This is a genomic window from Rhodococcus sp. NPDC060084, from assembly GCF_042730335.1.
Taxonomy (GTDB): Bacteria; Actinomycetota; Actinomycetes; order Mycobacteriales; family Mycobacteriaceae; genus Rhodococcus.
Genome location: NZ_JBHWWX010000002.1, coordinates 170,071 through 211,472 on the forward strand (window position 1 = coordinate 170,071; position 41,402 = coordinate 211,472).

A 41,402-nucleotide genomic window follows, 5' to 3' on the forward strand; every position below is an offset into this window, starting at 1 on the left:
ACGCGGCACCGGGATAGGTGTTGTCGCGCCAGGTGCCACCCACCTCGGCCGCGCGTTCGAGGACCAGGAATTCCTTGCCGGCCTGCGAGAGCTTGATGGCGGCGCCGAGTCCGGCGAACCCACTGCCGATGATCAGCGTATCGATCCGGCGGGTGCTCTCACCGGCGGAGGTGTCTGTAACCGGAAGACTCATGTATCTGAGATTAAGGGGTCGGCGTGACGTGGTCAATAGGTTGTTGACCATTATTCAATAAGAATGCTTGCATGGAACGGTGAAAGGCAACAGTTCCGTGAAACGAGGGCGGCGAACCCGCCTGAGTCCACAGCAACGCCGTGCTCAACTGATCGAGCTCGGCGTGGAGCTACTCGCCAGTCGCTCCCTCGACCAGATCTCGGTCGAGGACATCGCCGACCGCGCCGGGGTGTCGCGCGGACTGCTGTTCCACTACTTCGGGTCCAAGCACGATTTCCAGGTGGCGGTCGTGCAGCACATCAGCCGCGACATGCTCGAACGGACCGCTCCCGACGAGAGCCTGGATCCGATGGAGATGCTGCGCGGCACCGTCGTCGCGTACGTCGACTACGTCACCGAACGCCCCGCCACCTACGTCTCGATGCTCCGGGGTTCGGTCAGCGGCGACCCCGACATGCGGGCGGTCTTCGAGGAGACTCGGCGCGCCATGGTCGAGCGCACGGTCACGCACCTGCCGAGCATCGGTATCGATGTCGACGCAATGGTCCGCCTCGCGGTCCGCGGCTGGGTGGCGTTCGTCGAGGACATCACGATCGCGTGGCTGCAGGAGCAGGGCATCTCGCCGTCTCCGGCGCACGACCCGGACACCGCGCCGAACCACGACTCCGCACTCACCCGCGAGCAGTTCGTCGATCTGGCGGTCGCCGCGCTTCCTGCGGTGGTGGCGTCGGCTCAGCCGGACTCGATCGGCGGGCTGCCGTCGGAGCCGATCGCCGTCGAAACCTCGCGAGCCGGGCCGGTCGTCCCGTAGGACGAACCGACCCGGCTCGCATGAGAACCGTCAGGCCCCCGTGAGGGACCGCAACGGGGCTTCTTACCGCGTGAAGGCCTTCTCGAGGATCTCCTGCTGTTCGACAGCGTGGACCTTGCTCGATCCCGAGGACGGCGCGGACATCGCGCGACGCGAGATCCGCTTGATCCCGGCCAGCTTCTCCGGGAGCATCTCGGGCAGCGCCAGACCGAAGAACGGCCATGCACCCTGGTTCGCCGGCTCTTCCTGGACCCAGAAGAACTCGGACGCGTTCGGGTACTGCTCGAGCGTCTCCGCGATACGGCGACGCGGCACCGGGTACAGCTGCTCGACACGGACGATCGCGATGTCGTCGCGGCCTTCCTTCTGCTTCTTCGCGAGCAGTTCCCAGTAGATCTTGCCGGAGGTCAGCAGGACACGTTCGACCTTCGAGCGGTCGGCAGATCCGTCCTCGAACGGGACCTCTTCGAGGATGGAACGGAACTTGCCCTCGGTGAAGTCCTCGATGTTGCTGACCGCAGCCTTGTTGCGCAGCATCGACTTCGGCGTGAACACCACGAGCGGGCGGCGGATGCCGTCCAGGTGGTGACGGCGCAGCAAGTGGAAGTAGCTCGCCGGGGTCGACGGCATCGCCACGGTCATCGAGCCCTCGGCGCACAGCTGGAGCCAGCGCTCGATACGGCCCGAGGTGTGGTCGGGGCCCTGACCCTCGTGGCCGTGCGGCAGCAGCAGCACGACGTCCGAAAGCTGGCCCCACTTGGCCTCACCCGACGAGATGAACTCGTCGATGATCGACTGCGCGCCGTTGACGAAGTCGCCGAACTGCGCCTCCCACAGCACGAGTGCATCGGGGTTGCCCACCGAGTAGCCGTACTCGAAGCCCAGGCCTGCGAACTCGGTCAGAGCCGAGTCGTACACCATGAAGCGTCCGCCGTTACCGGCCTCGGCGGCGACTGCCGCGAGCGGGCTGTAATCCTCGCCCGTCTTGCGGTCGATCAGCACCGAGTGACGCTGCGTGAAGGTGCCGCGACGCGAGTCCTGGCCGGCCAGGCGCACGAGTGCGCCCTGCTCGACGAGCGAGCCGAATGCGAGGAGCTCGGCGTAGGCCCAGTCGATGTGGCCCTCGCGCGACATCGTACGGCGCTTCTCGATCACGGGCTTGACGCGCGGGTGCACGCTGAAGCCGTCGGGCACATCGGCGAACGCGTCGCCGATCCGCTCGAGCACGTCCTTGTCGACAGCAGTCTTCAGACGCGCGGGCGGAGTCTGGTCGAGCTCGACCGATTCGGACGGTTCCGGCTGGTACTTCTCCAGCTCGCGCACCTCGTTGAAGACCCGCTCGAGCTGACCCTGGTAGTCGCGCAGGGCGTCTTCGGCTTCCTTGAGCGAGATGTCCCCGCGGCCGATCAGGGCCTCGGTGTAGCTCTTGCGGACGCTGCGCTTGGTGTCGATGACGTCGTACATCGCCGGCTGCGTCATCGAGGGATCGTCGCCCTCGTTGTGGCCGCGGCGGCGGTAGCAGATCATGTCGATCACGACGTCCTTGTGGAACTTCTCGCGGAAGTCCACGGCGAGCTGCGCAACCCACACACACGCCTCGGGGTCGTCACCGTTGACGTGGAAGATCGGCGCACCGATCATCTTCGCCACATCGGTGCAGTACTCCGACGAACGCGAGTGCTCCGGGGCGGTGGTGAAGCCGACCTGGTTGTTGACCACGATGTGCACGGTGCCGCCGGTGCGGTAGCCGCGCAGCAATGCGAGGTTGAGCGTCTCCGCCACGACACCCTGACCCGCGAACGCGGCGTCGCCGTGCAGCAGCAGCGGCAGAACGGTGAAGCCGCTCTCGCCCTTGTCGAGGATGTCCTGCTTGGCGCGAACCAGGCCCTCGAGCACCGGGTTGACGGCTTCGAGGTGCGACGGGTTGGCGGTGAGCGACACCTTGATGTCGTTCTCGCCGAACATCTGGATGTAGGTGCCCTCGGCGCCCAGGTGGTACTTCACGTCGCCGGAGCCGTGTGCGGCGGCCGGGTTCAGGTTGCCCTCGAACTCCGTGAAGATCTGGGAGTACGGCTTGCCCACGATGTTGGCGAGCACGTTGAGGCGGCCACGGTGCGGCATCGCGATGGCGACTTCGTCGAGCTGGTGCTCGGCGGCCTGATCGATGATGGCGTCCATCATCGGGATGACCGACTCGGACCCCTCGAGCGAGAAACGCTTCTGGCCGACGTACTTGGTCTGCAGGAACGTCTCGAACGCCTCGGCGGCGTTGAGGCGGCTGAGAATGTACTTCTGCTGGGCGACCGTCGGCTTGACGTGGTGCGCCTCGACGCGTTCCTGGATCCACTGCTGCTGCTCGGGCTCGAGGATGTGCGTGTACTCGATACCGACGTGGCGGCAGTACGCGTCGCGCAGCACGGACAGGACGTCGCGCAGCTTCATCTTCTGCTTGCCGTGGAAGCCGCCGACGTTGAACTCGCGATCGAGATCCCACAGCGTCAGATCGTGGGTGATCACGTCGAGATCCGGATGCGACCGGAACTTGTCGCGGACGAACTGCAGCGGATCGGTGTCGGCCATGAGGTGGCCGCGGCTGCGGTAGGCGGCGATGAGCTCGAGCACGCGGGTGCTCTTGTCGACCAGGCCCTCGGGCACGTCCTTGCGCCAGCGGACCGGCTCGTAAGGAATGTGCAGCGTGTGGAAGATCTCGTCGTAGAACTCGTCGGAGATCAGCAGCTGGTGGATGGTTTTGAGGAACTCACCCGACTCGGCGCCCTGGATGACCCGGTGGTCGTAGGTCGAGGTCAGCGTCAGCAGCTTGCCGATGCCCATCTCGGCGATACGGGCATCGGATGCGCCCTGGAACTCGGCGGGGTACTCCATCGCACCGGCACCGATGATCGCTCCCTGTCCGCCCATCAGGCGCGGCACCGAATGCACGGTGCCGATGCCGCCCGGGTTGGTCAGCGAGATGGTGACGCCGGAGAAGTCTTCGCCGGTGAGCTTGCCGTCGCGCGCGCGGCGGACGATGTCCTCGTACGCCGAGTAGAACTGCGCGAAGTTCATCGTCTCGCAGTTGCGGATTGCGGCGACGACGAGCGAACGCGAACCGTTCTTGCCCGGCAGGTCGATCGCGAGACCGAGGTTGGTGTGCGCGGGGGTGACGAGGTTGGGCTTCCCGTCGATCTCGGCGTAGTGGTTGTTCATGTTCGGGTACGCCTTGACCGCCTGGACGATCGCGTAGCCGAGAAGATGAGTGAACGAGACCTTGCCGCCCCGGGTGCGGGCGAGGTGGTTGTTGATGACGATGCGGTTGTCGAACATCAACTTCGCGGGGACCGCGCGAACGCTGGTGGCCGTCGGGATCGACAGCGAGGCGTTCATGTTCTTCGCGACGGCAGCAGCCGCGCCCCGGAGAACCTTGGTCTCCTCGGACTTCTTGTCGGAAGAGGTGCTCGCCGGCTTCGGAGCAGGCTTGGACGCGGTCGCAGGCTTGGACGCGGTCGCAGGCTTGGCCGGTGCGGCCTTCGCCGGCGCGGCAGCCGGCTTCGCAGCAGAGTTACCGGCGTTGTCGGAGGACTTCGCGGGAGCCTTGGTAGACGAGGCGGACGCCTTCGGCGCTGCGGGTGCAGCAGCCGGGGCAGTCTTGGTGGCGGAGGGCTGAGTGGACTTCTCGGGGGTCTTCACCTCGGCGCCGTTGGAGCCTCCGGCCACGTGTGCCTCGGGAGAATAGTCGGTGAGAAACTCGTGCCAGCTCTCGTCCACGGACGATGGATCGTCCTGAAACCGCTGGTACATCTCGTCAACCAACCACTGGTTCTGTCCGAACTGTGATGTAGAGCTGCTGCTCACGGCAGTTGTTCGCCTCGTTTCTTTCTTCGGTACCCGATCGGAGCGCCTATGCATATGAGGCTAGCTGGTGGGTGTGTGACGATCCGAACTGATCATCCATGCCCGAGAGCCACCTCACAATCTGAGTCGACGGGGTCACCATCGACGACGGTTCTCGACCGCCGATTATTCCCTCAATCGTGCATCGCCGCAGAACGGACCCCGTTACAAATGCGAGGACTCACGTGTGATCTGTGACGAAGACGGGTGTACGACGCCGTCGCCCACCGTCTCCGGCACGAGCGCTCCGCTGGCGAGTTGCCACAACGTGGTGTACAGACCGCCGGCACGACGCAACGTCTCGTGGGGTCCGGCTTCGACGATCCGTCCGCCGTCGACCACCACGACGAGATCGGCGCGCGCTGCCGTTGCGAGGCGATGCGCGACGACGACCGCGGTGCGCGAACGCGTGACGGTCGCCCCCGCCTCGAGCACCGCGCGTTCCGTGGCGGGATCGAGGGTCGCGGTCGCCTCGTCGAGCAGCAACAGGTCGGGGTCGACCAGTTCCGCGCGGGCGAGCGCGATGAGCTGGCGCTGCCCCGCGGACAGTCCTTGCCCGCGCTCACCGACGGGATGGTGCATACCCCCGCTCAGCCCGGCGATCATGTCCAGAGCACCGACGGCCCGGGCCGCACTCTCGATGCGTTCGCGACTCGACTCGGGCCGGCCGTAGGCGATATTGCTTGCGATGGACCCGGTGAACAGGTGCGCCTCCTGCGGCACCACGCCGAGCCTTGCGCGGTAGTCCGGCAGGCGGTAACGCCTCACATCGGTCCCGTCGACGCGCACCGCACCGGAGGTGGGGTCGTAGAACCGCGCCAGCAGTTTGACGACCGTCGACTTTCCGGCGCCGGTGCGGCCGACCAGTGCCACGGTCGCGCCCGCGGGAATGTCGAGATCCACGTCGGTGAGCGCGTCGCTCTCGGCGCCGCTGTACCGGAAGCCGACGCCGCGAAGGCTCACGTCGCCGTGCAGGTGACCGGAAATGGGAACGTCCCCGGTCGGCCCGGTTTCGAGGGAACTCTCGGTGCGCAGAAGGTCGCCGATGCGGCGGAGCCCGACCCGGGCCTGCTGGTAACCGTCGAACACCTGCGACAACTGCTGGATGGGAGCGAAGAGCAGGTTCAGATAGAGCACGAAGGCGATGAGCACACCGGGAGTGGCAGCACCCGACGCGACCTCGCGCGCGCCGACGAACACGACCGCCGCCAGGGCGAGGTCCGAGAGCAGCGAGATGAAGGGGAAGTACAGCGAGATCGCTCGCTGCGACCGCATGCGGCTGCGACGGTACGAGTCGGCACGTTCGGCGAACAGCCGGGCCGCGTTCTCCTCACGGCGATAGGCCTGCGCGGCCCGCAGACCCGTCACGTTCTCCTGGAACATCGCGTTGACCTGCGATATGCGCTCGCGGGACTGCGCATATGCATCGCGCGAGACAGACCTGAACCAGAACGTCACCGCGATGAGGACGGGGATCGCCGCCAGGACGACGAGGGCCAGCGATCCGTCGGTCACGATCAGCGCGACGGAGATGCCGGTCAGCGTCAGCACGCTGACCACCGCGGTCGACAGACCCGTCTGGATGAACTGGGACAGCGCATCCACGTCCGTCGTCATGCGCGTCATGATCCGGCCCGACAGTTCCCGTTCGTAGTAGTCGAGCCCGAGTCTCTGCAGGTGCGCATAACTGCGGACGCGCAGTCCGAACAGGACCCGCTCGCCGGCCCGGGCGGTCAGGATCGTCAGGATCGCCACCGCCGCCCAGCCGAGCAGCGCGAGGACTGTGCCCGCGAACGCCGCTTCCCACAGCGCCTGCGGGTTGCCGGGCGTCACGCCGCGGTCGACGGCGAATCGCACGATCGTCGGAAACGCGATTCCGATGAGCGACTCGACCGCCAGGCACACTGCCACGGCGGCGAGCAACAGCCGCACCGGCCGCAGGGTGGTCCACAAGCGGAACTCGGGATCCGGTCGGCGCAGCGCATCCGAACGCAATGCCGGGGCGTCACCCGGGGTCTCGGTAGCCGGTGGCAGTGCGGCCACCGCTGCGCGCAACTCCGGTGTCGGAGCGACGGCGCCGAGTGCGCCGCTGCCCGGTCCACCGCCTCCGGGGCCGCGTGGAGCGGGCGGTGCCCCGGTGGCCGCCGGTGTGGTGGCCTCGGGCTCGAATTCCGTGGGCCAGAGGACATGGGCGTCGAGGGGCTCCGGCTCGCCGGGCAGGTCCTCGTCGAGAACCTCACTGCTCGACAGAAGCCGCCGGAACACGGGACTGCGTGCGTCGAGTTCGTCGGCGGTGCCCACGTCGACGATCCGGCCACCGTCGAGCACCGCGACGCGGTCGGCGAGAGCCAGCGTGGAGCGGCGGTGGGCGAGCACCAGGGTGGTGCGCTGGGGCTGTGCCCGGAGCGCGGCGTAGATAGCGGCTTCGGTTTCCGCGTCCACCGCGGACGTCGCATCGTCGAGAATCAGGACACGCGGGTCGACGAGCAGAGCCCGGGCGAGTGCGACGCGCTGTCGCTGTCCGCCCGACAGCGTCAGGCCCCGTTCGCCGACGACGGTGTCGTACCCGTCGGGCAGCGCCTCGATGAACTCGTCCGCCCGTGCCGCCGTGGCGGCGGCGCGGATCTCCTCGTCGGTCGCATCGGGACGACCGAGCGCGATGTTGGAGGCGACGGTGTCGGAGAACAGGAACGGTTCGTCGAAGACCAGGCTCACCGCCGAACGCACGTCGGCGGCGCGCAGCGATGCGACGTCGACGTCCTCGCCGTTCGAGGTCACGCACACCGATCCGGCGTGAGGCGCGTAGAACCGCGGGACGAGCAGCGACATGGCGGTTTTGCCGGAACCGGCGGGGCCGACGACCGCGACGGTCTCGCCGGGGGACAGTTCGAGGTCGACACCGCGCAGGACATCGCGGCCGGGTTCGAAACCGAAGGTGACGTTGCGGAACGCCAGTCCGAGCGGACCCTCGGGGAGGGTCGCAGGATGCGGGGGATCGGCGACATCGGGCTCGGTGTCGATCACTTCGTACACACGCTCGACGGCCGCGCGGGAGAGTTGCGCCATGATCACGACCTGGGCGAGGGTCCGGGTCGTCGCGGTGGTCGTTGCGACATAGGCAGTGAACGCGACGAACGTACCGACGGTGATCGTGCCTTCGAGGGCGAGCCAGCCGCCGATCGCGATGGTGGCTACCAGTCCCAGCTGGGGGATGGCGCCCATCGGTGCGGCGAACCGGGAGTTCACCCGGGCCGCGCGCAATCGTTCGGCGTAGAGCCGGCGCCCGTGATCCTCGAGTTGATCGACCGACCGGCTTTCCTGTCCGAAACCTTTGACCACCCGCACGCCGGTGACCGTTTCCTCGACGTGCTGTGCGAGATCCGCCGCGCGCTGCTGCGCCGACCACGTGGCCGCGAACAGTGTGGGACGGACGACGCGGACCACCGTCACGATGATCGGCACCGCCACCACCGCGACGAGTGTGAGCAGCGGGGACAGCGCGAGCATGATCACGACGGAGAGAACGAACTGCAACAGCGCACCCGCGGACATCGGTACGAGTGCGAGCAATCCCTGGACGAGTTGCAGGTCCGTGATCGACCGGGACACCACCTGGCCGGTCCGGATCCGGTCCTGTCCGTGACCGTCGAGCCGTTGCAGCGATCCGAGCAGCCGTAGCCGAAGGTCGTGCTGGACGTTCAGAGACAAGCGTCCGGCGAGCATGCGCCGGCCGTACTGGCATCCGAACCGGACGACCGCACCGGCAGCGATCGCACCCGCGGCCAGCCCGATCAGTCGCGTGTCGTCCGGGGCGACGTCGCCCTGTCCGGTCGCACTGTCGAGGGCGACCTTCGTCAGCAGCGGGAACGCGATATCGATCAGTGCAGCGACGATCGTGACCGCGAGAGCCCCCAGCGCCTGAGTGCGGTGGCGCAGGGCTTCGCCTCCGAGCCGGCGTATCCAGCCGGTCGGAGGCGACTCCGGTGCGGTGAGGTGTGCCATCCGATCGACACTATCGCCGCCCGGCGACACCGGTGAGCGCGCGGGGTCAGACGAAGTCGCGGTTGCGGGTCCGCCACCAGCCGAGGCCACAGAACAGCACCGTCCAGAGAATCAGGACGAGGGGTGCGAGCGGCCACCGCACCGCCATCTCGACGTCGTCCGGCATTTCGACCACCGAGAACAGCGTGTACCAGGTGACCTGTCCGGGCAGGTACTGCGCGATCGCGCCCAGCCCGATCCCGTGCAGGACCAGCGAGACGATCAGTTCACCGAACGGGATCCACGCGCAGATCGCGAGAACGGAACCCGTCATCGAGCCGGTGAGCAGTCCGACTCCCGCGCCGATCAGCGCCCACAACACGGCGCAGAGCAGACCGGTGCCGAGGACCGCGCCGACCGTTCCGAAATCGGCACCGCTGAACCCGCCGCCGAACAACAAGATGGTCAAGGCGGAGATTGCTTCGGCGACGAGGCAGTACGCCAGACCGAAGATCGCGACGACCGCCAGCTTTGTTGCGAGAACCCGGTCGCGGCCCCGCGTGGTGAGGAACGTCGTGATCACCGTGCGGTGCTGGAATTCGCTGCCGGTGTTGACCACCCCGAACAATGCCGCGAAGAGGAACACCAGTGCCAGGGCCAGTGAGATGCCCACTGCCGCTGCGGCGGCCTCCGCGAAGTCCTCACCGACCACGTCTTCGAGTTGACGCATCACCGGCAGCGTCAGCGCCCCGCAGAACAGTCCGACGAGGAGCGGAGCGATGCCGAGAATCCACCAGTAGCGCAAGCTCAGCACTTTGCGGAACTCGGCGGTCAGGAGCGCGGTCATGCGGAGGGTCCTTCTGATCCGGTCGGCTGTTGCTGCGGTGGGCCGTAGTACTGCTGTGGCGGGTTCGGCTGGGCGGGATACGGCTGCGGGGGGTACGGCTGCGGGGGGTACGGCTGCGGCGCGTACTGCTGGTGGGGCCCGGGGTGCTGGGGATTCGCGTATTGCGGCGGGTGAGTGATCTGCGCGGGTCCCGGATACTGCTGGTAGCCCGGGTACTGCTGGGCCGGGTGCGGCGGCTGTCCCCAGCCGGGGCCGTTCCACGGGCCGCCGGGCCCGGGGTGCGTAGCCGTGTAGCGACCGGCGGTCATCGACAGGTACACCTGCTCGAGGTCGACACTTTCGACGGTCGTGCCGAAGAGGGTGACCTGTGATTCGGCGGCGAGCGTGGTGATCCGGTCGACCGAGAGGCCCACGACCGCCAGACGCCCGTCGGGCTGGACCTGCGCGTCGGTGTGCCCGGCCGCGGCGAGGGCGGTGGCGAGCCGGGCAGGGTCCGATGCGGCCACCAGGACACGTGGCCGGTACGTCGCACGGAGTTCCTCCATGCTGCTCGCGGCCACCAGTGCTCCGTTGCTGATGATGACGAGGTGGTCCGCCATCTGTTCGACCTCGCGCAGGATGTGGCTCGAGATCAGCACGGTCCCGCCGTTGCGGGCGTAGGAGACGAGGAAATCGCGTAGCCAGGCCATGCCCTCGGGATCGAGACCGTTGGCCGGTTCGTCGAGGACCAGGTACCGCGGCTGCCCCAGCAGCGCGGTCGCGAGCGCGAGGCGCTGCCGCATGCCGAGCGAGAACTCACCGATACGGCGCTTCGCGGCGGGCGCCAGGCCGACCAGGTCGAGCATCTGGGTCGCGCGGGTGTCGGGAACCCCGATTGCCGCGCAGTACACGCGCAGGTGTGTCAGAGCCGTGTGTTTCGGGTGTGCGCTGCGCGCGTCGAGTACCGCGCCCACGATCTGTGCGGGGTGCTCGAGGTCTGCGAACGGGACACCGTCGACGAAAGCGGCTCCGGAGGTCGGGCGGATGAGGCCGAGCACCATGCCCAGCGTGGTCGTCTTACCGGAACCGTTGGGTCCGAGAAAACCGGTGACGGAACCGGGAGGAACCGTGAAACTCAGGTCGGCTACCGCGGTGTGAGTGCCGAACGCCTTGGTCAGTCCCTGGACGACGATCCCCGCGGGCGGCACAGACGGCTGCCCACCGAATCCTGCACCGCCGTACGGCGTGTGCGCTGACGGTGTTGTCACCGGTGAGAACCCCCTTGCACTCGGCCACGCGGCACGGTGCCACGAGCCTTCGTGAGCTTACGTGCAGGACCGCGACGACTCACGATGTCGCATCGCGGGAATGGGCACACGACGAGTTCACGAGGGTGGACGCAAACGCACCCGGGGAGCGGTTCAGGGGCGGCACACTGGACACGCCCGTACCGCTCCGACGAGGAGGGCACATGTCCGACGAAATGCCCGTGGACTGGGACCCCCGCTCGTCTGCCGTTCAGGACAACCAGATCGCCGCCTACGACGACATGCGGCACCGGTGCCCCGTGGCCCACAGCGCGTATGGCAATTGGGCGGTGTTCCGCCACGCCGACGTGGTGCGCATCCTCGACGACCCCGCGGCCTTCAGCAATCGGGTCTCCCCTCGACGGTCCGTCCCCAACGGCATGGACCCGCCCGAGCACACCCTGTTCCGCGACATCAACGACCGGTACTTCACTCCTGAACGGATGCGCGCCTTCGAACCCGACTGCCGTGAGGTGACGCGCGGACTGCTGGACGCGCTCGGCGACGGGGACGTGGAAATCATGTCGGCTCTGGCCGAGCCGTTCGCGAACCACATGCAGTGCCGATTCATGGGCTGGCCCGAACGGTTGCACGAACCGCTCCGCGAGTGGGCTCGCAGGAATCGCGAGGCCACGCTCGCACTCGACCGTGAGGCGATGGCCGCCGTCGCCGGCGAGTTCGACAGCTACATCCGCGAACAACTCGACGAGCGGCGTGAGAACCCTACGCACGACGTGACCTCCGAACTGCTCGCAGAGCGGGTCGACGGAAGGCCGCTCTCCGACGACGAACTCGTCTCCATGATCCGCAACTGGACGGTCGGGGAACTGAGCACCATCAGTGCGGGTGTCGGCATCGTCGCGTCATTCCTGGCATCCCGCCCCGACGTGCAGAGTGTGCTGAGAGCCGAGCCGGACCGAATCCGCGCCGCGTGCGACGAGATCCTGCGAATCCGGCCGCCGCTCATCGCCAATCGGCGTCGCACGACGCGCGAGGTCGTCGTCGCCGATCGCGCCATCCCGGCGGGCGAACGCGTCCTGGTGCTGTGGGCGTCCGCCGACCGTGACGAGGAGATCTTCGGCGATCCCGACGAATTCTCATTCGACCGTGACCCGGAACCGAACCTGCTCTACGGACGTGGCGTCCACGCGTGTCCCGGAGCACCGCTCGCGCGACTCGAACTGACCGTGCTCGTCGAGGAACTGCTCGGCGCGACCACCTCGCTGACCGCGGCCGAGGGCGCCCACCTTGTCTACGCCACCTATCCGGCCGGCGGGTACAGCGAGGTTTCGGTCTCGCTCGTACGGAGGTGAGCCGGGACCGTATCGGTACCCGGGTGTGGGACAGCCGCCGGACGTACGCCGACGGCACGTCCACCGTCAGGCCACGGGAGGCACCGTCCGGAGTTCGCTCCACGTTGCGGGCGGCGGGCCGAAGGCGTCGCGGGCGTTGGTGATGGTGCGCTTCCCGATCGCACGGTTGCCCGCGCCACCGATCGCGGCACCGATTCCGGCGGGGACCAGTTTGCCCAGCACCAGTGCGCTCCGTTTGGCGAGATACTTGCGAACGAACCCCTTCACGAGCGAGTTGTTCACAACCTTCAACTGCTTGTTGTCGAGTTGGCCGGTGAGCGCCCTCGGCAAGTTCTTCATCGACGTACCTGTGGCCGCCGCGACGATCTCCTTGCCGGTGTCGCCGAGCGCGACCGCCAGCACGAGTGCCCGTCGCTGTTCGTGGTCGTGGGGTTCGATGCCGTGTACGGCCGCGATCGCGAGGGTGAGCAGAGCCGACGCTTCGAGGAAGAAGATCGTCTCCGCGCCCACCGCGCCGAGTGCCGCGACGGTACCCACTCCGGGGAAGGCTGCGGTCGCGCCCACCGCGGATCCGCTGCCCGTGACGCCGAGCAGGAACTGCTTTTCGAGACGCGTGATGATCTGCGCGGGGGATTCGTCCGGATGCGCACGACGCAGGAGGTCGACGTACTTCGCAACTGCGGGTCCCTGCAGCTTGCTGCCGTTGTCGAGCAACCGCACGAGCATTTTCTCGACGGGTCCCGTGGTGTCCTTCATTCGGCTTCTGTCCTCTTTTCTGCGGGAGCTGGTTACGCTTGTCGAGTGACCGGCTCTTCTGGCGCAGTCGGGGTTTCCCAGGGTGCTCGGCAGCGGCCTGCGCCGCTGCTGAGACCGTTCGTGCGTTGGTACGAAGGATATCGGCTGGCGGGCTTTCCGCCCGGAATCCATCGCGGTATGCCGTCACCGGAAGTTACGGTAATTATCACGTTTGGCGAGCCGGTTGCCTTGCTTCCCGACGTCGGACCGCCCGACACATTCGACGCACTCGCGAGTGGTTTGTCGTCCGCGCCGGTGATCATCGCGCACACCGGATTCCAGCACGGAATCCAGTTGTCGCTCACGCCCGCCGGCGCCCGCGCCCTCCTCGGCGTACCTGCTGCCGCACTGGGGTCGTGGGCTGTCGATCTCGAGGACGTGCTGGGTGTGGACTATCGGGAATTGAACGACGGTCTGGCCGGCACGCCGACGTGGCCGGAAAGATTCGCGATTCTCGATCGCATCCTCGCCAGACGCCTCGTGGCGAGTGGCGAGGTGGGAATCGACAGCGCACTCTCGCAGGCGTGGCGGATGCTGGTGTCCGACCCCGGACGTCCGGTTCGGACAGTGGCCGACGAACTCGGCTGGAGCCGTAGGTATCTCACCGGCCGGTTCGTCGCAGAATTCGGCCTCCCACCCAAAGAGGTCGCGCGGGTCGCGCGTTTTCACCGCTCACGAAGTCTGTTGCGAACCGCGGGACCGCACCGCCTCGCAGACGTCGCCGCTGTGTGCGGCTACTACGACCAAGCCCACCTGGCCCGGGAGTGGCGCGACCTCGCCGGTGTGCCGCCGTCCCGCTGGCTGGCCGAGGAAGTGTTCCCAATCGTCCAAGACGAGTGAGCCACCGGCGCGAAGACTGGGGTCATGACGAACACATCGGAGACCACAGCAACCACGACAACCACCGGCAGCGGCCACGCGCCCGGAGTATGGCCGTGCCTGTCCTACAGCGACGCACGGGCCGCGATCCGGTTCCTCGTCGACACCCTCGGATTCGCCGAAAGCGCCGTCTACGGGGAGGGGAACCGCGTCGACCACGCCGAACTGACGTGGCCGTACGGCGGCGGACTCATGCTCGGGTCCGTCAAGCGTGAGACCGAGTTGAGCCAGCACCCCGACGACGGCTCGGTGTATCTCGTCGTTCCCGAGGACTCCATAGCCGACGACCTGTACCGGAAGGTCGTCGACGCGGGTGCGACCGTCACCGTCGAACTCCGTGACGAGGACTACGGATCACACGGGTTCGTCTGCCGCGACCCGCACGGCGTGTACTTCAGCATCGGCACCTACCCCGGTCACGGATTCGGAGAGTGACGACGCGGCGCGTGGTCGGGAGGAACACTCTCGGCCACGCGCGGCGGCGGTGGCGGAGTGCCGTCGCCGAACGGCCTCCCGCCCAGGACGTCGCGTCCGTGCGGGCTGAGCCAATTCGCCAGATCGGGTCCCCGCGGAACGATCCGGCTCGGGTTGATATCGGTGTGCACCAGGTAGTAGTGCTGCTTGATCTGCACGAAATCGACGGTGTCGCCGAAACCGGGCGTCTGGAACAGGTCTCGGGCGTACCCCCACAACGCGGGAAACGCCGTGAGCGGATTCCGGTTGCACTTGAAGTGGCCGTGATAGACCGGATCGAAGCGCACCAGAGTCGTGAACAGCCGCACGTCGGCCTCGGTGATCGACTCGCCCACGAGGTAACGACGGGTGCCCAGTCGTTCCTCGAGCTGATCGAGTCGCGCGAACAGCCGGTCGAACGCCTGGTCGTACGACGCCTGCGAACCTGCGAACCCGCACCGGTACACGCCGTTGTTCACATCGCGGTACACGGCGTCGGACACCTCGTCGATCTCGTCCCGCAACCTCTCCGGATACAACTCGGGTGCACCGTCGCGGTGATACCGCGTCCACTCGGTGGAGAAGTCGAGCGTCATCTGCGCGTAGTCGTTGGTGACGACTTCGCCGGTCGGGACCTCGACGATCGCGGGAACGGTGATCCCCCGGTCGTACCCGGGGAACCGGGCGAAGTAGGCGTCCTGGAGCCGCGGGATGCCGAGTACCGGGTCGACACCGCCGGGATCGAGGTCGAAGGTCCAGCTGCGTTCGTCGTGTGTGGGACCGCACAAGCCGAGCGACAGCGCGTCTTCGAGCCCGAGCAGTCGCCGCACGATCACGGCGCGGTTCGCCCACGGGCACGCCCGTGCCGCGACGAGCCGGTAACGCCCGGGCTCGACGGGATAGCCGTCGCGGCCGTCGGCGGTGATGCGGGTGTCGATGTACCGGGTGTCACGGGTGAAGCCGGAACCCGGCTCGACGTAGGTGCCGCCGGTCTTCTTGTCTGATCCGCGGTTCTCGGCCACGGCGCACCTCGCTCTGTCTCGTGCCGACGCGTATTAGGGGTCGGCGGGTAGTCGCACGGTCATCTGTGTTCCCCATTCGGTGTACCCCGACACCGCAGCGAGTCCACGCGCGGCGGCGTTGCCCCGCCGCACACGGGACATGGGGATCAGGCCTGTGTCGAGCGCGTCGTGGGTCGCGAGCGTTGTCACGGTCGCGGCGAGTCCGATCCGCCGGTACTCGGGTGCGGAGATCACACGCACGTCGGCGAGCAGCGAATGCAGTTCGCGGTAGCCCGCTCCGGCGAGGGGCCGGCGATCGTCGTCGAGCAGAACGAACGATCGGCTCGGCCACGCGAGCGGCAGATCGGTTTCGGTCACGTCGTCGGGAGGGCAGTGGCGCAAGAGTTCGGCGAGGTCCTCGGCCTCGTGGGAGACGAGGGGGTCGCGTACGCGCGTCGCGTCCACCCAATCGGCGCACAGTCCCAGGTCCTCGATGCGTACCGCGCGCCCGCCGGTGGCGTCGCGTACCGCGGTCTCGTCGATTCGGTCGGGCGTGAGTTCCGCGATCGCCGACACGGCCGATTCGGGACCGACCACCGCGACGGCCTCGCCCACCCGCAGGATGCGAAGGGTGCGCGTCGTCGCGTCCACGCGCAGTACCGCACCCGGCGTGGTGAGTGCGTTGTCGGCGAGTCCGAGCGCACGGCACCATGCCAAGGTGGCGATGCTCGAGAGATGCGGGTCCACCGGGATACCGTAGACCTTCGAGGAGCGGAGGGGTTTTCGTGAGCGGTGTCACCGAGGGGAGCGGTACGGCCACACCGGAGGGGGCCGGCGGGCAATGGGCGGCCTTGGCCGCGCTGTGCCTCGGGTTCTTCATGATCCTGGTGGACAGCACCATCGTCGCCGTGGCGAACCCGGCGATCCTGCGTGCGTTCGACACCGACATCGACAGCGTCGTCTGGGTCACCAGCGCCTATCTGCTCGCGTATGCGGTGCCGCTACTGGTCACCGGACGCCTGGGCGATCGTTTCGGCCCCCGGCGGATGTACCTGGGCGGTCTCGTCGTGTTCACGGGAGCGTCGCTGTGGTGCGGCATGTCGTCGACGGTCGAGATGCTCATCGTGGCGCGCGTGTTCCAGGGGTTCGGCGCGGCGATGATGTCCCCGCAGACGATGACCGTGATCACCAGGATTTTCCCGCCCGACCGTCGTGGCAGTGCCATGGGGTTGTGGGGCGCGGTGGCAGGCATCGCGACGTTGGCCGGTCCCCTCGCCGGGGGCGTTCTGGTGGACACCCTGGGGTGGGAGTGGATCTTCTTCGTGAACGTCCCCGTCGGCATCGTCGGTTTCCTCCTCGCCGTACGGTATGTGCCGGTTCTGCCGACTCACGCCCACCGCCTCGACATTCCAGGCGTGATCCTGAGCGGACTGGGCTTGTTCTGTCTCGTGTTCGGCATCCAGGAAGCCAACTCGTACGACTGGTCCGCGCGGGTGTGGTTGCTGATCGGTGCCGGCATCGCGATGCTGGTGGTGTTCGTCCGGTATCAGGCGGTCACCCGCGGCGAGCCACTCGTGCCGCTCGTGTTGTTCCGCGACCGAAACTTCTGCCTGGCGAACGTGGGAATCGCCTCGATCGGCTTCGCGATCACGTCCGTGATGCTGCCGTTCATGTTCTACGCCCAGGCGGTGCGGGGACTGAGCCCGACCGGCGCGGCAGTGCTCATGATTCCGATGGCCGTGCTGAGCGGGGTGCTCGCGCCGGGCGTGGGCCGTCTGGTCGACCGGGTGCATCCGAGGGTGATCGCGTCCGCCGGGTTCGCCCTCCTCGCCGTCGCGTTCGCGTGGCTGTCGCTGGTCATGACGCCGGACACGTCCGGTCTGCAGTTGTTGCTGCCGATCGGGCTGATGGGTGTCGCGAGCGCCGCTATCTGGTCGCCGTTGTCGGCGACCGCCACCCACCACCTCTCGCGGGCCCTGGCCGGTGCGGGTTCCGGCGTGTACAACACCACCCGGCAGGTCGGGGCGGTACTCGGCAGCGCGGCACTGGGATCGCTCATGGCCGCGCGACTGTCGGCGAACGGCTTGGGCAGTGGTGGTGCGTCCGAGATGGATGCCCTCGAGATGCCGGTCTCCTTGCACGAACCGTTCGCGGCGGCGATGGCCCAGTCCATGTGGCTGCCGACGGCAGTCCTGCTGGTGGGGCTCGTCGCGTCGCTGGCGTTCGAACGTCCGCGGAGCCAGAGACTGCGCCGCGAGGCGGGCGCGCAGACTGCCGCCGAGAGCGCCGCACTGTGACCCGGCGTGTGCGTTCTACGCCGCTTTGTCGTTCACGCCCCCCGAGTGTGACGCGCGCCATATAGTTCAACCACGCGCAGCCGTGGGAGGTGGCATGTCATTGGCGGTGGTGGAGATTCCCGCTGGGGCCGGGTGGTTGAGGGACGAGCGTGTCACGCGCCGTTCCGGAGGCATCCTCCAGTACGAAGGGCTCGAACCGTGCCTGGCGGAACTCCTCGACCGCAGTGCGCTCAGATTCTCGAACAATGTTGCGGCGGTTGATCGTTCGGGACACACCCTGACCTACCGCGAGCTGTGGTCGGCTGCCGCCAGGGTGGCGGGCGGGTTGCTCGACCAAGGTGTCGGACCGGCAGACCGGGTGGTCGTGGACTACTGCAACGGCTTCGAGTGGCTGCGAGCGTTTCTCGGCGTCGTACTCGCCGGTGCCGTACCCGTTCTGCCCGATCCGGCATGCAGCGAAGCCGAACTCGAGTGGATCGTGGCCGACAGCGGTGCGGTGCTCTGCCTCCAGGGCCCGCCGCCCGACGGCATCGCGTTCCTCGACGGCGGAGCGTCGCCGGACGAACTCGCGCTGCTGTACTACGTGCGCAGATGGGGCGGAGGCATGCACGGGGTCGAACTGACCAACACCAACGTGCTGTCGACGATCGAAGCAGTTGCGCGCGCGATGAATCTGGCGGGCGAGAGTGCCCGCACGGTCATCACCGCGCCGCTGTCGACGTCGGTCGGGTGCAGTGTGCAGTTGCTGCCCACCTTGGCGTTCGGCGGCACGGTGGTCGCGTCGGGTTCGCGCGGAATCAGGGTGCCGTGGCGGCATCCTCGTGCGTCGTTCCCCTCCGCGCGATGCGTCCGCGGGTGGGGAGTGGCCGAGACGGGCGGCATCGGGCTGTTACTGCCGTCCGAGTACCGCAAGCAGCATCCCCGCAGTGTGGGTGTCCCGTTCGGGGGAATCGAGGTGGGTCTCCTCGGTCCCGGTGCCGAAAGCGGTGTAGGTGAGTTGCTGTGCCGGGGCCCCAGCGTCGCGAGACGCTATTGGAACGACCCGGTAGGGACGGCCGACACGTTCTCCGACGACGGGTGGTTCCGTACCGGCGACCAGGTGTACATCGACGACGAGGGGTTCGTCTATCCGGTGGCCGTGCGGGTGGCGTGAGCGGTGGGACACGGCATTCTCGCGACCGCCGGCGTCCGGTATACACCGGGTAACCGAATTCTCCGGCCGAGCGAGCGGGGACGGTCCGCACCCCACAACAGAAGGATGTTTTCATGTCCGACGAAGTCCTGCTCGAGCGTCGTGGCCGAGTCCTCGTCATCACCATCAACCGGCCCGACGCCCGAAACGCGGTCAACGCGGCGGTCAGTCGCGGTCTCGCCGACGCGGTCGACACCCTCGACGAGGACGCCGGACTCTCGGTCGGTGTGCTGACCGGCGCCGGCGGGAACTTCTGCGCCGGCATGGACCTCAAGGCATTCGTCGCGGGTGAGAACGTTGCGATCCCCGGCAAGGGACTCGGCTTCACCGAAGCCCCGCCCCGCAAGCCGCTCATCGCAGCAGTCGAAGGTTTCGCGCTCGCCGGCGGCACCGAACTGGTTCTCGCGACCGATCTGGTGGTCGCCGCGAAGAACGCGAAGTTCGGCATTCCCGAGGTCAAACGAGGTCTGGTCGCGGCAGGCGGTGGCCTGCTGCGGCTTCCGTCCCGCATTCCGTACCAGAAGGCGATGGAACTGGCTCTGACCGGCGACTCCTTCACCGCGGAAGAAGCCCACGGCTTCGGTTTCGTCAACACCCTGACCGAGCCCGGCGCGGCACTCGACGGCGCCCTCGCGCTTGCCGAACGCATCACCGCCAACGGCCCGCTGGCGGTGGCGGTGACCAAGGAGATCATCGCCAAGTCGGTGGACTGGGCGTCGGACGAAGCGTTCTCGAAGCAGATGGAACTGGCCGCTCCCGTGTTCGTCTCCGAAGATGCGCGCGAAGGTGCGACGGCATTCGCGGAAAAGCGGCCACCCGTGTGGCAGGGCCGCTAGTGCCCTGAGCAGGGCCGGAAGAGCCGACAGAGAGGACACGCCCGTGACATCGAGAGACGATCTCGGCGACGTGGATCGGCACGCGTCGCCGGAAGATGCACTGGCCGAACTGCACGTGCACATCGAGGGCACGCTCGAGCCGGAACTGATGCTCGAACTGGCCGAACGCAACCACGTGACGTTGCCGCACGGAGACGTCGACTACCTCCTGTCCGGGCACGAGTTCTCGGGGTTGCAGTCGTTTCTCGATCTGTACTACGCGAACATGGAGGTTCTCCGTACCGCCGAGGACTTCTCCGATCTCGCGCGCGGCTACCTTGCGCGCGCTGCACGCGCCGGGATCACCCACGCCGAGTTCTTCTTCGATCCGCAGGCGCATGTGGTGCGCGGAGTCCCGCTCGAGGACGTGGTGGAGGGACTGTCCGATGCCGTCGCGGTGTCCCGCCGGGAGTTCGGTGTCGACGCGGCCATGATCGCCTCGATCGTGCGCGACCATCCGGTACCGGACGCCCACGCGATCTTCGGCGAGCTGATGCGGCTTCAGGCCCCGATCGTCGCGCTCGGCCTCGATTCGGCGGAGGTCGGGTACCCGCCGTCACTCTTCGAAGACGTCTTCGCGCGCGCCCGGGCGGAGGGTCTGCACATCACCGTGCACGCCGGCGAAGAGGGGCCGCCCGAGTACGTGTGGCAGGCACTCGATCTGCTCGGGGCCGAACGCATCGACCACGGGATTCGTTCGCTGGAAGACCCTGCTCTCGTCGAGCGCCTCGTCGAGGAGCAGATCCCGCTCACCACCTGCCCGTTGTCGAACGTGAGGTTGCACGTCGTCGAGTCGCTGTCAGTGCACCCGTTGCACCGGATGCTCGATGCAGGCTTGGCGGTGACCATCAACTCCGATGATCCCGCGTACTTCGGCGGTTACGTCGACGACGTGTTCGCTGCCTTGCACGACGAGCTCGGTCTCACCGAAGAGGAGCGGAAGCTCCTCGCGCGCAATTCGATCCGAGCCGCGTTCACCTGAGCGCGGCGGCGCCGGTCATGCGCCGAGCACTCGGTCGAGATACGGATTGGCGAACATGCGGGCGGGGTCCACGCGATCGCGGACAGCCAGGAAATCGTCGAATCGTGGGTAGGCCGCACGCAGGTCGGCGGCGGCGCGTCCGTGCATCTTTCCCCAGTGCGGACGGCCGTCCACGGCACGCATGATCGACTCGACCGCATCGAAGTACGCGCGGTGATCGCGCCGGTGATACTGGTGCACTGCGACGTACGCGGTCTCGCGGCCGTACGCGGTCGACAACCAGACGTCGTCCCGTGCGGCGAAGCGCACCTCCACGGGGAACCCGATCCGGGTGCCGCTTGCTTCCAGCCAGGAGTCGATCTCGTGGAGCACCTCCGGCAGGGCCTCGACCGGGACGGCGTATTCCATCTCGCGGAAGCGGACCCGGCGCGGGGACGCGAACACCCGGTAGCTGCGGTCGACGAAGGTGCGGGCGGACAGGGCACGCGAGGCGATCCGGTTGAGCTGCGGGATGGCGCCGGGAGCGCGGGTGCCGACGTGCTGGAAAGCTCCGAAGACGCCGTTGGAGAGGACCTCGTCGTCGAGCAGTCCTCTGAACCGTCCGACCGGCTGGGTGGGGGCGGCGCCGTCGAGTCGGGTGTTGTGTTTGGTCAGCACACCGTCGGTGTGGGGAAACCAGTAGAACTCGAAGTGGTCCACGCCGGTCCGCAGCGACTCGATGTCTTCGAGTGTCTCGTGCAAGGACGACGGCGCTTCGTGTGCGCGCAACCGGAACGCCGGCACGCAGTCGAGGGTGACCGTTGCGAGGATACCCAGTGCGCCGAGGCCCAGCCGTGCGGCTTCGAACAGCGCCGGGTCGTGCTCGGGTGAACATTCCGCCACGCTTCCGTCGGCGAGGACGACGGTCAATCCCTGCACCGAAGCCGCGAGGCCCGTGAAACCCGTTCCGGTGCCGTGTGTTCCGGTCGAGATGGCGCCCGCGATGGTTTGGACGTCGATGTCGCCGAGGTTGGGTACCGCCAGTCCCATCTCCCACAGCATCGCACTCAGGTCGCGCAGGCGCGTGCCGGCGGACACGGTCACGAGGGCTCCGGTGGGGGTCTGTTCCGTCGAGAGGATCCCCGAGAGAGCGCCGAGCGACACCAGCGTGCCGTCGGTGACGGCGACGCCTGTGAACGAATGGCCCGCGCCCACCGCCTTGACGTGCTCGCCGCGCCGGGACGCGCGCGCAACCACGGCGACGAGGTCGTCGATCGTGCGGGGGGTGTCGAAACGCCGGGGTGACGCCGCTTCGGTCCGCGCCCAGTTGTGCCAGGTTGCCATCACACAATCATGATCTTGGACAAGCGTTCAGGTCAATAGCCACACCGGAGTGACGCCGGGATCTACGATCGGACCATGCTGAATCGGTTGCCCGCGGATGAGCGCCGGACACAACTCGTCGAGTCGGCGCTCGCGCTCGCCGAGCAGGGAGGAGTGGGCGCGGTGACCGTCCGTGCGGTCGCCGAGAAGGCCGGCGTATCCCTCGGCGTCGTGCACTACTGCTTCGAGAACAAGGAAGCGCTCGTCGTCGCGATGGCGGAAACGCTCATCGACCAGCTGGGAGAGGCCATGAACGCGGCCTTCGACATTCCCGACGACGTGCCCGGCCCGGAGGGGCTGGGCGGACTCCGTCAGCTTCTGCACGCGGGCCTCACCGCGATGTGGCCCGCTCTCGAGTTCACGGCCGGACGCCAGCTGCTCACCTACGAGATCACCGCGTACTCGTTGCGGCACCGGCCCGCCGGGATCGCGCCCACCGGTGCGGGTTCGCCCGTTGCCAGCGGCGACATCGCGGCACTGCAGTACCAGCGGATGGACGACCATGCCGGCCGCTTCCTGCTGGCGTGCGCCGATCGATCCGGCACCGAATGGATCGAACCCGTCCCGAGCCTCGCGCGACTTGCTCTGGCGTTACTCGACGGGCTTGTGCTCCGCTGGCTCGTCGATCAGGACGACGACGCGGTAACCATCGAACTGGACAACCTGGCGGAGATCATCGCCTCCCGCGCCATCGAACGACCGTGATCGACCCGACCGACGTTTCCGACCGACAACCGGATGGATGTGCCTTGCTCCACGCTGCCCTCGACCGACTCGACGCCGCCACCACCGAGCTCGATCCGCCTTTCGCCGCACTCGACCTGCAGACCCTGCGCGGCAATGCGCGGGACTTGGTCCGGCGTGCGGGAGGCACGCCCGTCCGGGTCGCGAGCAAATCGGTGCGGTGCCGCGCGGTCCTCGAGGAGGTTCTCGGCCCCGGACTGACGGAGCGTGAGGGATTTCGGGGGATCATGGCGTACTCCCTGCGGGAGGCGTTGTGGCTCGTGGAACAAGGAGCGCGCGACGTACTGATGGGCTACCCGACCGTCGACCGGGGCGCACTGGCCGAATTGGCTTCCCGCCCTGCCGCGCTCGACTCCATCACGCTGATGATCGACTCGGACGCGCACCTGAGCATCATCCGTAATGCCATGGGGCAGGCGCGTGTACGGCCACGGGTGTGCGTGGATGTCGACGCATCGCTTCGCGTCGGACCGGTGCATCTGGGGGTGCGGCGTTCGCCGCTGCGCACCCCGGACCAGGTGGCCGCGCTGGCGCGTCGTGCCGACTCGGCCGGCTTCGCCGTAGTCGGAGTGATGTTCTACGAAGCCCAGATCGCAGGTCTCCCGGATTCTTCGGCTCCGGTCCGCTGGGTCAAACGCGCGTCCGCTGCCGAACTCGCCACCCGGCGCGGCGCCGTGGTCGACGCGGTGCGTGCCGTCGTCGGCGACCTCGAGATCGTCAACAGCGGTGGAACGGGTTCTCTCGAGGTCAGCTCCGCCGATGCGGTCGTCACCGAGGTCACCGCCGGATCGGGACTCTACGTCCCCACCCTGTTCGACCACTACCGCGCGTTCACGCCCCAGCCGTCGCTCTTCTTCGCGTTGCCCGCGGTGCGGAAACCCGCAGCGGCGATCACGACCTTGTTCGGCGGCGGGTACATCGCCTCGGGACCGGCCTCCACCTCGCGGGTGCCGCGCCCCGTGCGCCCTGCGGGACTGAGATTGCTCCGTAACGAGGGTGCCGGCGAGGTGCAGACACCGGTGACGGGTCGTGCGGCACGGGACATCCCGATCGGCGACCGGGTCTGGTTTCGGCACGCGAAGGCCGGTGAACTGTGTGAGCGTTTCGACCGTTTGTACGTCGTGGACGGCGAGACCCGCGTCGAGGTACCCACTTACCGTGGCGAGGGGCATTGCTGGTGATCGCCCGGCCGGTGAGCTAGGGCCGGTGACCTCGGGCCGATGACCCCGGGCTGAGCACCCGGATGGAAGGATGCGCCCATGCCGTTCTTCCCGGGAAGCACCGGCCGGATGCATTGGCGGCACTGGTCCGTCGACGAACCCCGCGCCGGAGTGATCTTCGCGCACGGGATGGGGCAGCACACCGGTCACTACCACCGATTCGCCGGGGGACTCGCCGCGCACGGTATCGCACTGTGGGGCCTCGATCTGGCGGGCCACGGATTGTCGGAAGGGCAACCGGGGCAGGCCGGAGACACAGCGGACCATGCCGCGGATCTGGCGACACTCACCGCTGTCGCCGAACCGAGTGGAGTGCCGCTCGTGCTCATGGGCCATTCGCTCGGCGCGGCGTCGTCTCTGGCACTTCTGCGCTCCGATGCCGCACGGTTCCGCGGTGTGGTGCTGTGCGGCACGCCGCGCCGGGCTGCGGTTCCGGAGACCGCGGCTCTGCTCTCCGCGACCGGCCTGGCGGCCCTCGCACTGCACGGCCTCGACGACAGGCTGGCTCCCGTCGGACCCGTGCGCGAGTGGGCCGCGTCGATCCCCACCCTGCGCTGGCGGGACTTTGCCGATGCCGGGCACGACCTGCTGCACGAGCCCGGACACCGGCTCGTGACGGACGAGGTCGCCGGCTTCGTGCTCGAGGTGTCGTGAACGCGCCGGGCGGCGGCGTGCCCGATGGTGTGACCCAGCTGGTGTGAAACGCACTGTGCCCCTCGCCGGTCGGGCGAGGGGCACAGTGCGCAGTGTTGCTACGAAGCTGTCTCGATCAGTTGTAGATCGAGGCGATCTCCGAGCCGTGCTTCTCGTGGATGATGTTCCGCTTGAGCTTGAGCGTCGGCGTCAATTCGCCTGTCTCGATGCTGAAGTCGGTATCGAGAATCCGGTACTTCTTGATCGCTTCGGCCTTGGACACCTTCTTGTTGGTGTCGGCGACCGCAGTGTCGATCTCGGCGATCAGGTCCGCGTTCTTGATCAGGTCGGCGACGGGAGTCCCGGCCGGCAGGCTGTGGCGCTCGAGCCAGCCCGGCAGCGCCTCCTGATCGATGGTGATCAGTGCGCCGATGAAGGGCTTCGAATCACCGACGACGAGCACCTGGCTGATCAGCGGGTGCGCACGCAGCGAATCCTCGAGGATCGCCGGAGCGACGTTCTTGCCGCCCGCGGTGACGATGAGTTCCTTCTTGCGGCCCGTGATCGAGACGAAACCGTTCTCGTCGATCGCACCGATGTCGCCGGTGTGGAACCAGCCCTCGCGGATCGCGTCCTTGGTGGCTTCGTCGTTCTGCCAGTAACCCTCGAAGACCTGTGGGCCCTTGAGCAGCAGTTCGCCGTCTTCGGCGATCTTCGCGGCGCAGCCGTTGAACGGCTTGCCGACACTGCCGATCTTCTGTGCGGCGGGGGTGTTCATGATGATGCCGCCGGTGGTCTCGGTCAGGCCGTAGCCCTCGAGCACGTTGACGCCGACTCCGCGGAAGAAGTGTCCGAGGCGCGCGCCCAGTGCGGCACCGCCGGCGACGGCCATGCTCGCCTTGCCGCCGAGAGCAGCACGCAGCTTGCCGTAGACGAGCCGGTCGAAGACCGCGTGCTTGATCTTCAGGCCCAGGCCCGGTCCGCCCGTCTCGAGCGACTGGCTGTACTGGATCGCGACGTCGGAGGCCTTCTCGAAGATCTTGCCCTTGCCGCCGTCGTAGGCCTTCTGCTTCGCGGAGTTGTAGACCTTCTCGAAGACCCGGGGCACCGACAGGATGAAGTCGGGCTGGAACTCGGCGAACTTGTCGAGCAGGGTCGTCAGATCCGAGGTGTGCGCGACCGTCACCCGGCTGTCGAAGGCCGAGAACGAGATCAGACGTGCGAAGACGTGCGCGAGTGGCAGGAAGAGCAGCGTGCGACGGCCGGCTTGCATGCTCTCGGGCAGGGCGATGGCGCACGCCGTCGACTCGGCGTAGAGGTGACGATGCTTGAGCAGAACACCCTTGGGGCGGCCCGTCGTGCCCGAGGTGTAGATGAGGGTCGCGCCGGATTCCGCGACGACCTGAGCCCGGCGTTCCTCGACCTGCTCGTCGGTGATCGCCGCGCCGCGGGCGATGAGTTCCTCGACGGCGCTCTTGCCGCCGGAGCCGGGCTCGATCGTGAGCATTTCGCGAAGGGCGGGTGCGGCGTCGGCGACCTCGCGCACGACGTCGGCGTACTCGTCCTTCTCCACCACGAGAATCGAGGTGCCCGAGTCTTCGAGGATCCACTTGGACTGATCGGCGGCGGAGGTCTCGTAGATGGCCACCGTGACGCCACCCGCGGTCCAGATCGCGTAGTCCAGCAGGACCCACTCGTAGCGGGTCCCGGAGAGGATCGCGACGCGGTCACCGAACTCGACGCCCGAGGCCATCAGGCCCTTGGCGACACTGCGGACCTGGTCGGCGAACTCTCGTGCGGAGACCTTCACCCACTTGCCGTCCATGGGCCGCTCGAACGCTACGAACTCCGGGGATTCCTTCTCGTGCCGGAACACCGAATCGGCCATCGAGACGTTCTCCGGAATCGAGAACGACTGTGGTACGGCAATCTCACTCACTGCGACCCTCCATCTTTTTGAATCTGCGGTGTGCATTGCATCACAGTTCATTGGGATTTGCATCACCCGGGCGTCCGAATTGCGAATAATTTACAGTCCGATAAGCGTGATGTGCACAACACAACCTACCGCCGGGTAATGGGCACGATGCTACATGGTCGATGAGTTGCAGATCACAACCGAGTGCTGCGAAGGATCCGGACGGCCTCGTCGTCCTCGAGCTGATGGAAGTCGTCGTACGCGGCACCCACGCTGTTCGTATCGCGCGGAATCCACGGGCAGAGCACCTCGTCGGCGACCCGGGCAACCCGGCGGGCAGCCTCGGGGGAGGCGACGGGCACGGCCACGATCACGACGACGGCGCCGCTCGCACGCGCCGCCAGGCACGCCACCGCGACCGTGGCGCCGGTAGCCATCCCGTCGTCGACGATCAATGCGGTGCGGGCCGACAACTCGAGTCGCGCGTGCCCGGCGCGGAGCAGGGCGGCCCGCCGCTCGAGTTCCGTGCGCTCTCGCGCTTCGACTGCATCGATCGTGTCGTCGTCGATCCGGCTCACCCGGACGACGTCCTCGTTGAGGACGCGGAACCCGCCCTCCGCGATGGCTCCCATCGCAAGCTCGGGATGCCACGGCACCCCGAGTTTGCGCACCACCAGAACGTCGAGCGGTGCGCTCAGAGCGAGGGCGACTTCCCGCGCGACGGGGATCCCCCCGCGCGGCAGAGCCAGCACCACGGGATCCCGAGTGTCGCGCAGGTGCCTTGCCGCGCGGGCGAGCTTCCGCCCGGCGTCCTCTCGAGAGGCATACGGCACCTCTCCAGTATGGGCCGGACGGCACGTCGTGGACCGCGTGCCGCCCGGATCGGCTACCGCCCGGATCGGCTAAGTCAGGCGCCCGGAGAGATAGGCGTCGTAGGCGGGCAGGTCGAGCTGGCCGTGTCCGGACAGGCCGATCACGATGACCTCGGGCTCGGTGAGCCCCCGGGCGTAGTCGGCGGCTGCCGCGATCGCGTGGGACGCCTCGGGGGCGGGAACGATTCCCTCGTTCCGCGCGAACTCGACCGCGGCGGCGAAGGCGTCGGTCTGACGGACCGCGCGGCCTTCGACGTATCCGAGTTCGACGGTGTGGCTCAGCAGCGGCGCCATGCCGTGGTACCGGAGCCCACCCGCGTGGATCGGATCGGGAATGAAGTCCTGTCCGAGGGTGTGCATCTTCAGCAGCGGCGTCAGTCCGGCGATGTCGCCGTGGTCGTACCGGTACTCACCCTGCGTGATCGAGGGGCACGCGGTCGGCTCGACGGCCACGACACGCGTTCTCGCTCGACCGTGGATCACTTCCCGGATGAAGGGGAACGCCAGGCCGGCGAGGTTGGAACCACCACCGGCACAGCCGAACACGACGTCGGCGTTGTCCTCGCCCGCTGCGCGTAGCTGTTCGACCGCTTCCAGCCCGATCACCGTCTGGTGGAGCACGACGTGGTTGAGCACGCTGCCGAGCGTGTACCGGGCGTGCGGGTCCTTCACCGCGACCTCGACGGCTTCGGACACGGCGATGCCGAGCGAGCCCGGGGTGTCGGGGTCCCGGGCGAGCACCGCACGCCCCGCCTCGGTCAATTCCGACGGGCTCGCGTGGACCGTGCCGCCGTAGGTCTCGATCAGGAAGCGCCGGTAGGGCTTGGAGTCGTACGAGGCGCGCACCTGCCACACCTCGAGGTCGATACCGAACTTGGCGCACGCGAACGCCAGTGCCGAGCCCCACTGCCCGGCGCCGGTCTCGGTGGTGAGCCGGGTGACCCCGTCGAGGGAGTTGTAATAGGCCTGCGCGACGGCGGAGTTGACTTTGTGACTGCCTACAGGGCTGACCCCTTCGTACTTGACGTAGATGCGGGCCGGGGTGCCCAGTGCCTTCTCGAACGAGCGGGCGCGGATCAACGGCGTGGTGCGGTAGTTCGCATACGCCTCCCGGACGGGTTCCGGGATCGCGATGTCCGTCTCGGTGGACAACTCCTGTTCGATCAAGCCACTCGCGAACAGTGGTGCGAGATCGTCGGCGGTCACCGGTTCCCGGGTGCCGGGATGCAGGTGTGGAGGAGGCGCGACGTCCAGATCTCCGGCGATGTTGTACCAGTGGGTGGGGATGGCCTGGGAGTCCGGCACAGCGGCGGTCCTCTCGTCGTCGGGGAAGGCGTGGTCGCGTGCCCGAAGGTGTGAGCGAACACGCCCTGGCAGGGAGGTGAAAGCACTCTCATAGCCGGGGTATGGCGCGGCAAGCCGCACCGATCCGATAAACTGCTGGTCAAATGAGTGAAATCGAAGACGCCCCCAACCAGGAGACCGCAGCTATCACGTTTGCCGATCTCGACATCGACCCCCGTGTGCTGCAGGCCCTTTCGGACGTGGGTTACGAGACCCCGTCGCCGATTCAGGCGGCGACCATACCACCACTGCTGGAGGGACGGGACGTCGTCGGTCTCGCTCAGACCGGCACCGGCAAGACTGCCGCATTCGCGGTGCCGATCCTCTCGCGGATCGACACCACGAAGAAGCGGCCGCAGGCGCTGGTCCTTGCGCCGACCCGCGAGCTTGCACTGCAGGTCGCGGAAGCTTTCGGCAAGTACTCCACGCACATCCCCGGGCTGCATGTGCTGCCCATCTACGGCGGCCAGGCCTACGGCGTTCAGCTGGCAGGATTGCGCCGCGGCGCACAGGTCATCGTCGGTACCCCCGGACGTGTGATCGATCACCTTGCCAAGGGCACCCTCGACATCTCGGAACTCGAATACCTCGTCCTCGACGAGGCCGACGAGATGCTGACGATGGGCTTCCAGGAAGACGTCGAGCGGATCCTCGCCGACACCCCGGAGACCAAACAGGTCGCGTTGTTCTCGGCGACCATGCCGGGCGCGATCCGCCGTCTGTCGAAGAAGTACCTGAAGGACCCGCAGGAAATCACCGTCAAGTCGAAGACGACGACCTCTGCGAACACCACCCAGCGCTGGGTGTCGGTATCCCATCAGCGCAAGCTCGACGCCCTCACCCGGATCCTCGAGGTCGAGTCGTTCGAGGCCATGATCATCTTCGTCCGCACGAAGCAGGCCACCGAGGATCTGGCAGAGAAGCTGCGCGCCCGTGGGTTCTCCGCCGCCGCGATCAACGGCGACATCGTGCAGGCGCAGCGTGAGCGCACCATCGGACAGCTCAAGAGCGGTGCGCTCGACATCCTCGTGGCGACCGACGTCGCGGCACGTGGCCTCGACGTCGACCGCATCAGCCACGTGGTCAACTACGACATCCCGCACGACACCGAGTCGTACGTGCACCGCATCGGCCGTACCGGTCGCGCCGGGCGCACCGGTGACGCGCTGCTGTTCGTGACCCCGCGTGAACGGCATCTCCTCAAGTCGATCGAGCGGGCCACCCGCCAGCCGGTCGCCGAAATGCAGTTGCCGAGCATCGACGATGTCAACGCGCAGCGCGTGTCGAAGTTCTACGACGCGATCACCGAGGCGCTCGCGTCCGAGAACCTCCAGTTGTTCCGCACCTTCATCGAGGACTACGAGCGCGAGCACGACGTACCGCTCGCGGACATCGCGGCCGCTCTGGCCCTGATGTCGCGCGACGGCGAGTCGTTCCTCCTGGAGCACGAGCCCGAGCCCGTCGCCGCTCCGCGCCGTGAACGCGAGCCGCGTGAGCGCCCCGCGCGTCGATTCGACGACGGTCCGAAGGTCGGTCGCGACGGCCAGGAGATGGCTACCTACCGGATTTCGGTGGGCAAGCGGCACCGCGTGCAGCCGGGTGCGATCGTCGGTGCCATCGCCAACGAGGGCGGCCTCCGCCGCGGCGACTTCGGACACATCAGCATCCGCGCCGACCACAGCCTGGTGGAACTCCCGAAGGATCTGCCGGCGCAGACGCTCGACGCGCTGCGGGCAACCCGCATCTCGGGTGTGCTCATCCAGTTGCAGCCCGATTCGGGTGCACCCGGAGGCCGGCCGAGCAGCAACTACCGTGGTCGCGACGACCGCGGCGGCGACCGTCGGAGCGGTGGCGAGCGCCGCGGCAGCGGAGACTTCACCCACCGCAAGGATCGCGGCGACCGTCGCGAGCAGAGCGGCGGCGGATTCCGTGGCCGCGACTGACCGTCAGGTCACCACGTCGCGCCGCTGAGCGTAGCGGCGGTTGCGCCGTCGATCGATTCACGAATGACGTCGGCATGACCTGCATGACGAGCCCACTCCTCGATCTGGTGTAGAGCAAGAAACCGGACGGTGAGTGGGCCGTCGTGTATCAGCCACCGGGCGATATCTGCCGGCAGGTCGACGACACGGTCGAGGTCGGGCTCGGCACGCAGCACCGCGGCGAACTGTTCGGCGACGGCGTCGAGTCGTGCGAGCCGGTCGGCCGCGCTGTCGGCGTCGTCGACCAGCCACGCCGACTGCCAGTCCTCGACGGGATCGCGGTCCGGGTTCACGGTGCCCGCGATCCGGTCGGCGGCAGCGGCATGCCCTTGCACGAGATGGTTGTGCAGTGACGCGAGGCTGAGCGACGACGCGCTCGGCACAGAACGTGCCTGTTCCTCGGTCAGGTCCGACACCGCATTGCGAAGCGCCGAGTACTGGTTGTCGAGCAGCGAGAGGATCAGTTCCGATTCGTTCGTAGTCATGACCCCAGTGTGGGAACCAACGCGGACGACTTCGGTCCTGAATCGGCGAACTGGGTTCGGTGGAGTTCTTCGTAGCGACCCCCGGCCGCGAGGAGTTCGGCGTGGGTGCCGCGCTCGACGATTCGGCCGTCCTCGACCACCAGGATCTGGTCGGCGGCCCGGATGGTGGACAGTCTGTGCGCGATGACCACCGACGTCCGTCCCGCGAGTGCTTCGGTGAGTGCCTCCTGCACCGCAGCTTCGGACGTCGAGTCCAGGTGCGCGGTGGCCTCGTCGAGAATCACGACCTGTGGATGGGCGAGCAGCAGACGCGCGATGGTGAGCCGCTGGCGTTCGCCGCCGGACAGGCGGTAGCCCCGTTCGCCCACCACGGTGTCGAGTCCGTTGGGCAGTGACCGGATCAGGTCGGCCAGTCGCGCGCGGCGCAGGGCGTCGAACAGTTCGTCTTCGGTGGCGCCGGGGCGGGCGAGGAGCAGATTCGCTCGCACACTGTCGTGGAACAGATGTCCGTCCTGGGTCACGAGTCCCACGGTGCTGCGGATCGAATCCGTGCTCAGGTCGCGCACGTCGACCCCGCCCAGCGACACGGACCCGGAGTCCACGTCGTAGAGACGCGGAATCAATTGTGCAACAGTCGATTTACCGGCACCGGACGATCCGACGAGGGCAACCATGTGCCCCGGCTCCACCCGGAACGACAGATCGTGCAGCACCGTCTCACCGCCGCGGGAATCGAGCACCGCGACTTCCTCGAGCGACGCGAGCGACACCTTGTCGGCAGAGGGATACGCGAAGCTCACGTCGCGGAACTCCACCGATACCGGGCCTTTGGGCACGTCGCGGGCGTCGGGGGACTGCTTGATGAGCGGTTCGAGATCGAGAATCTCGAAGACCCGCTCGAAGCTCACCATCGCGCTCATCACGTCCATGCGGGCACTGGCCAGCGCGGTGAGCGGGGCATAGAGGCGGGTGAGCAGCATGGCCATCGCGACCACCGACCCGGGGTCCAGTTGGTCGCGCAGCGCGTAGAAGCCGCCGAGCCCGTAGACGAGCGCGAGCGCGAGCGCGGACACCAGCGTCAGCGCCGTGACGAAGACGCTCTGGAGCATCGCGGTGCGCACGCCGATGTTGCGCACCCGGCGCGCGCGGACGGCGAACTCGGTGGATTCCTGGGACGGCCGGCCGAACAGCTTGATCAACGTGGCGCCGGGCGCCGAGAACCGTTCGGTCATCTGGGTGTTCATCACCGAGTTGTGGTTCGCCGCTTCGCGGCTCAGTTGCGCGAGCCGAGTCCCCATGTGGCGGGCGGGCACGATGAAGATGGGGAGCAGCAACAGTGCGAGCAGGGTGATCTGCCAGGAGATCCCGAGCATCACCACGAGGGTGATGACGAGGGTGACGAGGTTGCCGACCACCCCGGACAGGGTGTCGCTGAAGGCGCGCTGCGCGCCGATCACGTCGTTGTTCAGACGAGAGACGAGTGCGCCGGTGCGCGTGCGCGTGAAGAACGCGACGGGCATCCGCTGTACGTGGTCGAACACCGTGGTGCGCAGATCCAGGATCAGGTCTTCGCCGATGCTCGAGGACAACCACCGGTTGGCGATGCCGAGGCCGGCCTCGACGAGTGCGAGTGCGGCGATGATCACGGCGAGCCACACCACCACCGATACTGCGGCGTTGTCCACGATCGCATCGACCACGCGGCCGGCGAGGACCGGTGTCGCGACGCCGAGCGCGGCGATCGCGACGCTCAGGAGGAGGTAGATGGTGATGTTCCGCCGGTGCGGACCGGCGAACGCGGCGATCCGCTTCAGGGTGGCGCGCGAGAACGGGCGTCGATCGCTCTCTGCGTGCATCGCGTTGTACATCGCGTTCCACGCGGTGATTTCCATACTCATGGACGGGGCCTCCTCAGCTCGCACCCGACGGTAGAACCTCGAGTGCGCTAGAGGTCAAGCCTAGGGTTCCGGGCAGTCCGGGACCCAACCGTTTTTGCTCTCTCCGCCTCAGCGAGCGACGTCGATCACCACACGCTCCGGGTCACTGAGCGAATAGACCGCGAACGGGGTGCCGGATTCGGAGACGCCGATGAACGACTGGGTGACGCCTTCGAAGACACCGGAGCCGGTGACCTCGACCACCGAACCGCCCGGTGCGGCGAGGACGGGATCGGGCCCGGCGTACGGCTCGACACCGCTGTCGAACGGGTACGCGGATCCGTCGATCAGGACCTGCAGGACGGCATCGCCGGCGACGGTGACATCGTTGCCGCTCCCGTCCTGGACGGCTTCGGCGACGTAGCCGACCCGCCATCCGGGTGTGCCTTCGCCGTCGAGTTCGTACACCACGCGGTCGAAGCCCTCGTGCACTCCGGTCCGGATATCGGTGACCGTGAGTTTCGCTCCGGCACCCGCGGGGGAGACCTTCTCGGCCGCATCGGTGGGGGTGTTCGAGGAGTCCGGCTCGGGCGCTTGCGTGGTCGGCGTGTTCACCGACACGGCCGGCGAGGGTGCCGGATCGTTGTCCGAAGCGGAGCAACCCGCGAGAACCAACGCGGCGGCGGAGACGGCGAGGCCGATACGGGTGCGAATCATGGGGCACATGGTACGGCGCGCGACTCGGGAATCCGGGAAGGCGCTCGGAGGCATTGACGTCGATCACATCACGGCGGACAGTAGCCGTAACGCATATTTCAACGCTCGATGAATTGAGTCGCGATGAATACTCCACCGAACTCCCTCGCCGTGGATGTGCACGATCTTCGCGTTCGCCGCGGTCCCCATCTCGCCCTCGACGAGGTCTCTCTTCAGGTCACGCGCGGCTCGATCACCGGGTTGCTCGGCCCGTCGGGCTGTGGCAAGACCACGCTCATGCGCTCGATCGTGGGCGGGCAGATCGTCGAATCCGGCACGGTGACCGTGCTCGGTCTCCCCGCCGGGACAGTCGAACTCCGCCGTCGCGTCGGGTACGTCACCCAGTCGGCGAGCGTCTACCCGGACCTGACTGTCACCGACAACGTCGCCTACTTCGCCTCCCTCTACGGCAGACCTCGCTCCACCGTCCACGAGACGATCGAGGCAGTCGGGCTCGGAAGCCACGCCCGTACCCGCGCCGACGCGCTGTCCGGTGGGCAACTCGGACGCGTGTCGCTCGCGTGCGCGCTCGTCGGGGATCCCGAACTCCTGGTGCTCGACGAACCGACCGTAGGGCTCGACCCGCTGCTGAGAGTCGAACTGTGGGAACACTTCCGCTCACTCGCGCGACGTGGCGTCACCGTGCTCGTATCCAGTCATGTGATGGACGAGGCCGACCGCTGCGACGACCTGCTGTTGTTGCGCGAAGGCCGACTCGTCGGTCAACTCACCCCTGCGCAGTTGCGCGACCGGACCGGCGAAACCCGCCTCGAGGACGCGTTTCTCCGGTTGATCCGTACGAGCACGGAGGCACCGTCATGAATGCGGTTGCGTATGCGGCGACCACCGAACGAATCCTGCGGCAGTTGAAGGCGGATCACCGCACCGTCGTGATGATCGCCCTGGTACCGAGCCTTCTGATGATCCTGCTGTACTTCATGTACCAGAACACCCCGGCCGGCCCAGACGGCCGGACCCTGTTCGACCGTATCGCGATCGTCATGCTCGGGATACTGCCGTTCGTAGTCATGTTTCTCGTGACTTCCATTGCGATGCAACGCGAACGAGTCTCCGGAACTCTGGAGCGGATTCTCGCCACCCCGCTCGCGAAACTCGATCTCCTCGCCGGATACGGGAGCGCGTTCTCCGCGGCGGCGGTCGTGCAGGCCGGCCTGGCATGTGTCGTCGCGTTCGGCCTGCTCGGTGTCGCCGCCGAGGGTCCGGTCGCATGGGTTCTCGTGATCGCGATCCTGGTGGCAGTTCTCGGCGTCTCGCTGGGATTGTTGTGTAGTGCGTTCGCCCGCACCGAGTTCCAGGCTGTGCAGTTCATGCCGGTACTCGTGATTCCGCAATTCCTGCTGTGCGGCCTGCTCGTGGCGCGCGAGGATCTCCCGGACTGGCTGCGCTGGATCAGCAATGTCGTTCCGCTCAGTTACGCGGTCGAAGCGTTGCAGGAGGTCGCGAGTCGGCAGGGAACGACGGGTCCGATGCTCCGCAATCTCGTCGTCGTCGTGGGGTTTATCGCGGTGGCGCTGGCGCTGGGGGCGGCGACACTGCGTCGTCGCACGCAGTGAGCCCGCGGTCGGGACGGCGGCCGGGAACGTCCGGCGCGCGTGAGACCATCCTCGACGCCGCACGGGAACTCTTCGCCGCCAACGGGTTCGAGAAGACCACGATTCGTGCGGTCGCCGCGAAAGCGGATGTCGACCCGGCCCTCGTGCATCATTACTTCGGCTCCAAGGTCGATCTGTTCACCGCGTCGATCGCACTGCCCGTCGATCCGCACGACGTCCTTGCGCCGGTGTACGCATCGCCTCTCGAGGACCTCGGACACGCTCTCGCCGCCGCTGTCATCGGGCTGTGGGACTCCGGGCACCGCGACGCCGCTGTCGCGATGTTCCGCTCGGAGATCGCGGGTGGCGAGGGCAGTCTGATCCGTACCCTGCTGCTCGAGGTCGCGCTCGAACCGCTGCTCGCCCGGATCGACCACCCCGCCGGAACGGGACGACTTCGGGCGGAACTCGTGGCGACCCAGATGACCGGGATCATGCTCGTGCGGTACATCCTCGCCTTCGAACCGCTCGCGTCGCTGCCGTCGGGACGGATCGTGGAGATCGTCGCTCCGACGCTTCAGCGCTACCTCACCGGCGACCTGCCGGGCTGACCGACCGCACTCGCCCGAAGGGATCGACGAAAATACCCGACGCGGACCAGCCCGTGCTGGTCTACTCGGCGGCGCCGATACACCCGCTGCGGAAGCCCTCGCCTTGCTGAGAGTGGTGGGCATCGGACAGTGGCGCAGCGACGCCGCGACCTCCTGAGCCCTACGCGGTGTGCTCGCGCAGGTACGCGATGTCGTCGGCGATACCGGCGCCGGGCGTCTCCAGGACGACGGGCGCACCGGACGCCACGGCGATCTCGGCGAGCAACTGCGGATCGATGGTGCCGTCGGCGAGGTTCGCGTGCCGGTCGCGCGCCGAATCGAATTCGTCTCTCGAATTGTTGAGGTGCACCAGGTCGATTCGTCCGGTCACCGCTTTGACACGGTCGACGATGCCGACGAGATCCTCGCCCGCCGCCCAGGCATGACAGGTGTCGAGACAGAAACCGGCGCCGTAATCGCCGATGGCATCCCACAGCCTGCCGATCGCGTCGATGTACCGCGCCATCGCGAAATCACCGCCCGCGGTGTTCTCGACCAGGATCGGCACCGGGAAGCCGCCCTTGTCCTCCTGGCGTTCGAACAGCTTCCGCCAATTCTCGACACCGGCCGCGACATTTTCGCCGTCGCGCACATGTCCACCGTGGACCACCAGGCCGAAAGCCCCGATGTGCGACGCAGCCTCGGCATGGTCGGCGACAGCCTTCCGGGACGGCATGCGCAGCCGGTTGTTGAGACTCGCGACGTTCACCACGTACGGCGAATGCACCACCACGTCGATGTCCGACGCGAGAATCTGATCCTTCCTCGGGTGCTCACCCGGGGTGTCCCATTTCTGTGGGTCCGAGAGGAACAGCTGCACCAGATCGGCGCCGAGCTGCTCACCCTGCCCGATGGGGTCGTCGTCCTGACGGACGTGGGCGCCTATCCGCATGGACCCAGGGTAGGGGAGCTTCCCGGTCAGCGGGACGGCAATACCGCGCGCGATCGCAGGATCTGCTTGATTCGGTCGACGCCGACGACAGGGAGATCTCATGGGCAAGCTGGACGGCAAGGTTGCACTGATCACCGGTGCCGGGCAGGGAATCGGTCAGGGCGTCGCGCTGGCTCTGGCCCGTGAGGGCGCCGCCATCGCGGTGACCGGCCGCACCGAGAGCAAGCTCGACGACACGGTCCGGCAGATCCGGGAGGTGGGCGGCACCGCCGAGCCGCTCCGATGCGATATCGCCGACCTCGACCAGATCACCGCCGCGGTGGAGCGGACGGCTCAGTTGTTCGGGGGCGTCGACATCCTCGTCAACAATGCGAGTCTCAACCCGCTCGGACCCGTTCTCGACCTCACCGCGAAGCTGATGGAGAACGCCTACCGCACCGGGCCGGTGGCGTCCCTGCACGCGATGCAGACGGTGTATCCCCTGATGAAGGCGCGCGGCGGGGGCTCGATCGTCAACATGGTCAGCTCCGCGGCCGTGCGCTGGGACATGTCCGGGTACGGCGGGTACGCCTCGGTCAAGGAGGCACTCAGATCGCTGACCCGGGCCGCCGCATCCGAATGGGGTGTCGACGGTATCCGCGTCAACGCCGTGGCGCCCCACGCGATGTCCCCGGGATTGGAGTGGTGGACGGAGAACCGCCCCGAGGAAGCCGCGGAGTTCGTCGCGACCATCCCGCTGCGGCGTATCGGCGACTGCGAGGAAGACATCGGCCGGGCGGTCGCGTGGATCGTCAGCGACGATGCCCGCTACCTGACCGGCGCGACGGTTCCGCTCGACGGGGGGCAGGCACGCTGGGCCTGAAGCCGCTGCCGACGCAGGTGCACCCGCAGAATCCCTGAAACAGGGATCAGGGTCCTCCCCGATGGTGCGAGAGGGTGCGGCCGAGGAAGATGGTTTCATGCCATCGCACTCGGCTCCCGCAGCCCGATCCCAGGACCTCAAGAAAATCTACGGAACAGGTGAAACCGCCGTTCACGCACTCGACGGTGTCACGGTGGAATTCGCCGCCGGTGAATTCACGGCCATTATGGGCCCGTCAGGATCGGGCAAGTCGACGTTGATGCATTGCCTCGCCGGTCTCGACAGCGCGACCTCCGGCGCGGTGTTCATCGGTGACACCGATCTGACGAGCCTGTCCGACAAGGAGATGACGCAACTGCGTCGCGACCGCGTCGGCTTCGTCTTCCAGGCCTTCAACCTCGTCCCGACGCTCACCGCGCTCGAGAACATCACGCTGCCCGTCGACATCGCCGGACGGAAAGTCGACCAGGAGTGGCTCGACACCATCGTCGGGCGCCTCGGTCTGGGCGACCGCCTCGGCCACCGACCCGGTGAGTTGTCGGGTGGTCAGCAGCAGCGCGTCGCGTGTGCCCGAGCGCTTGCCGGCCGCCCCGAGATCATCTTCGGTGACGAGCCGACCGGCAACCTCGATTCGCGTTCGTCCGGAGAGGTGATGTCCATCCTGCGTGCCTCGGTGGACGAGTTCGGGCAGACGGTCGTGATCGTCACGCACGACCCGCGCGCCGCCGCGTACGCCGACCGGGTCGTGTTCCTGTCCGACGGCAGTGTCGTCGACGAGATGCGCGACCCCACCGCCGACTCGGTCCTGGATCGCATGAAGCAGTTCGATCCTGCCGCCATGTCACCTCTGGCGAAGTAGGAGCGTTCCGAGCATGAGTGGAAATCCCATCCGCAAGGTGGCATTGCGCAATCTTGCCGCGCACAAGGTGAGACTTGCGCTGACCGTGCTGTCCGTCGTGCTCGGCACGGCGTTCATCACCGGTTCGTTCGTCTTCACCGACACGCTGCAGCGCACGTTCGACGGTATCTTCGGCGACGTCGCGCAGGGCGTCGATGTTCGCGTGAGCGCCGAGGAATCCGGTTCGAGCGGCGTGCCGGTCGAGGACATCGCGGCGGTCGAGGCGCTTCCGGCCGTCGACCGAACCACCCCGTACATCGGCGGTACGCTCGTCCTTCTCGGCTCCGACGGTGCCGCGATCCAGACCGGGGGCGCCCCGGTGGAGGGGTACGCGTACTTCCCGCCCGAGGAATTCGTCGGCGAATCGCAGGAGTTCATCGAGGGCACTCCGCCCGCCGAGGACGGCCAGATCGCGCTCAACGCCAGCGCCGCCGAGCGCGGCGGCCTCGAGGTCGGAGACCAGACCTCGATCCTCTCCATCGCGCAGGGCATGGTCCCCGTGACGGTGAGCGGCATCTACAACCTCGAGACCGATACCGGCGGCTACGTCGGGGCGATGTTCACCGAATCGCAGGCGTCGTCGCTGTTCACCGATGGCCGGCACGTCGGATTCCTCAACATCGCGGGCGATGGCTCCCTGTCCCCGGACGAACTGCGGGACGAGGTCGCGGCCGCTGTGCCGGGCATGAAGGTGCAGACCGGGGCGGAGGTCACCGAAGAGACCAAGTCGGAGGTCTCGGAAGCGCTGAACTTCCTCAACTACTTCCTGCTCGCGTTCGGTGCGATCGCGTTGCTGGTGGGAACGTTCATCATCTACAACACCTTCTCGATGATCGTCGCGCAGCGACTCCGCGAACTCGCGTTGCTCCGAGCCGTCGGGGCCAGCCGGAAACAGGTCGGCCGCTCCGTCACGCTCGAGGCGCTCGTCGTCGGACTGATCGGCAGCGTCATCGGTATCGCCGCGGGTGTCGCGCTCGCGTACGGCCTGCGTGCCGCACTGAACGCCGCGGACCTCGGATTGCCGTCCGGTCCGCTGCAACTGGCGCCGCGCACGGTCCTCGTGGCCCTGATCGTCGGGGTCGTTGTCACCGCGATCAGCGCGTATGCCCCGGCACGCCGCGCGACCCGGGTGCCGCCTGTCGCCGCGATGCGGGAGGAGTCCACCGGGACCGTCGAAGGCCTCCGGGTACGGACGATCGTGGGCATTGTCGCGGCGGTCGTGGGTGTCGTGCTCGTCGTGTTCGGCGCGCAGGGCACCGGTGGAGGGGCGGCCTCCGCCGTGGGCGGTGGGGCGTTCCTGCTCGTCGTCGCGGTCATGCTTGCCTCACCGGCGCTGTCGCGGCCCGTCGTGGGTGCTCTCGGTGCGGTGTTCGCCCGCCCGTTCGGCGCCGTCGGCCGGTTGGCACGTACCAACGCGACCCGCAACCCGCGGCGCACCGCAGCCACCGCATTCGCTCTCACCCTGGGCCTGATGCTCGTGTCCGTGATCGGTGTCTTCGGCTCGTCGGCGAAGGCCAGTGTGGACGCTGCCGTCGACAACGGTGTCCAAGCAGACTTCATGCTCACCGGACCGCAGATGTTCGGAGTTCCGCTCCCGGCGGCCGACGCGGCGCAAGGGGTCGACGGTGTGGTGGAAGTGGTGCCGGTCCACGGTGTCCGGGCGAACCTCGACGGAGAGGACGGTTTCGGCACGGCGGTGACGGGCGTGCTCGACGACGTGATCGATCTGCAGATGGTGGAAGGCGTGCCGGAGGCCACGGGCAACGAAATGCTCGTGAACCAGAGCACCGCGAGTGAGAAGGGCTGGACGGTCGGCTCGACGGTCCCGGTCACGAGCCGTGACGGCAACACCGTGGACGCGACCGTGGCCGGTGTCTACACCGACAGTCAGATCATCGGCCCCTGGGTGATGTCCCAGCAGATCTACGAGCAGTTCACACCCCCGGCGACCCGGTCGGCGATCGTCGTGCTGATGAACGTCGCGGACGGGGCGGACCCGAGTGCCGTGCGGTCGGGCCTCGAGGCCGCCACCAAGGAATACGTGATCGTCCAGGTTCTCGACCGTGAGCAGTTCAAGGGTCAGCAGGCACAGCAGATCGATACTCTGCTCGCCATCCTGTACGGGTTGCTCGCTCTCGCCGTGGTCATCGCGATCCTCGGCATCGTCAACACGCTGGCGCTGTCGGTGGTCGAACGCCGACGTGAGATCGGGATGCTGCGCGCGGTGGGGATGCAACGCAACCAGGTACGGCGCACCATCTATCTCGAGTCCCTGCTGATCGCGGTGTTCGGTGCGATCGTCGGGGTGATCCTCGGCCTGTCCTTCGGCTGGGCGTTCGTACGGACTCTCGCCGACCAGGGACTCGACATCATCTCGGTGCCGTGGTCGCAGGTCGTGGGAATGCTGCTGGCCTCCGGAGTGATCGGCGTGCTGGCCGCGTTGTGGCCCGGTAATCGTGCCGCGAAGACACCTCCGCTGGAGGCGATCTCGGACCTCTGACGGGGAGATGATCCACAGTCTTCCTTTTCATCCACAGCGGCCGGCCCGGCGGAGACAC

General features: G+C 67.5%; 34 protein-coding genes (1 of these 34 running past the window's edge). 18 read left to right on the forward strand and 16 right to left on the reverse strand.

Annotation, left to right across the window (positions count from 1 at the left end; translation table 11 throughout):
* Positions 1-193 carry the 5' portion of an NAD(P)/FAD-dependent oxidoreductase gene (locus tag ACFWBU_RS02295; RefSeq protein WP_169652621.1) on the reverse strand. It extends 1,394 nt beyond the left edge of the window, so only the first 193 of its 1,587 coding nucleotides appear in the window; the start codon lies at positions 191-193; the stop codon falls past the left edge of the window.
* 79 nt (positions 194-272) lie between these two features.
* Here ACFWBU_RS02295 and ACFWBU_RS02300 point away from each other — a divergent pair, with 79 nt between their 5' ends.
* Positions 273-1,004 (forward strand): TetR/AcrR family transcriptional regulator, encoded by a 732-nt coding sequence (locus tag ACFWBU_RS02300; protein WP_378527342.1) that lies wholly within the window; start codon positions 273-275, stop codon positions 1,002-1,004.
* Between the two features lie 63 nt (positions 1,005-1,067).
* On the opposite strand, the gene ACFWBU_RS02305 is transcribed toward ACFWBU_RS02300, so the two are convergent.
* From ACFWBU_RS02305 to ACFWBU_RS02320, 4 genes are all read right to left on the reverse strand, one after another.
* Complete coding sequence (locus tag ACFWBU_RS02305; RefSeq protein ID WP_296550993.1) at positions 1,068-4,856, reverse strand: multifunctional oxoglutarate decarboxylase/oxoglutarate dehydrogenase thiamine pyrophosphate-binding subunit/dihydrolipoyllysine-residue succinyltransferase subunit; 3,789 nt, start codon at positions 4,854-4,856, stop codon at positions 1,068-1,070.
* A 204-nt stretch (positions 4,857-5,060) separates the two neighbouring features.
* Positions 5,061-8,897, reverse strand: coding sequence for an ABC transporter ATP-binding protein (locus tag ACFWBU_RS02310; protein WP_378527343.1), 3,837 nt, complete (start codon positions 8,895-8,897; stop codon positions 5,061-5,063).
* Positions 8,898-8,943: 46 nt separating this feature from the next.
* Positions 8,944-9,723: an ABC transporter permease gene (locus ACFWBU_RS02315; RefSeq protein ID WP_378527345.1), complete on the reverse strand. Its 780-nt coding sequence runs from the start codon at positions 9,721-9,723 to the stop codon at positions 8,944-8,946.
* Positions 9,720-10,970: an ABC transporter ATP-binding protein gene (locus ACFWBU_RS02320; protein WP_378527346.1), complete on the reverse strand. Its 1,251-nt coding sequence runs from the start codon at positions 10,968-10,970 to the stop codon at positions 9,720-9,722. The genes ACFWBU_RS02315 and ACFWBU_RS02320 overlap by 4 nt, the downstream gene beginning before the upstream one ends.
* Before the next feature lie 203 nt (positions 10,971-11,173).
* On the opposite strand from ACFWBU_RS02320, the gene ACFWBU_RS02325 reads away from it, so the two are divergent.
* Positions 11,174-12,322: a cytochrome P450 gene (locus tag ACFWBU_RS02325; protein ID WP_378527347.1), complete on the forward strand. Its 1,149-nt coding sequence runs from the start codon at positions 11,174-11,176 to the stop codon at positions 12,320-12,322.
* Between the two features lie 66 nt (positions 12,323-12,388).
* On the opposite strand, the gene ACFWBU_RS02330 is transcribed toward ACFWBU_RS02325, so the two are convergent.
* The gene (locus tag ACFWBU_RS02330; RefSeq protein WP_378527348.1) at positions 12,389-13,078 is read right to left on the reverse strand and encodes a hypothetical protein; all 690 of its coding nucleotides are present in this window, start codon (positions 13,076-13,078) and stop codon (positions 12,389-12,391) included.
* 45 nt (positions 13,079-13,123) lie between these two features.
* Here ACFWBU_RS02330 and ACFWBU_RS02335 point away from each other — a divergent pair, with 45 nt between their 5' ends.
* Both ACFWBU_RS02335 and ACFWBU_RS02340 read left to right on the forward strand, forming a co-directional pair.
* Positions 13,124-13,957, forward strand: coding sequence for a helix-turn-helix domain-containing protein (locus ACFWBU_RS02335; protein WP_378527349.1), 834 nt, complete (start codon positions 13,124-13,126; stop codon positions 13,955-13,957).
* 24 nt (positions 13,958-13,981) lie between these two features.
* Positions 13,982-14,431, forward strand: coding sequence for a VOC family protein (locus ACFWBU_RS02340; protein WP_378527351.1), 450 nt, complete (start codon positions 13,982-13,984; stop codon positions 14,429-14,431).
* Here the strand turns inward: ACFWBU_RS02340 and ACFWBU_RS02345 are convergent.
* Both ACFWBU_RS02345 and ACFWBU_RS02350 read right to left on the reverse strand, forming a co-directional pair.
* Complete coding sequence (locus tag ACFWBU_RS02345; protein WP_169621683.1) at positions 14,413-15,471, reverse strand: glutathione S-transferase family protein; 1,059 nt, start codon at positions 15,469-15,471, stop codon at positions 14,413-14,415. The genes ACFWBU_RS02340 and ACFWBU_RS02345 overlap by 19 nt on opposite strands.
* 33 nt (positions 15,472-15,504) lie before the next feature.
* Positions 15,505-16,197 carry a GNAT family N-acetyltransferase gene (locus ACFWBU_RS02350; RefSeq protein ID WP_169652629.1) on the reverse strand — a complete coding sequence of 231 codons (693 nt, stop codon included), beginning with the start codon at positions 16,195-16,197 and terminating at the stop codon, positions 15,505-15,507.
* Between the two features lie 38 nt (positions 16,198-16,235).
* Between ACFWBU_RS02350 and ACFWBU_RS02355 the strand changes: the two genes are divergently transcribed.
* The 4 genes from ACFWBU_RS02355 (at position 16,236) to ACFWBU_RS02370 (ending at position 20,796) form a co-directional block, all read left to right on the forward strand.
* Positions 16,236-17,747, forward strand: coding sequence for an MFS transporter (locus ACFWBU_RS02355; protein WP_378527354.1), 1,512 nt, complete (start codon positions 16,236-16,238; stop codon positions 17,745-17,747).
* A 94-nt stretch (positions 17,748-17,841) separates the two neighbouring features.
* Positions 17,842-18,900 (forward strand): class I adenylate-forming enzyme family protein, encoded by a 1,059-nt coding sequence (locus ACFWBU_RS02360; RefSeq protein ID WP_206037057.1) that lies wholly within the window; start codon positions 17,842-17,844, stop codon positions 18,898-18,900.
* 113 nt (positions 18,901-19,013) lie between these two features.
* Complete coding sequence (locus tag ACFWBU_RS02365) at positions 19,014-19,775, forward strand: crotonase/enoyl-CoA hydratase family protein (RefSeq protein WP_296548908.1); 762 nt, start codon at positions 19,014-19,016, stop codon at positions 19,773-19,775.
* Positions 19,776-19,818: 43 nt separating this feature from the next.
* A complete protein-coding gene (locus ACFWBU_RS02370) occupies positions 19,819-20,796 on the forward strand; it encodes an adenosine deaminase (protein WP_296548910.1) in 978 nt (325 codons plus the stop codon).
* A 15-nt stretch (positions 20,797-20,811) separates the two neighbouring features.
* Here the strand turns inward: ACFWBU_RS02370 and ACFWBU_RS02375 are convergent, their stop codons facing one another.
* Positions 20,812-22,119, reverse strand: a complete 1,308-nt coding sequence (locus tag ACFWBU_RS02375; RefSeq protein WP_169621688.1) for a D-arabinono-1,4-lactone oxidase — start codon at positions 22,117-22,119, stop codon at positions 20,812-20,814.
* 75 nt (positions 22,120-22,194) lie between these two features.
* On the opposite strand from ACFWBU_RS02375, the gene ACFWBU_RS02380 reads away from it, so the two are divergent.
* The 3 genes from ACFWBU_RS02380 to ACFWBU_RS02390 all read left to right on the forward strand — a co-directional run bounded on the left by ACFWBU_RS02380 (position 22,195) and on the right by ACFWBU_RS02390 (position 24,776).
* Positions 22,195-22,863, forward strand: a complete 669-nt coding sequence (locus tag ACFWBU_RS02380) for a TetR/AcrR family transcriptional regulator (protein WP_169652632.1) — start codon at positions 22,195-22,197, stop codon at positions 22,861-22,863.
* Positions 22,864-22,907: 44 nt separating this feature from the next.
* On the forward strand, positions 22,908-24,083 hold the full coding sequence (locus tag ACFWBU_RS02385; protein WP_169621690.1) for an amino acid deaminase/aldolase: 1,176 nt from the start codon (positions 22,908-22,910) through the stop codon (positions 24,081-24,083).
* A gap of 78 nt (positions 24,084-24,161) precedes the next feature.
* The gene (locus ACFWBU_RS02390; RefSeq protein ID WP_169621691.1) at positions 24,162-24,776 is read left to right on the forward strand and encodes an alpha/beta hydrolase; all 615 of its coding nucleotides are present in this window, start codon (positions 24,162-24,164) and stop codon (positions 24,774-24,776) included.
* Between the two features lie 115 nt (positions 24,777-24,891).
* On the opposite strand, the gene ACFWBU_RS02395 is transcribed toward ACFWBU_RS02390, so the two are convergent.
* From ACFWBU_RS02395 to ACFWBU_RS02405, 3 genes are all read right to left on the reverse strand, one after another.
* Positions 24,892-26,694, reverse strand: coding sequence for a long-chain fatty acid--CoA ligase (locus ACFWBU_RS02395; protein WP_169652635.1), 1,803 nt, complete (start codon positions 26,692-26,694; stop codon positions 24,892-24,894).
* A 173-nt stretch (positions 26,695-26,867) separates the two neighbouring features.
* Complete coding sequence (locus tag ACFWBU_RS02400; protein ID WP_169621693.1) at positions 26,868-27,506, reverse strand: phosphoribosyltransferase family protein; 639 nt, start codon at positions 27,504-27,506, stop codon at positions 26,868-26,870.
* 69 nt (positions 27,507-27,575) lie between these two features.
* Positions 27,576-28,850, reverse strand: coding sequence for a TrpB-like pyridoxal phosphate-dependent enzyme (locus tag ACFWBU_RS02405; RefSeq protein ID WP_378527356.1), 1,275 nt, complete (start codon positions 28,848-28,850; stop codon positions 27,576-27,578).
* 143 nt (positions 28,851-28,993) lie between these two features.
* Between ACFWBU_RS02405 and ACFWBU_RS02410 the strand changes: the two genes are divergently transcribed.
* Positions 28,994-30,832, forward strand: a complete 1,839-nt coding sequence (locus ACFWBU_RS02410) for a DEAD/DEAH box helicase (RefSeq protein WP_169621695.1) — start codon at positions 28,994-28,996, stop codon at positions 30,830-30,832.
* An 8-nt stretch (positions 30,833-30,840) separates the two neighbouring features.
* On the opposite strand, the gene ACFWBU_RS02415 is transcribed toward ACFWBU_RS02410, so the two are convergent.
* The 3 genes from ACFWBU_RS02415 to ACFWBU_RS02425 all read right to left on the reverse strand — a co-directional run bounded on the left by ACFWBU_RS02415 (position 30,841) and on the right by ACFWBU_RS02425 (position 33,950).
* On the reverse strand, positions 30,841-31,356 hold the full coding sequence (locus ACFWBU_RS02415) for a DUF664 domain-containing protein (protein ID WP_378527357.1): 516 nt from the start codon (positions 31,354-31,356) through the stop codon (positions 30,841-30,843).
* Positions 31,353-33,254, reverse strand: a complete 1,902-nt coding sequence (locus tag ACFWBU_RS02420; protein WP_378527358.1) for an ABC transporter ATP-binding protein — start codon at positions 33,252-33,254, stop codon at positions 31,353-31,355. The genes ACFWBU_RS02415 and ACFWBU_RS02420 overlap by 4 nt, the downstream gene beginning before the upstream one ends.
* A gap of 108 nt (positions 33,255-33,362) precedes the next feature.
* Positions 33,363-33,950 carry a hypothetical protein gene (locus tag ACFWBU_RS02425; RefSeq protein ID WP_378527359.1) on the reverse strand — a complete coding sequence of 196 codons (588 nt, stop codon included), beginning with the start codon at positions 33,948-33,950 and terminating at the stop codon, positions 33,363-33,365.
* Positions 33,951-34,073: 123 nt separating this feature from the next.
* Here ACFWBU_RS02425 and ACFWBU_RS02430 point away from each other — a divergent pair, with 123 nt between their 5' ends.
* From ACFWBU_RS02430 to ACFWBU_RS02440, 3 genes are read left to right on the forward strand one after another with little or no spacing between them, the layout of a single operon-like run.
* Positions 34,074-34,811 carry an ABC transporter ATP-binding protein gene (locus ACFWBU_RS02430; protein WP_169652641.1) on the forward strand — a complete coding sequence of 246 codons (738 nt, stop codon included), beginning with the start codon at positions 34,074-34,076 and terminating at the stop codon, positions 34,809-34,811.
* On the forward strand, positions 34,808-35,563 hold the full coding sequence (locus ACFWBU_RS02435; RefSeq protein ID WP_378527362.1) for an ABC transporter permease: 756 nt from the start codon (positions 34,808-34,810) through the stop codon (positions 35,561-35,563). Before ACFWBU_RS02430 ends, ACFWBU_RS02435 begins: the two co-directional genes overlap by 4 nt.
* Positions 35,560-36,153 (forward strand): TetR family transcriptional regulator, encoded by a 594-nt coding sequence (locus tag ACFWBU_RS02440; protein WP_378527363.1) that lies wholly within the window; start codon positions 35,560-35,562, stop codon positions 36,151-36,153. Before ACFWBU_RS02435 ends, ACFWBU_RS02440 begins: the two co-directional genes overlap by 4 nt.
* 160 nt (positions 36,154-36,313) lie before the next feature.
* Here the strand turns inward: ACFWBU_RS02440 and ACFWBU_RS02445 are convergent, their stop codons facing one another.
* Positions 36,314-37,084, reverse strand: a complete 771-nt coding sequence (locus ACFWBU_RS02445; protein ID WP_169622654.1) for a deoxyribonuclease IV — start codon at positions 37,082-37,084, stop codon at positions 36,314-36,316.
* A 100-nt stretch (positions 37,085-37,184) separates the two neighbouring features.
* On the opposite strand from ACFWBU_RS02445, the gene ACFWBU_RS02450 reads away from it, so the two are divergent.
* The 3 genes from ACFWBU_RS02450 to ACFWBU_RS02460 all read left to right on the forward strand — a co-directional run bounded on the left by ACFWBU_RS02450 (position 37,185) and on the right by ACFWBU_RS02460 (position 41,344).
* The gene (locus tag ACFWBU_RS02450; protein WP_169622655.1) at positions 37,185-37,946 is read left to right on the forward strand and encodes an SDR family NAD(P)-dependent oxidoreductase; all 762 of its coding nucleotides are present in this window, start codon (positions 37,185-37,187) and stop codon (positions 37,944-37,946) included.
* 97 nt (positions 37,947-38,043) lie between these two features.
* A complete protein-coding gene (locus tag ACFWBU_RS02455) occupies positions 38,044-38,805 on the forward strand; it encodes an ABC transporter ATP-binding protein (RefSeq protein WP_169622656.1) in 762 nt (253 codons plus the stop codon).
* A gap of 13 nt (positions 38,806-38,818) precedes the next feature.
* On the forward strand, positions 38,819-41,344 hold the full coding sequence (locus ACFWBU_RS02460; protein WP_378527365.1) for an ABC transporter permease: 2,526 nt from the start codon (positions 38,819-38,821) through the stop codon (positions 41,342-41,344).
* The last annotated feature ends 58 nt before the right edge of the window (positions 41,345-41,402 follow it).

What these genes read in the sequence shown, in the direction of transcription:
- ACFWBU_RS02325 (WP_378527347.1), top strand. Translation starts at nt 11,174, where the DNA reads ATGTCCGACGAAATGCCCGTGGACTGGGACCCCCGCTCGTCTGCCGTT.
- ACFWBU_RS02375 (WP_169621688.1), bottom strand. Translation starts at nt 22,119, where the DNA reads ATGGCAACCTGGCACAACTGGGCGCGGACCGAAGCGGCGTCACCCCGG.
- ACFWBU_RS02360 (WP_206037057.1), top strand. Translation starts at nt 17,842, where the DNA reads ATGTCATTGGCGGTGGTGGAGATTCCCGCTGGGGCCGGGTGGTTGAGG.
- ACFWBU_RS02450 (WP_169622655.1), top strand. Translation starts at nt 37,185, where the DNA reads ATGGGCAAGCTGGACGGCAAGGTTGCACTGATCACCGGTGCCGGGCAG.
- ACFWBU_RS02380 (WP_169652632.1), top strand. Translation starts at nt 22,195, where the DNA reads ATGCTGAATCGGTTGCCCGCGGATGAGCGCCGGACACAACTCGTCGAG.
- ACFWBU_RS02435 (WP_378527362.1), top strand. Translation starts at nt 34,808, where the DNA reads ATGAATGCGGTTGCGTATGCGGCGACCACCGAACGAATCCTGCGGCAG.
- ACFWBU_RS02445 (WP_169622654.1), bottom strand. Translation starts at nt 37,084, where the DNA reads ATGCGGATAGGCGCCCACGTCCGTCAGGACGACGACCCCATCGGGCAG.
- ACFWBU_RS02390 (WP_169621691.1), top strand. Translation starts at nt 24,162, where the DNA reads ATGCCGTTCTTCCCGGGAAGCACCGGCCGGATGCATTGGCGGCACTGG.
- ACFWBU_RS02340 (WP_378527351.1), top strand. Translation starts at nt 13,982, where the DNA reads ATGACGAACACATCGGAGACCACAGCAACCACGACAACCACCGGCAGC.
- ACFWBU_RS02315 (WP_378527345.1), bottom strand. Translation starts at nt 9,723, where the DNA reads ATGACCGCGCTCCTGACCGCCGAGTTCCGCAAAGTGCTGAGCTTGCGC.
- ACFWBU_RS02330 (WP_378527348.1), bottom strand. Translation starts at nt 13,078, where the DNA reads ATGAAGGACACCACGGGACCCGTCGAGAAAATGCTCGTGCGGTTGCTC.
- ACFWBU_RS02425 (WP_378527359.1), bottom strand. Translation starts at nt 33,950, where the DNA reads ATGATTCGCACCCGTATCGGCCTCGCCGTCTCCGCCGCCGCGTTGGTT.
- ACFWBU_RS02365 (WP_296548908.1), top strand. Translation starts at nt 19,014, where the DNA reads ATGTCCGACGAAGTCCTGCTCGAGCGTCGTGGCCGAGTCCTCGTCATC.
- ACFWBU_RS02410 (WP_169621695.1), top strand. Translation starts at nt 28,994, where the DNA reads ATGAGTGAAATCGAAGACGCCCCCAACCAGGAGACCGCAGCTATCACG.
- ACFWBU_RS02310 (WP_378527343.1), bottom strand. Translation starts at nt 8,897, where the DNA reads ATGGCACACCTCACCGCACCGGAGTCGCCTCCGACCGGCTGGATACGC.
- ACFWBU_RS02455 (WP_169622656.1), top strand. Translation starts at nt 38,044, where the DNA reads ATGCCATCGCACTCGGCTCCCGCAGCCCGATCCCAGGACCTCAAGAAA.
- ACFWBU_RS02430 (WP_169652641.1), top strand. Translation starts at nt 34,074, where the DNA reads ATGAATACTCCACCGAACTCCCTCGCCGTGGATGTGCACGATCTTCGC.
- ACFWBU_RS02420 (WP_378527358.1), bottom strand. Translation starts at nt 33,254, where the DNA reads ATGAGTATGGAAATCACCGCGTGGAACGCGATGTACAACGCGATGCAC.
- ACFWBU_RS02460 (WP_378527365.1), top strand. Translation starts at nt 38,819, where the DNA reads ATGAGTGGAAATCCCATCCGCAAGGTGGCATTGCGCAATCTTGCCGCG.
- ACFWBU_RS02415 (WP_378527357.1), bottom strand. Translation starts at nt 31,356, where the DNA reads ATGACTACGAACGAATCGGAACTGATCCTCTCGCTGCTCGACAACCAG.